The 57,671-nt window shown below is 45.2% G+C and carries 53 protein-coding genes and 1 riboswitch (2 of these 54 only partly in view); of the genes, 15 read left to right on the top strand and 38 right to left on the bottom strand.

The window, feature by feature from the left end; translation table 11 throughout:
* A protein-coding gene (locus OH455_RS01345; protein ID WP_269980054.1) for a LysR family transcriptional regulator crosses the window boundary here: on the bottom strand, positions 1–327 show its beginning. Its footprint begins 582 nt before the window's first position; the window shows 327 of its 909 coding nt (coding positions 1–327); its start codon is at positions 325–327; the stop codon falls past the left edge of the window.
* Positions 328–459: 132 nt separating this feature from the next.
* Here OH455_RS01345 and OH455_RS01350 point away from each other — a divergent pair, with 132 nt between their 5' ends.
* Both OH455_RS01350 and OH455_RS01355 read left to right on the top strand, forming a co-directional pair.
* On the top strand, positions 460–1,515 hold the full coding sequence (locus OH455_RS01350) for an HlyD family secretion protein (RefSeq protein ID WP_269980055.1): 1,056 nt from the start codon (positions 460–462) through the stop codon (positions 1,513–1,515).
* Between the two features lie 3 nt (positions 1,516–1,518).
* Positions 1,519–3,069 (top strand): DHA2 family efflux MFS transporter permease subunit, encoded by a 1,551-nt coding sequence (locus OH455_RS01355; RefSeq protein WP_269980056.1) that lies wholly within the window; start codon positions 1,519–1,521, stop codon positions 3,067–3,069.
* A 155-nt stretch (positions 3,070–3,224) separates the two neighbouring features.
* Here OH455_RS01355 and OH455_RS01360 read toward each other — a convergent pair whose 3' ends face one another.
* From OH455_RS01360 to OH455_RS01425, 14 genes are all read right to left on the bottom strand, one after another.
* Complete coding sequence (locus OH455_RS01360; RefSeq protein WP_045974205.1) at positions 3,225–3,620, bottom strand: NUDIX domain-containing protein; 396 nt, start codon at positions 3,618–3,620, stop codon at positions 3,225–3,227.
* Positions 3,621–3,654: 34 nt separating this feature from the next.
* Positions 3,655–4,161 carry a peptide deformylase gene (gene def, locus OH455_RS01365; RefSeq protein WP_269980057.1) on the bottom strand — a complete coding sequence of 169 codons (507 nt, stop codon included), beginning with the start codon at positions 4,159–4,161 and terminating at the stop codon, positions 3,655–3,657.
* A gap of 149 nt (positions 4,162–4,310) precedes the next feature.
* Positions 4,311–4,742 carry a GNAT family N-acetyltransferase gene (locus OH455_RS01370; protein ID WP_045974207.1) on the bottom strand — a complete coding sequence of 144 codons (432 nt, stop codon included), beginning with the start codon at positions 4,740–4,742 and terminating at the stop codon, positions 4,311–4,313.
* 105 nt (positions 4,743–4,847) lie between these two features.
* Positions 4,848–5,222, bottom strand: coding sequence for an MmcQ/YjbR family DNA-binding protein (locus tag OH455_RS01375; RefSeq protein ID WP_269980058.1), 375 nt, complete (start codon positions 5,220–5,222; stop codon positions 4,848–4,850).
* Between the two features lie 31 nt (positions 5,223–5,253).
* Entirely contained in the window at positions 5,254–5,793 is a 540-nt protein-coding gene (locus tag OH455_RS01380) for an AAA family ATPase (RefSeq protein WP_269980059.1), read from the bottom strand.
* Between the two features lie 178 nt (positions 5,794–5,971).
* Complete coding sequence (gene lamB / locus OH455_RS01385; protein ID WP_269980060.1) at positions 5,972–7,174, bottom strand: maltoporin LamB; 1,203 nt, start codon at positions 7,172–7,174, stop codon at positions 5,972–5,974.
* Between the two features lie 413 nt (positions 7,175–7,587).
* On the bottom strand, positions 7,588–7,854 hold the full coding sequence (locus OH455_RS01390; protein ID WP_269980061.1) for a hypothetical protein: 267 nt from the start codon (positions 7,852–7,854) through the stop codon (positions 7,588–7,590).
* 34 nt (positions 7,855–7,888) lie between these two features.
* Positions 7,889–8,428 carry a GNAT family N-acetyltransferase gene (locus OH455_RS01395; RefSeq protein ID WP_269980062.1) on the bottom strand — a complete coding sequence of 180 codons (540 nt, stop codon included), beginning with the start codon at positions 8,426–8,428 and terminating at the stop codon, positions 7,889–7,891.
* A gap of 223 nt (positions 8,429–8,651) precedes the next feature.
* The gene (locus tag OH455_RS01400; protein ID WP_269980063.1) at positions 8,652–9,581 is read right to left on the bottom strand and encodes a hypothetical protein; all 930 of its coding nucleotides are present in this window, start codon (positions 9,579–9,581) and stop codon (positions 8,652–8,654) included.
* A 173-nt stretch (positions 9,582–9,754) separates the two neighbouring features.
* Positions 9,755–10,273 (bottom strand): hypothetical protein, encoded by a 519-nt coding sequence (locus OH455_RS01405; protein ID WP_269980064.1) that lies wholly within the window; start codon positions 10,271–10,273, stop codon positions 9,755–9,757.
* A 308-nt stretch (positions 10,274–10,581) separates the two neighbouring features.
* A complete protein-coding gene (locus tag OH455_RS01410; protein WP_269980065.1) occupies positions 10,582–10,971 on the bottom strand; it encodes a ribosome recycling factor family protein in 390 nt (129 codons plus the stop codon).
* Between the two features lie 50 nt (positions 10,972–11,021).
* A complete protein-coding gene (locus tag OH455_RS01415; RefSeq protein WP_269980066.1) occupies positions 11,022–12,800 on the bottom strand; it encodes a putative bifunctional diguanylate cyclase/phosphodiesterase in 1,779 nt (592 codons plus the stop codon).
* A 137-nt stretch (positions 12,801–12,937) separates the two neighbouring features.
* On the bottom strand, positions 12,938–13,669 hold the full coding sequence (locus tag OH455_RS01420; RefSeq protein WP_045974215.1) for a chromosome partitioning protein ParA: 732 nt from the start codon (positions 13,667–13,669) through the stop codon (positions 12,938–12,940).
* A gap of 18 nt (positions 13,670–13,687) precedes the next feature.
* The gene (locus OH455_RS01425; RefSeq protein WP_206371257.1) at positions 13,688–13,846 is read right to left on the bottom strand and encodes a hypothetical protein; all 159 of its coding nucleotides are present in this window, start codon (positions 13,844–13,846) and stop codon (positions 13,688–13,690) included.
* A 283-nt stretch (positions 13,847–14,129) separates the two neighbouring features.
* Here OH455_RS01425 and OH455_RS01430 point away from each other — a divergent pair, with 283 nt between their 5' ends.
* Positions 14,130–14,468 (top strand): YggL family protein, encoded by a 339-nt coding sequence (locus OH455_RS01430; RefSeq protein ID WP_269980067.1) that lies wholly within the window; start codon positions 14,130–14,132, stop codon positions 14,466–14,468.
* A gap of 45 nt (positions 14,469–14,513) precedes the next feature.
* On the opposite strand, the gene OH455_RS01435 is transcribed toward OH455_RS01430, so the two are convergent.
* Entirely contained in the window at positions 14,514–14,756 is a 243-nt protein-coding gene (locus OH455_RS01435; protein ID WP_206371255.1) for a hypothetical protein, read from the bottom strand.
* Positions 14,757–15,192: 436 nt separating this feature from the next.
* Here OH455_RS01435 and OH455_RS01440 point away from each other — a divergent pair, with 436 nt between their 5' ends.
* Positions 15,193–16,743: a YncE family protein gene (locus tag OH455_RS01440; protein WP_269980068.1), complete on the top strand. Its 1,551-nt coding sequence runs from the start codon at positions 15,193–15,195 to the stop codon at positions 16,741–16,743.
* 296 nt (positions 16,744–17,039) lie between these two features.
* Positions 17,040–17,143: riboswitch (glycine riboswitch) on the top strand.
* A gap of 109 nt (positions 17,144–17,252) precedes the next feature.
* The gene (locus OH455_RS01445; protein WP_269980069.1) at positions 17,253–18,626 is read left to right on the top strand and encodes an alanine/glycine:cation symporter family protein; all 1,374 of its coding nucleotides are present in this window, start codon (positions 17,253–17,255) and stop codon (positions 18,624–18,626) included.
* A gap of 35 nt (positions 18,627–18,661) precedes the next feature.
* Here the strand turns inward: OH455_RS01445 and OH455_RS01450 are convergent, their stop codons facing one another.
* Positions 18,662–19,276 carry a LysE family translocator gene (locus OH455_RS01450; protein WP_269980332.1) on the bottom strand — a complete coding sequence of 205 codons (615 nt, stop codon included), beginning with the start codon at positions 19,274–19,276 and terminating at the stop codon, positions 18,662–18,664.
* A 257-nt stretch (positions 19,277–19,533) separates the two neighbouring features.
* Between OH455_RS01450 and OH455_RS01455 the strand changes: the two genes are divergently transcribed.
* On the top strand, positions 19,534–21,018 hold the full coding sequence (locus tag OH455_RS01455; protein ID WP_269980070.1) for a carboxypeptidase M32: 1,485 nt from the start codon (positions 19,534–19,536) through the stop codon (positions 21,016–21,018).
* Between the two features lie 31 nt (positions 21,019–21,049).
* Here OH455_RS01455 and OH455_RS01460 read toward each other — a convergent pair whose 3' ends face one another.
* Positions 21,050–21,607 carry a thiamine phosphate synthase gene (locus tag OH455_RS01460; protein ID WP_269980071.1) on the bottom strand — a complete coding sequence of 186 codons (558 nt, stop codon included), beginning with the start codon at positions 21,605–21,607 and terminating at the stop codon, positions 21,050–21,052.
* A 390-nt stretch (positions 21,608–21,997) separates the two neighbouring features.
* Between OH455_RS01460 and OH455_RS01465 the strand changes: the two genes are divergently transcribed.
* On the top strand, positions 21,998–23,308 hold the full coding sequence (locus tag OH455_RS01465; protein WP_269980072.1) for a hypothetical protein: 1,311 nt from the start codon (positions 21,998–22,000) through the stop codon (positions 23,306–23,308).
* A gap of 40 nt (positions 23,309–23,348) precedes the next feature.
* On the opposite strand, the gene OH455_RS01470 is transcribed toward OH455_RS01465, so the two are convergent.
* The 6 genes from OH455_RS01470 to OH455_RS01495 all read right to left on the bottom strand — a co-directional run bounded on the left by OH455_RS01470 (position 23,349) and on the right by OH455_RS01495 (position 30,603).
* The gene (locus tag OH455_RS01470; RefSeq protein ID WP_269980073.1) at positions 23,349–24,080 is read right to left on the bottom strand and encodes a DUF3726 domain-containing protein; all 732 of its coding nucleotides are present in this window, start codon (positions 24,078–24,080) and stop codon (positions 23,349–23,351) included.
* A complete protein-coding gene (locus OH455_RS01475) occupies positions 24,077–25,813 on the bottom strand; it encodes a hypothetical protein (protein WP_269980074.1) in 1,737 nt (578 codons plus the stop codon). Before OH455_RS01475 ends, OH455_RS01470 begins: the two co-directional genes overlap by 4 nt.
* A 93-nt stretch (positions 25,814–25,906) precedes the next feature.
* A complete protein-coding gene (locus OH455_RS01480; protein ID WP_269980075.1) occupies positions 25,907–27,508 on the bottom strand; it encodes a BCCT family transporter in 1,602 nt (533 codons plus the stop codon).
* Positions 27,509–27,622: 114 nt separating this feature from the next.
* Entirely contained in the window at positions 27,623–28,612 is a 990-nt protein-coding gene (locus OH455_RS01485; RefSeq protein WP_269980076.1) for a membrane dipeptidase, read from the bottom strand.
* A gap of 66 nt (positions 28,613–28,678) precedes the next feature.
* Entirely contained in the window at positions 28,679–30,139 is a 1,461-nt protein-coding gene (locus OH455_RS01490) for an aldehyde dehydrogenase family protein (RefSeq protein ID WP_269980077.1), read from the bottom strand.
* A gap of 65 nt (positions 30,140–30,204) precedes the next feature.
* Positions 30,205–30,603, bottom strand: a complete 399-nt coding sequence (locus tag OH455_RS01495) for a RidA family protein (protein ID WP_269980078.1) — start codon at positions 30,601–30,603, stop codon at positions 30,205–30,207.
* Between the two features lie 155 nt (positions 30,604–30,758).
* Between OH455_RS01495 and OH455_RS01500 the strand changes: the two genes are divergently transcribed.
* Both OH455_RS01500 and OH455_RS01505 read left to right on the top strand, forming a co-directional pair.
* Positions 30,759–31,655: a LysR family transcriptional regulator gene (locus tag OH455_RS01500; RefSeq protein WP_269980079.1), complete on the top strand. Its 897-nt coding sequence runs from the start codon at positions 30,759–30,761 to the stop codon at positions 31,653–31,655.
* Positions 31,656–31,972: 317 nt separating this feature from the next.
* Positions 31,973–32,929, top strand: a complete 957-nt coding sequence (locus OH455_RS01505; RefSeq protein WP_269980080.1) for an AEC family transporter — start codon at positions 31,973–31,975, stop codon at positions 32,927–32,929.
* On the opposite strand, the gene OH455_RS01510 is transcribed toward OH455_RS01505, so the two are convergent.
* From OH455_RS01510 to OH455_RS01535, 6 genes are all read right to left on the bottom strand, one after another.
* On the bottom strand, positions 32,903–34,189 hold the full coding sequence (locus tag OH455_RS01510) for a sensor histidine kinase (protein WP_269980081.1): 1,287 nt from the start codon (positions 34,187–34,189) through the stop codon (positions 32,903–32,905). The genes OH455_RS01505 and OH455_RS01510 overlap by 27 nt on opposite strands.
* Positions 34,186–34,869 carry a response regulator transcription factor gene (locus OH455_RS01515; protein WP_269980082.1) on the bottom strand — a complete coding sequence of 228 codons (684 nt, stop codon included), beginning with the start codon at positions 34,867–34,869 and terminating at the stop codon, positions 34,186–34,188. The genes OH455_RS01510 and OH455_RS01515 overlap by 4 nt, the downstream gene beginning before the upstream one ends.
* Before the next feature lie 28 nt (positions 34,870–34,897).
* Positions 34,898–38,071 carry an efflux RND transporter permease subunit gene (locus tag OH455_RS01520; RefSeq protein ID WP_269980083.1) on the bottom strand — a complete coding sequence of 1,058 codons (3,174 nt, stop codon included), beginning with the start codon at positions 38,069–38,071 and terminating at the stop codon, positions 34,898–34,900.
* A 1-nt stretch (position 38,072) separates the two neighbouring features.
* Positions 38,073–39,257 carry an efflux RND transporter periplasmic adaptor subunit gene (locus tag OH455_RS01525; RefSeq protein WP_269980084.1) on the bottom strand — a complete coding sequence of 395 codons (1,185 nt, stop codon included), beginning with the start codon at positions 39,255–39,257 and terminating at the stop codon, positions 38,073–38,075.
* Entirely contained in the window at positions 39,254–40,645 is a 1,392-nt protein-coding gene (locus OH455_RS01530) for a TolC family protein (protein WP_269980085.1), read from the bottom strand. The genes OH455_RS01525 and OH455_RS01530 overlap by 4 nt, the downstream gene beginning before the upstream one ends.
* A 203-nt stretch (positions 40,646–40,848) precedes the next feature.
* Complete coding sequence (locus OH455_RS01535) at positions 40,849–42,429, bottom strand: ABC-F family ATP-binding cassette domain-containing protein (protein WP_269980086.1); 1,581 nt, start codon at positions 42,427–42,429, stop codon at positions 40,849–40,851.
* 481 nt (positions 42,430–42,910) lie between these two features.
* On the opposite strand from OH455_RS01535, the gene OH455_RS01540 reads away from it, so the two are divergent.
* On the top strand, positions 42,911–43,381 hold the full coding sequence (locus OH455_RS01540; protein ID WP_269980087.1) for a GNAT family N-acetyltransferase: 471 nt from the start codon (positions 42,911–42,913) through the stop codon (positions 43,379–43,381).
* Positions 43,382–43,469: 88 nt separating this feature from the next.
* Complete coding sequence (locus OH455_RS01545) at positions 43,470–44,018, top strand: VOC family protein (RefSeq protein ID WP_269980088.1); 549 nt, start codon at positions 43,470–43,472, stop codon at positions 44,016–44,018.
* 92 nt (positions 44,019–44,110) lie between these two features.
* Here the strand turns inward: OH455_RS01545 and OH455_RS01550 are convergent, their stop codons facing one another.
* Complete coding sequence (locus tag OH455_RS01550) at positions 44,111–44,653, bottom strand: outer membrane beta-barrel protein (RefSeq protein ID WP_269980089.1); 543 nt, start codon at positions 44,651–44,653, stop codon at positions 44,111–44,113.
* Between the two features lie 131 nt (positions 44,654–44,784).
* Positions 44,785–45,309 carry a TetR/AcrR family transcriptional regulator gene (locus OH455_RS01555; RefSeq protein WP_269980090.1) on the bottom strand — a complete coding sequence of 175 codons (525 nt, stop codon included), beginning with the start codon at positions 45,307–45,309 and terminating at the stop codon, positions 44,785–44,787.
* A 681-nt stretch (positions 45,310–45,990) separates the two neighbouring features.
* On the opposite strand from OH455_RS01555, the gene dld reads away from it, so the two are divergent.
* Positions 45,991–47,700 (top strand): D-lactate dehydrogenase, encoded by a 1,710-nt coding sequence (gene dld / locus OH455_RS01565; RefSeq protein WP_269980092.1) that lies wholly within the window; start codon positions 45,991–45,993, stop codon positions 47,698–47,700.
* A gap of 82 nt (positions 47,701–47,782) precedes the next feature.
* Here dld and OH455_RS01570 read toward each other — a convergent pair whose 3' ends face one another.
* Positions 47,783–48,739 carry a LysR family transcriptional regulator gene (locus OH455_RS01570; RefSeq protein ID WP_269980093.1) on the bottom strand — a complete coding sequence of 319 codons (957 nt, stop codon included), beginning with the start codon at positions 48,737–48,739 and terminating at the stop codon, positions 47,783–47,785.
* Positions 48,740–48,843: 104 nt separating this feature from the next.
* Between OH455_RS01570 and OH455_RS01575 the strand changes: the two genes are divergently transcribed.
* Both OH455_RS01575 and OH455_RS01580 read left to right on the top strand, forming a co-directional pair.
* Positions 48,844–50,184, top strand: coding sequence for an MATE family efflux transporter (locus OH455_RS01575; protein ID WP_269980094.1), 1,341 nt, complete (start codon positions 48,844–48,846; stop codon positions 50,182–50,184).
* A gap of 36 nt (positions 50,185–50,220) precedes the next feature.
* Positions 50,221–50,682: a hypothetical protein gene (locus OH455_RS01580; protein ID WP_269980095.1), complete on the top strand. Its 462-nt coding sequence runs from the start codon at positions 50,221–50,223 to the stop codon at positions 50,680–50,682.
* Here OH455_RS01580 and OH455_RS01585 read toward each other — a convergent pair.
* On the bottom strand, positions 50,679–51,677 hold the full coding sequence (locus OH455_RS01585; RefSeq protein ID WP_269980096.1) for a LacI family DNA-binding transcriptional regulator: 999 nt from the start codon (positions 51,675–51,677) through the stop codon (positions 50,679–50,681). The two genes, OH455_RS01580 and OH455_RS01585, sit on opposite strands and share 4 nt — an antisense overlap.
* 193 nt (positions 51,678–51,870) lie before the next feature.
* Between OH455_RS01585 and OH455_RS01590 the strand changes: the two genes are divergently transcribed.
* Entirely contained in the window at positions 51,871–52,800 is a 930-nt protein-coding gene (locus tag OH455_RS01590; protein WP_269980097.1) for an aminoimidazole riboside kinase, read from the top strand.
* Between the two features lie 174 nt (positions 52,801–52,974).
* Here OH455_RS01590 and OH455_RS01595 read toward each other — a convergent pair whose 3' ends face one another.
* The 4 genes from OH455_RS01595 to OH455_RS01610 form a co-directional block, all read right to left on the bottom strand.
* Positions 52,975–53,673 carry a cytidine deaminase gene (locus OH455_RS01595; RefSeq protein ID WP_269980098.1) on the bottom strand — a complete coding sequence of 233 codons (699 nt, stop codon included), beginning with the start codon at positions 53,671–53,673 and terminating at the stop codon, positions 52,975–52,977.
* Between the two features lie 384 nt (positions 53,674–54,057).
* Entirely contained in the window at positions 54,058–55,677 is a 1,620-nt protein-coding gene (locus OH455_RS01600) for a glycoside hydrolase family 32 protein (protein WP_269980099.1), read from the bottom strand.
* A gap of 227 nt (positions 55,678–55,904) precedes the next feature.
* Positions 55,905–57,293: a carbohydrate porin gene (locus OH455_RS01605; RefSeq protein WP_443088573.1), complete on the bottom strand. Its 1,389-nt coding sequence runs from the start codon at positions 57,291–57,293 to the stop codon at positions 55,905–55,907.
* Positions 57,294–57,590: 297 nt separating this feature from the next.
* On the bottom strand, positions 57,591–57,671 hold the 3' end of the coding sequence (locus OH455_RS01610; protein ID WP_045974253.1) for a LacI family DNA-binding transcriptional regulator. It continues 909 nt past the right edge of the window; the window shows 81 of its 990 coding nt (coding positions 910–990); its start codon lies off the right edge, out of view; it ends in the stop codon at positions 57,591–57,593.

A 57,671-nucleotide genomic window follows, 5' to 3' on the forward strand; every position in this document is an offset into this window, starting at 1 on the left:
GTATGAACCCATGATTTGATGCCCGAGCTCTACTGGCAACACCACATTTAAAGGCCCACGAATCAAATCCTGATTGGCAGAAACTTCAAGCTCAGCCTGATTTATGATCTCTAGCATTTGCAGGCTGGATTGATAAAACCGCTCACCTTCCGGTGTTAACACTAAACTTCTCGTCGAACGCGTGATCAAGCGCACACCTAGATGCTTTTCTAGCTCAACTAACTTTCGGCTCACTGTTGATTTGGTCATATTCAGCGCATCCGCTGCATGAGTAAAACTCCCACAATCAACAACTTGTGCAAAAACAGTAATCGCATTCAAATCCATCTCATCACCTTACGCCTTAATTAGTTAAATTTTTGCAACAGTGTTTCTTTTTTTTCCTATCTTATCAATCAATCCAAATCATTTACACTTTGTAACATCTGCTGAAGACGAAAACTGAATACGAGAAAAATAATGACGAATACACACACCGAGACTAAGCCAGTAAAATCCAGAAAAGCGCCTCTTGTCGCAACAGCTATTATGCTGTCACTGGGATTGCTGGGCGGTGGGTACTGGTTTGGATACGGTCAGTACTTCGAATCGACTGACAATGCCTACCTTCAGGGAGAGATCACCACCATCAGCCCTAAAGTGGCTGGCTACATTGAACACTCCTTTGTCAGTGACAACCAAAAAGTCAAAAAAGGCGACCTGTTAGTTCAAATTGACGACCGTGACTACCGAACTGCGCTCGAACAAGCGCAAGCGCACCTTACCGTCACCCAATCCAGCGTAGAGAATTTGAAGGCGCAGCAGACCTTGCAGCAAAGCCAAATCCATCAAGCAGAAAGCCGCGTCGATTCAGCAAAAGCGGAATATGATCGCGCTGTTCAGCAAGTACAACGTTCACGCAGCCTTCTTAAACGCAATTACGCTTCGCAAGATGAAGTCGACAGCATGCTGGCTCAACAAAAAGTTACTCAGGCGGAGTTCGATGAAGCAAAAGCAAGCTTGGTTGCCGCTCACGATCAACTTGCGGTCATCGATAGTGATATTAAACAGGCTCAAGCGTCCATCGTTGAGTCTCAAACAGCTGTAGAGCAAGCTCAGCTCAACCTTGACTACACTAAAATCTATGCGCCAGTAGATGGTATCGTGGGCAAGCGCAGTGTGCGCGAAGGTCTTTTGGTTCAGGCTGGCACACCATTAATGAGCTTAGTACCGACCAGTGACGTGTGGATAGAAGCGAACTTCAAAGAGACTCAATTAAGCGGTATTCATCAGGGACAAAAAGTTGAGATAGAGTTGGATGCCTTTCCGGGTCAACCATTAGAAGGTGTCGTAGACAGTTTTTCACCTGCCACTGGCGCCAAATTTGCGCTATTGCCTCCGGAGAATGCGACAGGTAACTTCACCAAGATTGTTCAGCGCGTGCCCGTTAAGATCACCATCCCTGATCAACAAGCATTGAAAGGCCGACTACTACCGGGGTTATCGGTTGTGGCAACTATAGATACCAGAGGTTAATCCATGTCGGAAGCAACCTTAAACGCGCCTGCCGTTCAAGAGAATCAAGTATCGACACGCCACTGGATCGCTTTATTTGGTGGCTTGATTGGCGCCTTCATGGCTATTCTCGACATTCAGATCACCAACTCGTCACTGAAAGACATACAAGGTGCATTGTCGGCGACTCTGGATGAGAGTTCATGGATTTCCACGTCCTATTTGGTCGCGGAGATGATTGCTATTCCACTCAGTGGCTGGTTATCTAAAGCACTAGGCAAGCGTCGTTACCTAACTTGGACAACGGCAATTTTCACACTTTCATCACTGCTTTGTTCCTTCTCATGGAACATGACCTCAATGATCGTCTTTCGTGCAATGCAAGGTTTTAGTGGTGGCGCATTAATTCCTCTCGCCTTCTCTCTGGTTATTCAGCTACTGCCGATTAACAAGCGAGCCGTTGGTATGGCGTTGTTCGGTGTTACCGCGACGTTTGCTCCGTCCATCGGCCCAACATTTGGTGGCTGGCTGACGGAAAACCTTTCCTGGCATTACATCTTTTATATCAATATTCCACCAGCGCTTCTGGTGATTACAATGATTCGCTATGGCTTGGATGACGAGAAGCTAAATCTAAATACCCTCAAAAAAGCTGATTGGTTCGGCATTGCGACCATGGCGCTGGGTTTGGGCTGTCTCGAAGTTGTGTTAGAAGAAGGAAACCGTGAAGAGTGGTTCAGCTCTAGCTTTATCATTACGCTAAGCATTATCTCTGCCGTGAGCTTAGTGTACTTCGTTATCAATGAGTTACAGCATAAGAAGCCGTTAGTAAACCTAAGATTGCTACGTGACGGGCAGTTTGCCATGTCGTGCATCGCTTATCTGATTTTGGGCATGGCCTTGCTAGGTTCAATCTATGTGCTACCTCTGTACTTAACTCAGATCCAACAATACAACGCGATGGAGATTGGTGAAGTCTTGATGTGGATGGGCTTTCCTCAGCTCTTGATCTTTCCGCTGGTTCCTAAGCTGACTCAAATCATCAAACCTAAGTACTTGGTCACCTTTGGCTTTGCTATGTTTGGCTTAAGTTGCTACGTCAATACTCACATGACGATAGATTTTGGTGGTCATCAGCTTATTCTGTCGATGATCCTACGTGCAATTGGCAGCCCATTCATTATGGTACCTTTATCTCTAGTCGCGATGAAAAACATCAGCAAGCTAGACACTCCAGATGCCTCGACACTGACCAATGTTATGCGAAACCTTGGCGGGGCTTTTAGCATTGCCATTATTGCAACCTTGCTCGACAACAAAACCCGCGAACACCTCGCACATATTAAAGAATCTCTGCCGTCGGTGAGTACATTAGGTTGGGACACGCTGCATCAGCAGCAAGCCTTCTTTATGCAATCTGGAAGTGACGCCGCAACAGCCATGATGCAAGCGCAAGCCAGTTTACTCAGTACCATGCAACGCGACGCCGCGATCATGGCCTACAACGATGTCTTCCTGATGATGACCGCCTTCCTAGCGTTAGCAGCGGTACTCATTCTTAATATGAAGAACTAAATTCATCGCGAAGGTACAAATCTGGGCGCGACGTTACCAAGTCACTTCGCGTCCATTTTCCACCACGAAGCCTGAACTTAGAATCGTTGTCATAACCAATACGAATAAGGACTCGAAAGAAAAACCTCTGATCAGTTTTGTGCCAGCCCCTACAGCTAACAAAGATGGTGATTCACTCGCTTGAATTCTTCTATCGCTCGCTTATCTGCCTCAATCGAAACTGAATCTGATTCAAGCTTTTCCCAACTTATGCTCTCCGCTTCCAATGCTTTAATCTCACCTTGCCACTCACTAACTACGTAATAATGCAGTAGCTGTAGCTCGGAAGTGGGATGGTAAAGAGAACACAAGTAATGGTACTGATTTGCGGTAATATCTAATTCTTCTTTTAGCTCACGGCACAGGGCTTGTGGCTGAGTTTCGCCATCCTCTATATGTCCACCGGGAATACAGGTTAAGCCGGGGTCACTCGCTTTATGTATCGACCTCTTTTCAACCAATATTTGGTTGTTATCCACCAAAAGAAAAGACACACATTCAAAAGGCTGCATTAAGTCTACTCCCTGTCTTTATCATTTTTCATGTTTAGTTTGCCATTGCCTTGATGTGTTTTTTCACTTTTTTTAATGCCATACGCTGCTTCAATGGGGAAAGGTAGTCAATAAACAGATTACCTGCCAAGTGATCAATTTCATGTTGCATGACGATCGCAAGAAAATCATCACTTTCAATCCTTACAGGTTCTCCGTGTCTATCTAAAGCTTCAACGACAACGGATGTGTAGCGCTCAACATCAGCGTAGTAGTCCGGGACGGATAAACACCCTTCTTGCCCCATAGCTAAACCCTTACCCTCAACCACTTCTGGGTTGACTAGTATCAGAGGCTGATCGCGGCTCTCTGACAGGTCGATGATGACGATAGACTCACGGCGGCCGACTTGGGTTGCCGCCAAACCAATTCCATTGCTTGTGGCATACAAGGTTTCCAGCATGTCATCGATTAGGGATTGTACAGATTGTATGTCCGATACCTTTTCAGCTTTGATCTTAAGCCTTGGATCAGGTGCGGTCAGAATCTTTAAAACAGCCATTGGTTTCCTTATGTCAAAATTTATTGCGTAGATAATCTACCATGAAGGCGATATAAATCACTGTAAATAATTAATATATATACGGAAACGCTCAAAGTTATTAGCTTTGAGCGCTTCTTCTGACAGGTTGAGTGACGACAAACCGGAACTTAGAGCGTCATATGCAAAAGTGGAAATGGTTTCCCCAGATCATCAACAGGTGAGCGCGACTCGACATGGAACCCCATGTGTTTATAAAAGTCGACCGCCATTGGGTTTTGCTCATTCACATCTACTTTGTTTACACCAAGATGCTTAATGGCATATTGCAATAATGCTTTCCCCACTCCCTTGCCTCTCGCGGCGTCTAACACAAACAGCATTTCTACTTTTGCTTCATGAACACCGACAAAGCCAAGAATGTTGCCGGTTTCATTTTTTATACACTTCAGTGTGACCGCTGGAAAAGCTTGTTCAATGATAATAGGTTTAAAAAACTCAATATCTTCTTCTGTTATGAAGTCATGAGTCGCTCGGACTGAGTTTTCCCAAACATCCAGCATCTCTGCAAAATGTTCAGGCAGCACATTTTCTACATTCATATTGAGCCACCTCATTGGTAAGTTGTATCGATGTGCAGCCGCGAATGCGAATCCTAACAACCGCGAGAAAGAAAGTATAGATTGGAAAAAGGAAATGACAGGATGCTAACGATTCGCCTCCAGATTCAACCCAAGTTCACTTTGCTTACGTTTACTCAAACCTGACGCCACCAGCCGATAAGACTCGCGCAAGTAGTACTCTAGTTCTTCATCGAGTTCACCCGACGTTTCCACTTGCTGAATCCATTTCATACCGCGATTCGCAAAGTAAGGCGCAGGAATATACCCATCATGATCGCTGAGAAAATCAAAATTTAGCGGGGAGGTTTTAAAACTAAAAGCGGGGTTATCTGATTTACCCCAACCGCCGATAGCAAATACCTTGCCTCCTACTTTCCAAACATGAGAATCCCCCCATTGCACAATATGAGTAGTCGCGGGAAGCTCTGAACAAAACTGATTAAACTGCTCGTAAGTCATGCTTATCTCTTCAGTTATTTATAAATTAAGGTTAACGAGAGCTTAGCGTATCGAGAATAAATTGTGATCGTAGCTCTACACTACCAGTCGGGACTTCCGTTAAGGTGTAGCCAAATAATTTATACGCTTCGCGCATTTTTTCATAAGTGGCCACGGCTTCGGCAAAGCCTTGCTTTCTTTCCGCATCGTTGGCAAATATTTCTTTCCAAGGTGGGAACACAAACACCTGTAGGTTATGCCTGAGTTGATAGCAATGCTGTGTGAGATTCTCAGTGAGGGTCAAGCCTTCTAGTAAGCTGTAACCGTAACTATCAACAATGCTTCGATCAAAAAATACGTACTCTTCCCCAATACCAATTCGACGATATTTGTCTATTTCTGCTGAAACCATGGCGTTACGGAAAGCGGTTTTGTCCAACCATGGAAGGGCATGGCCACCACTCTCGACCTGATGTTGAATCACTCGTCGGCCAACTTCATCGGCGGTCTTGTAACCCAGACTTTGCAGGTGTTCAATCACTGATGTTTTCCCTGAACCGGGCCCACCTGTAAATACAATAAAACGTTCCATTGAATTCCTATTAGCTGAAAGGATAAGCCTTATATTATTGCGAGTTAGCGAAAAGCTAATGGTACAGCAATGATATGATATCAAGAAAGAAATGAAATCTGAGAAGGATTACTTTGAAGTGTTTAGGCGGGATAATTCTATCCCGCCTAGTAAGAAAAGTCAGTCGATTACGAAGCGCTTACCACCAAGCTTCTACCTGCATACCAACACTGATTTCTGTGTCTTTACCAGTGCCAAAAGCATTATCGTTTTCTGCATCATTCAGATAAGTAGCAAATACACGAATCTCAGGTCGTGACCAAAAACCCGCTTTAGGAACCCAAGCCTGTGCAACCGTAAACTTGCTACCTGCACTGTCTACGTTATTGATCTTTTCTGAGAAACCACCAATTTCCAAAATGGTACGCATTCTCTCTGTCCATTTGTATAGCGGGCGAACTACAACGCTGAGTGTGGAGTCATCCGTCGCGGTACCGTCCACATCAGTGGCTGCGGCATAACGAATCGAGTGACCAAATTCAATTTTGTCTCCAACAGAAACCACACCCCAGTTGATCAGACGATAGCCTTTCGCATCATTGTTTGCGGCATCACGAACCAGACCATTACCATGACCAAATGTCGTCATTTGCTCCGCGTAACCAGAATTCGCTAATTGCAAGATTGTCTTGTTGAAACCATTGTCCAGTGATTGCTGAAGGCTTGCCGTGAACATCAGGCTGTTGTCGGCATCTAGTGACTGACCACTACGTTCATTACCCGCATGATAATCCAAGCCTACTTCCAGATCTGCGTTTTCCCACATTGGGATACCTGCGTATCGTACATCGGCAATAACCGCCGTCGTTTCCTGACCATCATCTAAATCGCCAGCCACAGTATCTTGCAGAAGTGCAACGGACAGCTTACCTGGACCCATATTGATGTGCTCAACACCACCACCGATACCGCTAACGTCCCAGTAGTAGTTATCTACGATATGAACATCGTGACGTTGGTAGTAACGCTCACCCGCCCAGATAGTGATGTCTTTGTCTTCAAATAAACCTGTTGCCTGAACGTTCAGCTGTGCTACTTCAACACTGCGATCTTTGGAGTTTTGGTCTTGCCCTTCCCAATATTTAAGCATCGAGTCAACAACGAATGATACATCGTCCTCTGCATACACTTCTTTTTTCAGGCCAAACTCACCATATAGATCATCTTCGTTTCCAAGGCGACCGACCTTGTTTACTTCCCACTTACTGTTAGAACCGCCCTCATTACTCAGCCCGACACCACCACGCATGTAGCCGTAAAATTCGACGGGAGAAGTAGCGGCTAATGTGCTGGTTGACAGGATGGCAACGGAAAGTGCGCTGGCAATAGGTAATCGTTTCATAATCCTTTCCTTGTAGCGTTAAAGCTCAATTGATTCACTCAAGTTTGTCTATTTTATGATTAATGGGAACAATCCCATGGGATCGATCCCATACTGAATTGATAATTAAGTCAAGGAAAGTAGTCGTCACGATTATTGTGATCGCCATAACTATTAGGATTATTAATAAGTGAGCTAGTTATCGGTTTGACAACCGAGTAAAGCGCTCATAATTTGTTCAAGGAAAAATCGGGGGGAGATGGAAAAATTTGGGGTGCTAAGCCATTTAAGGCATTGATTAATTATACAAAATCAAAATAAGGCGGCCACTTACTGTGACCACTTTTCTTTATGAATCAATTATTTGAGCTTCTCTCTCTTGAGCCAACCAAACTCTTCAAACTCGGGCTTATCATTAAATTTCGACACATAGCCTAGACATAGTTAATTAAAGCAGCATGCTCCAGAACACTCCGGCAAGTCGGTTTCGCCCCACCGAGTTCATACCAAAACTCATCGAGAAATTGCTCAAAATTCATTAATGCAGTTTTAGTGTTTTCCTCAATATCGGCCAGTGTTAATACATCCGTCACCCAAGGGAGAAAAGCAGCAAGCTCTTCTTTACTATCTTCAATCACAGTAAGCATGGATTGTGAATATTCTAAAGAAGGTGGGGTTAATTTAATCCTTTGCGTTTCCATAAAAGCCACCATTAAACATGTAGATAGTAGTTGGTTAACTTATTGAGTGGAGGTTTTGCCACTCTGAACGCAATACCCCGTATTTGACCGAGTCATAATACTCGCCATTGAAGTATCTTACTTTTCGCAATCGAGCTTCTTGCTGAAAACCGAGCTTAAGTGCAAGTGACATCATGCGGGGGTTTCCGGACCACGTTGTCATCCCAACTCGCTCTATTTGTTTATTTCTAAATAAATAAGTAATCCAAAGAGGAATAGCAGCCGCTGCTATTCCTTTTCCCCAAAAAGCAGAGTCGTAAATGACAATTCCAGCTTCGAGCCAGCGTGTTTCTTCACATTCCCAATAACAACTCACGGTGCCAACAGGAGTTTCATTTACCGTCACCAATTGAAGATCTTCACCTTCTATCATTCGTCGAAAAGCCTCACTTTCAAACTGTTCGAGTGAAGGATGCGAATATGGGAAATAGGGTCCATTGAACTTTGTCCATTCATCGTTAGATGCCACAAGAGCATGAATGGTTTCCAGCTCATCCGGTCTAGCGGGCCTAATACTGATCACGGTATCTGACACAAAACTTCCTCATTGTGTTATTGGTCTACTTTTAGGACTGCGGGTCTGATAACTAAGCAGCACTTTATCCTTATTTTTCATTCAGAGCAAAAAGCGCAACTTAGTTTTTCGATGACTCATTACCCGATATTAACAACACTAAAAACCTCATATTGCGAACAATCAGTTCAGGGCTAACAACCAAAAAGAGCGCCTATTGGCGCTCTTTTGAGAAGTTTAAAGCTTACTCGGTAAATGTTGCATTCAACTTCACTTTATAGTGAGCATAAATGTTTGATGAGTAGTGTCTTGCAACCAGTTGTATCTTCAGTTTTTCTACATCAACCGGCTGTTCCAAAGCTACAGATTGTCGACCGGGGAATTTCAGATAGCTCGAATAAACGCGGTTGCCATTCTCATCATGAATGAATGCAACGACAGATTGATTTCGGGCATTATCATTGGTTTCAACCACCAGCTCTAAAGACTTCACTTTCTTATTATAGGTCGGAGTAAGTTCGATCCATTCCGTTACAGGCTGACCAAAACGAACATACATGGATGTTCCTGCCGAGTGTGTTTCGTCAAAATCAATCACAGGGTCATGGTCTGGAAAACTGTTCGCATCGTTCGGTTTGCTGTTACCGAAATACTCCTGAATTAAACTGAAGTTGTCTCCGTCATAATCTGTATTAGCATCGAGCCCGACTGACTGATACGTTTTTTTCCACCACGTGGGTAGGTAATCGTTGTCGATGCGCGAACTTTCACCAAAGTTAAAGCGAAAATTTCCCTCAAATCGCTGACTTGGTTGAGAAAAGTCCGCATTGTACAAAGAAATCACAGCTCGATAGTCGTCTTTCCAGTAAGCGATGGGCGTCGCAAATGTATGCTCACCAATACCGGCTCTACAGTCTAGATAGTGCAGCAAAGTACTCGCGCTATCGTAAATACTAATCTTACAATCCATTGAAGAAGGCTGGTTGTTATCATAGCCTAACGTTGCCAAATGACGTCTGTCAGCTGGCAATGAGAGGTTGACAGGAATATTCAAACGCGCGCCTTTATATATCGTCTGACTTACTTGGGTATTGTACGTTTGCAAATGGGGATTGGTATTCGCAACTGCAGCGAATGAAACAAAGGGTATAGCCAACAGAAGTGTTGTTTTCATTGAAGAACCTATAGTTATTTGTTATCAAAAAGATCAATATGATTCACGAATGCTATTTAATACAAGCAAGGTATGTAAACACTCAATAAAGAAAATCAATTGATTTACAAATAGCTATAGGCTGTTACATCATAAAATGTGACGGGTTTGTTTAGGCAAACCATCACACGATATTAAGCAACCTCTGTGTCCTCTCGATCTAGCTCATCAACTTGCTCAATGTCAGCATCTCTTAGTTTTTGAATAAGTACAGGCAGATCATTACGATAAAAGCTCGCATTGTAGCCTTGAGCAGCAGATGGTAAAGACTGGATAAACTGATACAAAGGCTCGCTAGGTGCTTTGGCATCATCACTGTTATTGGGAACAAGCAACACCTTTTCATTAACCGTTAACAAAACGCTTTCCAATGATTGTTCGTAATGATCGACGTTTGCGGGTGTTATCGGTTGAAAAACAAAAAAATAGTTAGGCAGTCGAATTATAGTACTTTCATCCTGTTTCGATAATGCACCATAAAGCATCCACTGTTGAGTTTCTGATTTGAATCGCCTCTTCATTTTTTCGACACGCACAGTCAATGCTTTTTTCGCGTCTTGAGCTTCCTTTTTACGTTTGGCTTCAAAATAGAAGTAAAAGGATAAGAGGATTAATAGAACAGAAAGTAGCGCAACAAGTATAAAAAAGGGCATGATAGTTTGCTTAAAATAGGTGCTGAGTAGCTGAAAAATAAAAGGAATTATACAAAACGATTCCTTTTTCCTCCAAAGGTTATTCTTAATTTAGTGAAATTCGAAGCATTCTGCGAGGGGTGACTTTATGGTTTTAAAAGAAGATAAGCCCCTCAATAAAATGAGCGAACTAATGCAGCCTAAATGGTGTTTCACGGATAAAAATCTCCAACTGAATAACCCAAAACTCATTAGCCCTAAGGCTATGTTTGTATTTTTGGTCAACACGTAGCCAGGAAAGAGCAGCTCCTTGGATGATCCAAGCTAAATTATAGGGTTTCCGACTCAAATCTGGCGAAGCGAGCTTCTATAAGTGAGCAGCCAGTGCGCTCCATTAAATCAGTCAGTGTTATTGTCGGATCAGCAAGCAATATCTCTATAAGACGTTCGATCGTGTACTCTCGCGATACCACACTCTGATTAATATGGGCATTCAACTTATTAAGTACAAAATCGAATTCCGCAGATTGCTGAGATAAGTGATTCAACAACCCCTTTAGCGCGTCGAATTGGCCAATCAATTGCCAGTTTCTCGAACGGCGAACGCGCTTTAGATTGCAACCGTGCTGTTTTACAACAATACGGAGCTGCTTGGTCGCCTCACTACCAATCCTATGAATAAGCGAAGGAAGGGAGATAACAAGGTTTTCTGATGACATTGTAGAGCTCAGCTAACGAACAACGAGAATAGTCTACCTCACAACCTAAATCATGCCGAGGCTTTACTGGCTCCAGAGCTGACATTAAACAACGAAAAGAACTCTTTTCCACACAGAGGTTGAGAAAAAAGGTAGCCCTGATATTCATCGCAGTTTTCCTGACGTAGAACCTCTAACTGCTGTTCGTCTTCGACACCCTCAGCGACGACCTTGATGTTCAAGCTGTGCCCCATCTGGACAATTGTCCTAAGTAACATACGATCTGCCTCATGAATCGCGCATTCATCGACAAAACATTTGTCAATTTTAAGCACATCAACGGGGAGCTTTTTCAAGTAACGTAAGCAGGAGTACTCCACACCAAAGTCATCAATAGCCACAGAAATACCCAAAGCTCTTAGCTGTCCACAGATATCAGTCACAGCATCAGGGTCACCCATCAACGCAGATTCAGTGATTTCTATCTGAAGTAAGTGAGAGGGCAAGCGCACTTCGCGCAAGATTTCACAAATCACTTTAAACAGATCAGTGTGATCAAACTGTACATTTGAAACATTGACCGACACACACAAATCCACACCTGCGTCATGCCACTCTTTTATTTGCTTGCATGCCTCTCGTAATACCCAATGCCCAAGGGGGACGATCTGAGCTGTTCTCTCGGCAACAGGTATAAACTCAGCGGGTGTTATAGCCCCCAATTGAGGGTGGTTCCAGCGTATCAAAGCCTCCGCACCCACCACCTCTGAAGTCGTCGCCGACACTTTAGGTTGATAATAGAGAACGAACTGGTCATTGATCAGCGCATCTTTGATTTCCGTTTCAATTTGATGCTGCCGGATGGTTTCACCTAACAACTTGTCATCAAACCAACATACTGAGCCAGCGCCTTCAGAGCGAGCTTTAAACAAGGCAAAATCTGAATTTTTAACCCATATATCAAGGTTATCAACTGCATCTTTCGCAAAAGCCACACCTATACAGAATCCCAACCTGTGGGAGGTACTGTTGACATTGAAGAGCGTCTTCTTGTGCCGGTGTAGGATTTCAATAGTCTCGTCCAATACTAATTCTATATCATGAGATTCCGCCATTAATACAAACTCATCCCCCCCTAGGCGATAGAGTTTTCCATAGCCACCGACTAAGTCATTGATGTGATTGGCAAACGCTACCAGTAATACATCCCCATGACGATATCCCAAACGGTCATTCACGTTTTTGAACCCATCTAGGCCTATGTGCAGTAGGCCAAAATACTCTGCATTTGCCTTGTTAACTTGCTTGATGTCACTGTAAAAAGCGTTAAGGTTCGGCAATTTAGTCAAATAGTCAGTCACACTCTCTTGTTTATAAGCCATGGCCTGCTCACGAACTTTGACGTAGAAATATGCCATGAAGGTTGCAAACACAGTAATCACACTCACTTCCGAAGCTACTTCTATAAAGAGTTGTAGGTCTGTTGCTGTTAGTTGGTAAAGGTAGCCATTTACTAAGGCCCCTCCAACAGCAATGGGCCATAAAGTGCCAGGGAAAAGTACGATATAACAGAGGGGGATCAGTATTAAGCTGTTTCTTATTGGGCCAATATCAAATGGCTGGATCATTCCCCCGACCATAAACATTGCAACAGCGGAAAATGCGAAAAGATGGCGTAAAGAAAGATTATTGGCTATGAGAGCTAAGATCATCAAAATGGGAAAAACAAAGAAAACTCTAGACCAGATGTGCTCTTGATTGACCAGTCCATAAGAAACAACCCCTACCGCGCAAAGAAAGGCAAGGTTTGCTATGATTTGTACCCACTCTGTACCGTTGTTCTTCTGCACGCCTCGTCCTCACAGCATGAGCAAGTATACTAAGCTCAATTGTCTAACCATTAAAACTTAGTAACAAATCTAATAATTGACTACTTTTGACATAAAAAAACCTCCCAAATGGGAGGTTTAATATCAGTCCAGTCTTGCTACAAACCTAACTCGTCCGTTAGTGCCTTCATTTGTTTGAGATCCATCTGATGCACTCTTATCATTTGATTGACCTGACTTAAGCGAGAACTTGCCTCATCTTGCTTATCGCAAGAATCAGACTTCGCGTCCCATGAAGTCCCTGCCAGATACAAATCACAATCACTTTTCAGTTTTTTTACTTTGGGCTCGAGATCCTCACGCTCTTTTTCCAAGGCCTCCAGTTCTTGCTTCACTTTAAGCTCTTGTTGAAACAGCTCTCGTGATCGCTCAAAAATCGTAGCTTGCATATCAGCCTGTCGGTTCAGCTGATTATTTTCTTGGGTCGCTTGCGCAATTTGCTGCTTCTGCTGATTCAGTTGTTCTTCGAGAGACAGGTTCACCTTTTCTAATTCAGAAACCTCCGAGCGTAGAGCTGCCAATGCATTTTCGTGCTCTTGCTGCTGCTCATCGATGGCTTGTTGAAGCTTGCTAGCGATTTCATCATCGACTTTCGCCACTTTATCTTCTACTTCGACAACCAGCTGTTTTTTGTCTTCGACTAGCAACTGATATTTTGCTTCCAATCCATCATAAGCAGCTTGCCATTTACCAGCTGTAGCGACGGAGCCTACCAACCCACCTAACGCTAACCCTAAGGCACCTGCAATAACGATGTACAAATAGCTGCGTTTATCTCTTTCTTCGATAACCACCACATCATCATTATCAATTTCAGACTCGCTGTTCACTCTGTTGCTCCTACTGATTTAGCGTATGAGTTCTGTCACCACCAAGGTGACGGTGTAAATAATAAAGCCTGATATCAAAGTAGTGACGACATATTTTTGCAGTTTTTCGTTGGTTCGATACCGGATCAGGACAAATGCCAACGCCACTAAAAAAACAATCGCAATCAATCTTGTCATACCACCTCCTAGCTAGCCTCTTCGCGAACCTCAATGGCTGGTTAACTTATTCATTTATACCATCTTTTGAGAGCATTGGGTCAGAGTTAAGTTTGTTTTACACTCGTTACGTTTAATTATATACATGCCAACCCCTGCTGCATCCATTCCTATGTGGTTTAATCGTTACAAAACGCGACCTTTCCCAAACAAGGTTAGTATTTTATCTCTTTTTCAGAATTATGTTTGGGCTTGCTTCGGATTTGAGGTATAAGGAGCTAACTCGAAAACCTGAGGCAAAATAATGAAACCATTTAAGTTAGAGAATAAGAAGCGTCGCATCCAAAAGAAACTCTTTGTTGGCGAATTCGCGATGCTTGGATTCGAAGTCAGCTGTGAAACAACGATCACTGACTTTGATAATTACGACGCGTTTGTTGACGAGTTCATCGATTTCATTGATGCACTCGGGCTCAGCTTTGGCGGCGGCGGTCTTGAGTTATTCGAAGGCTTTATCTGTCATTCAGAAAGGTACCAAAGTGTAACAGAAGAACAACAAGCAAAAGTTGCTAAATGGTTGGATGCGCGTGCTGATGTGAAATCAGTACAAGTAAGCGAGCTGGTTGACGCCAACTACTTCTAAGACTTGCAATAGCGCCCTACTCAGGGCGCTATGAGTATATTGAATCTATTTTACTTCCAAACCTAGGTTATATTGCGCCAAGCATCTGGTCACATAACTCACTTTCAACAATGCAGCTATTACGATGGTGCTGATATGCGCTGCGATTTGAGCATTCAGGCTGAAGGAGTGAGCGTATGGATAAGAAATTAATACACTGACCACCAGTGCGAGAAAAGTGACGACCAGTCCAATATTTGAAACAGTCAAAAGCGTTTTGAATGTAGTGCGAGTTGGTTGAGCAAACATAGAGACCTCACTAGATTATTTTGTTTTCTCTCTACTTTGCATTCTTCTTGCCAACTTTATAAAGCTATAAAAATCAATAAACAATCAAAAAAAGAGTCTAAAAGACACAAAAAAACCAGCGTCATAATGACACAAAAGTGTTAATTTATTCAAATCCAACTAAAACCCTCCGCACATTTAACCTAACAGGTTAAAATTATTATAAATATCAATAATTTCATAATGTTAAAATTACACATATATCAATTAGTATAAATACTCAAAATACTATTGATATGATGATTATTTTATATGTAAGATAACTTCTTCAGAGCAGCGATCATCAACTTTTCCATCTGTTCTGATGCTCATTGAGAACTTAAGTTAGTTTGTAGTCAACTTGTTGTAAGTCTTATTCCACCATGAATTATTACTTCATTAGTGAGGAGAGACCTCCATGCGATATTTAGCAATTCTCGCGACCCTACTCTCATTAGGTACAAGTGCATCACCTAGCTTTCCTGATTTATCCGATTATCAAAAAATCGACAAAGTGTCAGGAACAACTTCACTGTCTCGTAACGTCGGCGTCATCGGGAATCAAATTATTTTCAAAGATTTGGGTGTTTGGAAGTTTGGCCCAAAGCTTCCGGTTACCGGCAGTGGACACACTGATAAGTACGTCTACAATACAGACCGTTTTATAGCTATCGGCTCCAACTCAGAACGTAAAGTCTTTTTGTTCGAACGCGAGAGCGCATTTAAACCAAACTGGACCTTATCTACTACAATCGAGTTGCCGGACGATGTTGATCCGCAGTTGTCTCAATTTGGCGAGTCTGTTTATCTTGATGATCAGCTACTCACCATTTCTGATCCAATGCAAAGAAGTGTTTATGTTTACCTCAGAAGCTCTGGTGAATGGCAACTGGTCGACAAACTAGACGTCAATAGTTTACCTGCTCCCGCTTTTCACTCATTAGGGTTTACTGTTCGTCGTTATGCTAACGAATTGTACGTTAGTGAGTCTTCTGCTGAGCGTATTTTTGTTTTCCGAAGTCAAGACCTCAGTACCTGGCAACTAAGTGATGTCATTGAGTCACCCGACAAAACCCCTACACAGTATAGTCAGTTTGGCTTCGCATTTGATGTAAATAAACACTTTTTAGTCGTAAGTAGTTACGCAACCTCTTACGTCCACGTCTTCATGAGACGTTTTACCCACGAGCCTTGGAATCTTCAGCAAACCATAAAACAAGCAGATATCGATGCAGAAACAGGGTATTTCGGCCACGATGTGGAATTAGATCGTACGACCTTTATGATTGGTGATGACGCACTTGGCAAAGTCTATCGTTTCGATATCCAGAAAGGCACAAACCTAGCGTGGCAACTGGCTGAAGTCTTTCAGACCGGAGAAGGGAGCAGTCGCTATGGATCTAGCTTTGGGTTTGAGTCGGGCACATTGTTGGTTGGAGATAATAGCAACTCACATCTGTTTACCCGACCAACTCCGAAGGTGAACATCGAAGGTTATGTTTATTCTCACGATGGTATTCCTGTAAAAGACGCAGAAATCAGAGGTTACCTCTCCAGCGTTAAAACGGACGTCGATGGCGCTTATACCCTTCCCATCCAAAGTGGTTGGAGCGGAAGCCTTTACGCTGAGAAATCAGCAGGAACGGTTTACCTCAGCCAAACCGTTGAAGTCAGCAAAACATATCGAGATGTTGTAATCGAAGATTTGACTATCTCAGAACCGATAATGTTTTCTACTTTTATCGCCCTTTCGGGTAACTGCCGCGATACTGAAATGTACATAGAAGAGATTCCTAGAGGAGATCAAGACAATATCCGTAGCCGTTTTATTAAATTTGCCCTTCTTTATGGTAGTAGCGGCACGTTAACGCCGATTTCTGCATTGTGTGACGTGACTCCAGCGAAGATTGAGTATGACTTCGTGGATGAAAGCGTTGTTTTTAGCGTCAATACTCAAAACAAACAATAAGCCTTAAATAAGAGCCTTTGGATTAGTCCAAGGCTCATTCTTTCTCTCCCAATAACAATCATTCTTCTCGTTTTGTTATCCATGCAAAAAACTAATTGAATTACACGAAAATAATGATAGAGTTCACATGTCGATAGCCTTCAGTGCTATCGACTAACTTTTGCTCATTAAACGAGCAATCGTTCCGATGAAGACTACAGGAGAGTGGTTATTTACCAAATTTTAACATTTGGACGAAATAACCTACCGAAGAAGTAAATCTTTCAGGTGCTGTGAAAACAGCGAGGACTGTAGTTGGAGGAACCTCTGGAGAGAACCGTTAAATCGGTCGCCGAAGGAGCAAACCTCACACCATCAGGTGTGTGGTGAAACTCTCAGGCAAAAGGACAGAGGAGTGAAAAGAACAACCTAGCTATGATCGCTTTGCTGCCTGTAGCGTTTGTTGAGACTCGTCGTCTCTGCCCTTTCACTCTTCTCCTTAGTAATGCTTTATCAATTAAGGGGAAATCATGGATAACCTTCAATCTTTACTTAAAACTATCGACAGCTTTGTCTGGGGTCCACCACTACTTATCCTGTTAGTGGGAACCGGTGTCTACTTTACTTTTCGCTTAGGCTTACTTCAGTTTCGACACCTGCCGACCGCACTGAAAATGGTTTTCAGCAAAGATGATTCAAAAAAACCAGGTGATGTTTCAAGCTTCGCCGCTCTTTGTACCGCGCTTTCTGCCACCATTGGTACAGGTAACATTGTTGGTGTCGCAACCGCAATAAAACTTGGTGGCCCGGGTGCACTGTTCTGGATGTGGCTTGCTGCTCTGTTTGGAATGGCGACTAAATACGCGGAATGCTTATTGGCGGTTAAATACCGTAAAATCGATGATAAAGGCCAGATGATTGGCGGGCCTATGTACTACCTTCAGTACGGAGTAGGCTCTCGCATGCTCGCATCGCTCTTCGCTTTCTTCGCTTTGGGTGTCGCCTGCTTCGGTATTGGTACCTTTCCTCAGGTTAACGCGATTCTCGACGCTAGCGAGATCTCTTTTGGCATGCCGCGAGAAGCATCCGCAGTGGTACTGACGCTACTAGTGGCGTTTGTCACGCTGGGTGGTATTCAGTCGATTGCCAAAGTGGCAGGAAAAGTCGTTCCAACGATGGCACTGTTCTACGTGCTGGCTTGTCTGAGCGTGATTATCATCAACAGCGATCAGCTGCTAGGCGCCATCGAGCTGGTTCTTGTGTCTGCATTCACGCAAACCGCTGCAACAGGTGGCTTCCTTGGTGCGAGCATCATGCTAGCCATCCAGTCGGGTATTGCTCGTGGTGTCTTCTCTAACGAATCTGGTCTTGGAAGTGCCCCAATGGCAGCAGCTGCTGCGAAAACCGATTCGTGTGTGAGACAAGGCCTGATTTCGATGACAGGTACCTTCTTCGATACCATCATCATTTGTACCATGACAGGTCTTGCACTGATCCTGACTGGTGCATGGCAAAGTGACTTTGCAGGTGCAGCGATGACAACTCACGCTTTTGCTGTTGGACTAAATGCTGAAACATTGGGCCCGATTCTGGTTTCCGTTGGTTTGATCTTCTTCGCCTTCACAACCATTCTGGGTTGGAACTACTATGGTGAGCGTTGTGTCGTATTCTTGTTCGGCACCAAAGCCGTTCTGCCATACAAGGTTATCTTCCTTGCTTTGGTGGCATCAGGTGCTTTCCTACACCTAGATATGATTTGGATTATCGCCGATATCGTTAACGGCTTAATGGCGGTGCCTAACCTGATCGGTTTGATCTTGCTCCGCCATGTCGTGATTGAAGAAACGAAAGCGTATTTCTCAGCCGCGGTGGATAACGTAAAGCAGCCTCAGATGCAGAGCTAACCAATAAAAAAACGGCGGCTTAAGCCGCCGTTTTTTTATTCTTCCACCATAAGTTTCACACCTAAGCCAACCAGAACCACTCCCGTAGTTGCTTCCATCCGGCGCATAAACTTAGGGCTTTTCAGCAAATTCTTCGCTGAGTTCAAAGTGCCCGCCAAGCCACATTGCCAAATCATTGCAATCACAAAATGGATAGCCGCCATCAAGCTGGACTGCAAAAATGCCGAACCCTCTGGATTAATAAACTGAGGCAAGAATGCAAGATAGAAAACCGCTGTTTTTGGATTGAGAATATTTGACAAAAAACCTTCTCGAAGAGAGCGTTTGATGTCCAGATTATGCGTATGAGACTCCATATTCGACATAGTTATATCCCCTTTCCAGACCTCTCTTAAAGTTGTCGCTCCCAGCCAGATGAGATAAGCGGCACCAGCCATCTTAACGGCATTAAACAACTCTGCCGACTGCGCCAAAATAGCCGAAATACCAACTGCTGAAAACGTCGCGTGGACAAACAGGCCTAAACAAATACCGAGACTCGTCGCTACGCCATCTTTCACTCCACCTCGGGAAGAATTACGCAGCACCAGTGCTGTGTCCAGCCCCGGTGTTAGCGTTAGAATGGTAATGGCGATCAGAAACGCTTCCATATTGTTAATCACATTTACTCCTTTCTATTCCTCTTCTCGAACTCATTTAGTAAACCTCTTCTATCATTAAAACGTCTTTGAATAAACCACGAGGCGGAATTCTTCTCTTCTATGTAAATAACATTTAAATCACCAAATACTCCAATTAGTGTGATTTAAGATAAGTTCATTGCCATCAACGCAACCGGATAGTACTTGGTCTGGCTAAGCGAGATTGATACACTTTCCTTCTGTTAAATAGTCATGGAAGGCGACCGATGAGCGCATTCGAAAAACTTAAAGCACATTCTAAAAAAATCTCTCATTTCAGCCACCTTGCTTCTATTTGTGGTTGGGACCAAGCGGCGGTTATGCCTAGCGGTGGTAACCAAGCTCGCTCTGAAGCTATGGCGGAACTCTCAGTTCATATCCACGGTCTTCATACTCAGCCTCAACTGGCAGACTGGTTTGCAGAAGCCGAAGGTGAATCACTCAATACCGATGACAAGGCGACACTTCGCGAATTGAAACGCCAGTGGCAGCAAGCCAACCTTCTCCCTGAAGAATTGGTGCAAGCTAAATCTCTCGCAGGTTCCAAATGCGAGCACGCATGGCGTACACAACGCGGTGACAATGACTGGGTTGGTTTTGAGAAGAACTGGGCCGAGGTAGTGAAGCTTTCTCAGGAAGAAGCGCAAATCCGAGCAGAAGCCAACGGTCTCACCCCATATGATGCCATGCTGGATATCTTCGAGCCTGGCACCAGCTCAGCTTCCCTAGATACCCTGTTTAGCAATGTGAAAAGCTGGTTGCCAGAACTTATCGATGAAGTGATTGAAAAGCAGTCTTCTGAACAGTTTATTCAACCAGAAGGTAAATTCACAACAGATAAGCAGAAAGCACTTGGTCTCGAAGTAATGAAGCTACTGCAATTCGACTTTGAGCATGGTCGTCTGGATGAGAGTGTGCACCCATTCTGTGGCGGTGTACCATCGGATGTACGCATTACAACCCGCTATGATGAAAACGAGTTCGTTCAGTCACTGATGGGGATTGTACATGAAACGGGTCACGCTCGTTATGAGCAAGGACTACCGAAGCCTCTTGCTGGATTACCTTCTGGTGAAGCACGCTCTATGGGTATTCACGAGTCACAATCGCTATTTTTTGAAATGCAGGTCGGGCGCAGCGACGCCTTTATCGCTCACCTGGCAGGTTTTGCGGCCAAGCATTTCGATGGCCATAACCCAGCGTTATTCTCGCAGGAAAACTTCCACAAACTCTATACCCGCGTGAAAAAAGACTTCATTCGTGTTGATGCCGACGAGCTTACCTACCCTGCTCACGTTATTTTACGCTACGAGATTGAGCGCGATCTGATCAACGGTAAGATCAAACACACTGACGTTCCTGAACTGTGGAATGAAAAAATGCAGGCTTACCTTGGACTGTCGACCAAAGACAACTTTAAGAACGGTTGTATGCAAGACATCCACTGGACCGACGGCGCATTTGGCTACTTCCCGTCTTATACATTAGGGGCAATGTATGCCGCGCAGTTTATGGCAGCAATGAAGAAGACTGTGGATGTTGATTCAGCCATTCAATCTGGCGATTTAACGCCAATCTTTAGCTGGCTATCAGACAATATCTGGAGCAAGGGAAGCTTACTCACAACAGATGAGTTGGTGAAGCAAGCAACAGGTGACACACTCAACGCGCAATTCTTTAAAGATCATCTCAAGAACCGTTACTTGGGTTAAATACAAAGGCTGGTGAATTCACCAGCCTTTTTCATTGCGCAACCTGCCAAAAATCTGAAATCCCAGCCACACCGTGCGCACCGTAGCTTTGGGCATGTTCTACGTTATGAGTACTTTGCCCACCGAGAGCAAAAGCTGGCATGTCCGCCAATTTGGATAACTCTGCAAAGCGCAGCCAACCAATCGGAGTGGCATCAGGATGAGAGTTCGTCGATTCTACTGGAGAAATAGTAATGAAGTCACACCCCGCCTGATTCGCTAGCTCAACTTCCTGCTCATTGTGGCACGATGCCGCCAGATATTGCGCGCCGCTGTGACGAACCGACTGAATCAAAGCCTTATCTGAGAGGTCTTTCGAGGTAAGGTGCACGCCATGAAAAGGCGCTAAGTCCGTGCCGTCGTAGGAAGCAGAATTGACCAAAACAATCCCTTTCACATAGGGGCCAATTACTTGCTTTAGAGGTGACAAACTGTGCGACTTCGCTCTGAGCTGACATAAACCGCCAGCGCTTTTCAAAGCAAGTAATTGCGCTAACTCATCCAAGCTTTTGTCATTGCTGGTAATGGCGTACTTTGTGGGTAAAAACATTGGTACTCTTTTCTCTTACAACCCCTGTGCTAAACGGCTGAAATCATACTACTTGCAGGCTTCGGTTTCACCTCCATCTGTCAATCACTATCGTAACGATGTTGCTGCAACGCCACCGACTTCCATACTCGTTAAACCACTTAGAGGAAAAATCAGCCATAGTTTGAGCATCGCTAACCTGACTTTTCATCCACACGCAGCCTTTAAGTGCTTACAGGCTCGTTATTTATTGGTTAAAATCAAGTGGTCGGACCTCTAACATCAAAGTTTCCCTCAAACTCCGAAGATCATCAGTCCGAGATGTATTAGTATCTAAGGACATCCTCCAGCCTCACTTGAAGCTGATTCCCAGATGGCCAATGCGTTCTATATCGTTAAGTGGAGGTTCCTATGCAATTCAAACTACTGAAGCGTCTCATCAAAGACAAAATCTTTGGCAATACTTCTGACACAACTCGTGGGGTTCAGGTAGCTCAAATGGCCGATGCTCGCATGGGTGCGATGTATATGCTCGCCAGTACTGAAATTACTAAGGTGGCAAAGATTTCAAACGCACATTTTTTTAGTGCTTTTGTGGTCGGGACCGAGCCTTTCAATGACTTTAAACAAGCAGCCGTAGGGTTACTCAGTAACACAGAAACCATGGCTAAACTGAAAAACAGCAAAGCTGCGAAGAAGATTTCGAAGGCCGCCTCTAAAGTCGCGAAAGTGACCACTTCGATGAAAAATGGTATCAAAGACCTACTGTCTGACTTTTTCCGCACTTTACTCGATAAAGTACGCCATGTTTACGGTGATTTGCTTCATGGCCTTGAATGGCTAGCCGAAGTGGGGAGTTGGTTGATTAGCAAGTTTACCGGCACATTTGCCGACCTAATTCCTGGTTGGGGTCACGTAAGGAGTGCTTCTTCTCTTTATTCTGCAGTCAAAAAGTCTGTTCTAAAGTCCAAAGATCTCATCACTCAGATTTACAAAGGTCGTGGTGTCGAACTGCTGGGTGGCCATCCAAGCATTATATCCAAAGCTTTGGCGCGCCACTCTGCTACTGGCGCTCTCGGTGGCATCAAAAGTGTTGCGCTTAGCGTCGCTGGAATCGCGGGAGCAACTGCCGCAGGTATTGGCTCTATTATCAGCCTTATCATCTCTGTGTTGGAACGCATCATTAAGTTGGTCGACTTCTTTGTGCAGCGTGCTCTGCTTGACAAAGTACTCAAAAGAGCTAGAAGAGAATGGCACAACCGTAGCGCTAACGGCAGCTTGGTCAGTGATCACAAGAGGTTCTCTGAGTGGTTTCAGAACGCGGTGGTCACTACCCCGATTGTCGCTGCACTGGTTATGGGCAGCGGTTTTGTCGGCCACCCGATGAAGTTTGCGCAGTTGCTTACGCCCAAGTTGGATGCAGTGTCCCAAGGCGAGTTTGATAAAGCGGTGGTTTACATCGACAAACTTAAGGCACTCTCAACTGACTACGTTCAGGAATATATTGGCAGCTACAAAATTGATTTTTCTAGCACTGATGGTGTCGTTAACGCTCGACTCAATGAACTCAAAAAGGGTAAAGGTATATTGGATGGACACGAATTCGCAGTGAAACCTGCCACAGTGAAACCAGCAGTAGCCTCTCGTCGTTCGTTGGCGAAAAGCAACCTTTCACTATCACAGCTTTCATCCCTGCATGGTATGCCACCGTTGGATGTGTGATTCATAAAAAGCCAAGGGATTAACCTTGGCTTTTTCAGTATTAGACCAGTTCTCCGGCACCTTGCCGAGAACGTTCACTATTCTCAACCAGAAACACTGTCGCGGTCTGCTTTAGTAATTCCCATTCCTCATCTTCAACGAAAATACCCTCTCGCCAAGAGGACTGCTGTGCATCGACGAGCTCCTTGGCGTCAACATATGTGTTGTAGCCTTGAGAAATGGCACTGACATCAAAGTCACTTACCGCTAGTTCAATCGTCATCGAGTGCTCACTTTCTATCGAACCACAGCTCTCTTCAGAGAAATACAGTTCGGGTGCAACTTGGCCTCGATTGAGCACATACAATACATTTTTGGGGTTAGTGCCATTTGACCAGTTTGCACGACACGCGATACCTTTGGCTGCCAGCTTCAACAACTCGCTGTACGCCAGCCAACGGTTATGGCACTGCTTAAGCTCAATAGCAATGCTTTTGGACTGGACCATTTTTTCAAGCGCAAAATCCAACACAGCAGGTAAGTGACACGCCACACTGCTATGGTGTAAATCCACCTCTAGAGTCTCATCAGAGCGTTGCGAAATAGACGCCGCGCAATCAGAGTCTAAACCGAGAAAACGACTGGCATTATTGAAATGACGGACACCATGTAACCCAGCCATTTGTAAATCAGCCACCATATTGGCAATAACATCCGCTTCACCACACAAACGACGTGTGCCTAAAAAAGCTTTATTGACTGCTGAAACCAGCTCATTGTGAGACACGATCATAATGCGAGCCCTCCTTGCAGCGTGTTCGAATGACGATTAAGAACCTCGCTTTCGGTTGGCATCAAAGGGAAAATCCAATTATCGTTGTGCTGGTCTGAGCCGATTTCGTCCAGCAAAGGCGCACCTTGAAAAAAGGTCACCCGTACCCAGCGATCTGAGCGGGGATCAAATTTCGTCGCACCAAAGAAAGACAGCTTACAGCGCAGCAAGTGCATAGGCAGTGCATCCTGGCGCAACACATTCATCTGAATGTCGCCCATCTGGCGATGTCCCAAGGTCCAGACTCGACGCGCAATAGAACGATATTGAGGATGTTGTAATAGAAACTGAGCCAGTGACATCTCACACGGCTGTTGAGAGACTGCGTTGAACAGGCGGTTGACCTGACGACCGACATCAAGCGGAAGTTCTCGGTCTTCACCGGATTCCTCCCCGCGGACCCCAAGTCTCGGTTCTTCTTTATCCTGAGAGCGATACCAAAACCAATAGTTGTTCTCTGCCAGCGAGTAATCGGCGTCAATCGCCCAGCGATATTTATCGTTTAACACACTAAGCAAGTCACCAACACTTTTCCCAGTAGCAACAGACAAAGTTTCGTCGGTGTTCATCTGCTCTTCAAAATGGTTAACCAGTTCTGGGTAAAGCTCAATCAAACAAGAAGTGACAATCTCTTGAGTTTCCAAATTGTAGGTCGTCAAACCCTCCATCACACTCTGCCAGTTGGGCTGCTGTGAGGTGATGTTCGCCAGATCTTTATGAATAAGAGTCAGCTCAGCAATCGCCTGTTGATTCAACGTATCCTGATGTGGATTGATGGTCACGACCTGCTCTAAATGTTTGATGGCTTTAATCAATAACTGATTCAATGGCCCATGCATCTCTGAATCGCATGGCTTTGCTAGAACCTGCGCCAAAGCACTTTCACGCGCCGTCATCCATTGATCAACGATACATGGGTGATTAATCAAATAAGGCGCCATTCCCAGCCCAGTGGCATTGCCGACGCCAAGATAGCGTTGCAGCCCTCGGTCTAGCTCAACTGCACTTTCACCGCCTTGCTGACGTGCAAGATAATGCACCCAATCGAGACTGAACCCACGTAGCAGGTACACAGCACACATCTGCGCACTGAAGGACAGACTGAAGTCCGGATTGTTCTCCAGTAGCTTGAAGTCCGCAATCCCAAACTTACCGTTGCCATACACGGCTGTTGTTCTGAGAATATAACCTACCTGTGCCAGCTCTTCGCCTTGTGGTTGAAGGCCTTTAGCCAGCGCCGAGACAATATGCCCAAACACTCGTACACTTTTGTTTGCTCTTGCCAGCACCAACACATTGTTTGGATTGCGCCCAGCTTCCTGAAGAGGAACATTTGTACGCAGCTGTTCAAGCAAACTCACATCAACATCGCCGTAAACCAAAGCAAACGTAACATCCCATCTTTCCGCGATGACTCTGTCATTGCGTTCCTCGTCTGCAATCTGATCGCAAAACACCACGAGATGATAAACATGGTGTGGGGTGCTAAGTCGGTAAATAACATGGCCAAACCCTTGCGGGCAAAGTTGCCAATCATGACAGCTCACCTGCCATTGTTGTCTAGCCATTTTACGAATCAGACTGCGTACAAAGCTGATTCGATTTTGGTGCATAGCTCCTAGCCTTTCTGGCGCCATGACCACCTCTGCATTGCGCAGCGATGTTTCAGTGTAAGTAGAACGATGTGCATCCATTTTGCTCACCACCTGTTGTTATTGTAAGAATGGTTGGAGTGTGCGGATAATTTCCGCACACTGTTCACGTTATTTGTCGTTAATAAGTAGTCACTAGTACCCTTGTGCCTTCGCCATCTTGATTGCGATTTGTGGCGCATTCCAAAGTGATGGCAGCAATATCAATGACACCGGAACCGCAGTGATCACGATAAAAGACTGCAATGCGGAGATTCCGCCTGAACCCAGTGAAATCAGAATCAGCGCCGTCACACCCATGGCGACACCCCAGAATGTGCGAACGATGGCATTAGGCTCGGTTTCTCCACTGATCACCACGCTGATGGTGTACGTCATAGAGTCACCGGTTGTAACGATGAAAATCGTTGTCAGAATAAGGAACAGCACCGACACCACCATAGGTAACGGTAGTTGTTGAGTGACCGCCAAAAGCGCACCCGGCAGGTTGAAGCCTTCGAAGGCTTTACTGACACTGCCCGGCTCGGCAATTTCAAATGCCAGACCAGAACCACCAACAATGGTGAACCAGAAACAAGTCGCTAGTGGTGCCACAATGCTAATGGTCGAGATTAACTGGCGGATACTGCGACCGCGGGAAATGCGCGCAATAAAGATCGCCATCATAGGTCCATAGCCAAGGAACCAGCCCCAGAAAAAGACCGTCCACCAGCTAAGCCAGCCTTCATCTCCACGATAAGTCGCCATTGGGATGAAGTTATCGAGCATGCTGCCCACACCCTGAATGTAACCGTTAAAGATAAAGTTCGTTGGGCCAAATAGCAGAATGTAGATCATCAGAGCGATAGCCAAAATTACGTTGTAACGGCTAAGCATCTGCATTCCACGATTCAGACCACTCAGAGCAGACAAAGTATAAAGTGCGATGGCAAACAGAATAATGATCAGCTGAGTGGTAAAGCCGTCGGGAATATCAAACAATACGTTTAACGCGTAGCTAACCTGTAAACCGAGGAAGCCAATTGGACCTATCGTCCCTGCAGCAACCGCGATGATGCAGCACGCATCAATGATCGCACCCGTATGACCTTTTAATGCACGTTCACCAAGAACCGGATAGAGAAGAATACGAGGTTTCAGCGGCAGACCTTTATCGTAATGAAGATGCATCACTACAATAGCTGTCAGGCTGCCAACAATGGCCCATGCAAGGAACCCCCAGTGCATAAAGGATTGCGAAAGTGAATTGACGGCTAACTGTTGAGGGTTATCCTGTGGGCCGTAGAGTGGTGGTGGGCTAACGTAATGCGCAATTGGCTCTGCCGCAGCCCAGAACACACCGCCACCAGCGAGTAAGGTACAGAAAATGATCGCAGTCCAGCGGAACGTATCCATTTCGGGCTTGGTTGTGCCACCGAGTATCACCTTACCTGTTCGCCCTGCAGCGAGCCCAAGGCCAATAAGAAAGGTGAGAAGCAGTAGCAACTGCCAGTATGGACCAAACACTTTCACTGACCAGCCAAATCCTGCATTGACCAGATTAGACAGCAGCTCGCCATCATAGAGCGCTAAAGCAACAAAAAGAGCGATGAACCCACCGCTATACCAGAAAGCGGGATTGCTCAGCCCAAGCTTGTCAGGCGAATTTTCATTGGCAGAAGTATTGTGCTTAGCCTGTGATTTGTCAGATGCCATGTTCATTGCGGCAGCTTTCATGCTATTGGTTAAATCAGACATATGCTGACTCCAGAAGTTTTTCGGTAGTGGCCATCAGGCCAGCTACACGAGTGTATTCAACGACCCACCTTGTTTTAGTTGTAGTAGTGGGCTGCTCCATGTTTGGGTTAAGGTTTATGAAATAGGCTCAAGTCCTTCTTTCAGGAAGTTAAACCAGTTATCACCCAGTATTTGTCCCGCCTCGGACTCACTGAATCCATGGCGAATTAATCCGTTGTAGATGTTCTCCATCCCTTTGCTTCCGCTAAACCACGGCAGCGCATCTGGCCAACCCGAATTGCTTGCGGAACCTTCGCCATAATCCATTGCTTTAGACCAGCGTCCATTGCGCATCCACTCCAACACTTGTTGTGGTTGGTTAAGGCATAGATCGCTACCAATGCCAAGATGTTCAACACCAAACAGTTCAGCGGTCTTAGCCACCATCTGGCAGAAGTCTTCTAATGAACATTGGCTGCCGTTTGGCAAGTGAAATGGGTAGAGGCTGAAGCCAATCAGGCCACCACGCTCCGTCAGCGCTTTAATCACGGTATTGGATTTGTTACGAAGCGCATCGTGAGCAAAGCTCGGGTTCGCATGGCTTATGCAAATCGGGCGAGAAGAAAGGTCAATCGCTTCCAGCGTCGAACGTTCCGCGCTGTGGGACATGTCAATGATCATCCCTACTCGGTTCATTTCCGCGATGGCTTGCTTACCAAAACGAGTAATGCCCGTATCGTTTGCCTCGTAGCATCCGGTCGCAAGCAAGCTTTGGTTGTTGTAGGTTAGCTGCATAATCAGCAAACCTTGGCGGCGCATCACCTCAATCAGACCAATCTCATCGTCAATTGGCGAGCAGTTTTGCGCACCAAAGAAGATGCCGACCTTGCCTTGTTGCTTAGCGGTATCCACATCGACCATTGAGTAGATGGGCATGATGAGATCGGAGTTTTGTTCAAAACGTAAATTCCACTCAGCAAATCGGCTCAGGGTTTCACGTGCATTTTCGTGATAAACAATGGTCGCATGGACTGCGGTGATTCCACTGGCCTTGAGAGTTTGGAAATACTCTCTGTCCCAGTTGCAGTACTGCAGTCCATCAATGATGATTCGTTGTGGGTACATAACCATTCCTCAATAATTCTTAGAACCGATCTATGTCGGGCAGCGCAGCGGCTGCCCAATGCAGACTTAGTACGGACGTTGGTAAGCCGTTTTCACTACGGTGTAGAACTCTTTGGCGTATTGCCCCTGCTCACGAGGACCAAAACTAGACTCTTTACGGCCACCAAATGGAACGTGGTAGTCTGTCCCTGCAGTTGGTAGGTTGACCATCACACAGCCGGTTTGCGCTTGTTGCTTGAAGATGGCACTCGTGCGCAGGCTTTGTGTCACAATCCCGCCAGTCAGACCAAAGCGAGTATTGTTGGTGACAGCAATCGCTTCATCTAAGTCAGCAACTCGAATCACGCTCGCCATTGGCGCAAACACTTCCTCCTGATTCACTTCCCAGCTGTTTTGCGTGTTGAGGAATAACGTTGGAGACATATAGTAGCCATCATGTTTGAGGTTCAAACGCTCGCCACCAAACGCTAGCTCAGCACCGCTTTGACGTGCTTTATCAATCCACTCGAAGTTTGCCTCTAGCTGATTGCCATCAACGACAGGCCCCATAAAGATGCCCTCTTCTAACGCATGGCCTACCTTAAGTTCGCTCATGCGTTTGATCAGTGCTTCTACGTAAGCGTCATGGATCCCGTCCATTACAACTAAACGTGAAGACGCAGTACACTTCTGACCCGCACCGGAGAATGAACCCGCGATGGTTGCTTCGACTGCAATTTGAATGTCTGCATCATCGGCAACCACTAGGGCGTTTTTGCTGCCCATTTCAAGCTGGCAGCGAACAAAGTTTGGTGCTGTTGCCGCTGCCACTTTACGCCCTGTATCGACGGAGCCAGTAAAACTCACACCATTCACGTCTGTTGAATTAATCAGTGTGTTACCAACTTGAGAACCGCTACCCAATACCAAGTTAAATGTGCCTGCTGGCAACCCTTGGCGATGAATAATTTCAGTCAGTGCCACGGCACTGGCTGGCGTCAAGTTGGCAGGTTTCCAAACAACGCTGTTACCAAATGCCAGCGCTGGCGCAATCTTCCAAGCAGCGGTTGCAGTCGGGAAGTTCCAAGGAGAAATAATGGCGATAACGCCCACGGCTTCGCGAGTCACTTCAACAGAGACCCCTGGACGGACGGAGGCAGCGTTATCGCCGATCTGGCGCAACACTTCGGCAGCGAAATATTGGAAGAATTGGCCTGCACGGTAGATTTCACCGCGACCTTCAGCAAACGGCTTGCCTTCTTCACTCGACAGTAACTTTCCTAGCTCATCGCAACGGGCAATCAGTTCATCACCAATCGCTTGCAGTACCGCCTGCTTGCGCTCGATGGGTGTTTTTTCCCACTCAGGTTGAGCCTGCTTGGCCGACTGAATAGCTTGTTGAACCTGAGCTTCACTCGCCTGAGCAAAATCACCCAGACTCTCGCTGATGTTGGATGGGTTAATGTTGGCAACGGTATTGATGCCTGACTGCCATTCGCCACCAATGTAGAGCGATTTTTCGGCCTGAACGTTGTTTAATGATGTCATGATGGCTTCCTTTGTTCTTGCTGACGGCTTTACTCGCCATCAGGCTGTTATTCGTAAATAAGGGGTTAGTGGGCTTGGCTCGCTGAAGCGTAAACTACAAACTCCACCAACATCTCTTCTCTTGCCAGGCCAGCAACGACCATGGCAGCGCGATTTGGGTATGGCGCGTCAAAGTACTCGGCGTAAACTTGGTTAACCGTTTTGAGGTATTCGCGGTCAGTCACGTAAATCAGCACTTGTAGGACAGAGTTCAGAGACTCGCCTGCGCATTCCAAGGTGTGCACCAAGTTGTTAAATGTCTGACGGGTTTGCGCTTCAATACCCCCTTCCACTACAGCACCAGTGGCATCAATCGGGATTTGCGCGGTGTACAGCGTGCCATTGTTAACAATCGCCCATTCCAGAGGAGCCTTTGAGGCGAACAGTGATGTTTTGACTGGGTGTTTTTGAGTGTGAGTATTCACGTGCTTTCAACCTTTTGTAACCAAATTGTTTCTCAGTAGTTAAATCTTGCACTTTGACAGACGATAAATCGAACGGTAAATTTCTTACATTCGATAAAAAAAACTTATCACTTTACTGAGGCTATGGTGAATAAAGGGATGATAAGGAGTCCGAGTTGAGCATCAAATTTCAACAATTAAAGCATTTTGTGATGGTGGTCGAAGAAGGCGGTTTTCGCGCGGCGTCACATCGCGCCAACCGCTCTCAGGCCGCATTATCCACATCAATAAAAGAGCTGGAAAAGATATTGGGACAAGCATTATTCGAAGCGGGTAACAAAGCCAAATTAACCCCATTTGGCGAAATCTGTTTGCCGAAGATCATTCAGTTTCTCAACATCTTTACAGCACTAGACAATGATTTGCGTGCTGCCGCAGCCGGCCAGCAAGGGCGAGTAAAAATTGCCAGTGTGCCTTCTGTTGCCGCTAAACTCATTCCGAGTGTGTTAGGTGCATTCTGCGAACAACACCCAAACGTAGAAGTCAGTTTGATTGATGACAATGCCGCAGGGGTCGAAGCGAGATTACTCTCTGGCGAGGTTGATTTAGCGTTGGGAAACCCGTCTCATCTCGATGACGACAACATGACGTTCACGCCATTATTGTCCGATCCGATTGGCGTGGTGTGTTTGAGTGATAATCCGATTGCGACTAGCCGAGAAGGTATTGAGTGGCAAACGCTGCTCAAGCAGCCGTTTATTCGTAACGGGACCTGCACTTTACTTGATCCGACGCCTGCTCGCGCCCTAAGTCAGCAAGCACTTTACTCGGTAGAGAACATCACTTCGCTATTTTCTGTATTAGAGCTTGGCATCGGTGTAACAACCCTGCCGAAATTGGCCTTCCCGACCAATGAAACCAGATTGGTGTGGATACCGCTTATCGATCCGCCATTGGAAAGACAAATCGGTATCTTCACGCTCAGCGACCGAACCATTTCTCCTCAGGCACAAGCCTTTCATAATCTATGTATCGAGTACTTGAAGTATCAAGGAGACAATAGTCAGGGGTGACTTACCTGATATAAAACCCATAGGGTGATTACCATGTTTATCCGCTTTGTTCACAGTTTCTCAGTTATGTTCAAAAACCGGGAATGTGATGATTTGACATACACTGCCCTTAACCTGTGTTGTCCGTTGACAATATTCAGGCAGTAGAAAGTGTTAACATTGTCGTAGACCAAATTAGCACCCACAACACCAAATTATCCAAACTGACGGTACCAGTCAACGGACTGCGTGAATGGTCTAATAAGCATCAAAAAATCTATTGTAAAACACAGTATGTATTGGCAACGTACTTCATTCAATTTACTTACAGGGCATATATGGACACACTATTTCAGCAATTGAGTTTCTCACTATCAATTACCGGTCCAATTTGCCTTATGTTGTTATTGGGGGTGTTTTTCAAACGTATTGGGTTGATAAATGACAATTTCATCGAGGTGGCTTCAAAACTGGTTTTTCAGGTTACGCTACCAACTATGTTGTTTCTGAGCATTGTGGTATCTGAACATGATTTCTCCGCCGCCAGCCGCTTTCTTGGATTCGCCGCCATAGCAAATATTGCATTTTTCATTTTCACTACGTTGTCCGTAAACCTGCTGTTTAAAACATCCCCCGATAAAGGTGTCATTACTCAAGGCGGATATCGCGCCAACACTGGTATCATTGGTATAGCCTATGTTGCCAATGCGTTTGGAGGACAAGGCATCGCACTCGCGGCCCTGTATGTCGCTATCACCACCTTTATCTACAACGTTCAAGCAGTGATATGCCTATCCCCCAAAGGGGGCACATCACCCACCGAAGCGGCGAAAGTCATGCTAAGGACGTTAACCAAGAATCCACTAATCATTGCGATCGTGTCCGCAGTGGTCTTCAATCTGCTTTCAATACCTGTCCCTAAGGTTGCTGTCGACGCAGGTAGCTACCTGGCGAAAATGACCTTGCCACTGGCTTTGTTATGCACCGGGGGTTCACTGGATTTGAGTAAAATGAGAAAAGAAAAGGGGCCGGCATGGTTTGCCAGTTGCTACAAGCTACTCCTAGCGCCTTTGCTTGTCACCAGTGCCGCCTATTGGTATGGGTTTAGAGGAGTAGAGCTTACGATTTTGTTTTTTATGAATGCCTCGCCCGTAGCAGCAGCAAGCTATGTCATGACCCGTTCAATGGGCGGAAACTCGGTACTGGCCGCTAATATTATTGCCATGACGACGGTTATTTCAGCCCTCACCTCTACCGCTGGAATTGTCCTACTTGTTTACATCGGGCTGATTTAAGTCCGTGATATCAGGCTGAGAAAAATGAATTTCAACACGTCGACCTGACGCTGTTGGGGTATTGTTATAGTACCAACTGTATTGTTTGATCAATCGCTCAGTGAGCTCCAGACCCAGACCAAACCCCAGCTCTTTTTCTCCGTCACCTTGGGAAACGTTGTCATTGGTAATAACAAGTCGACTTCCAGACTGCTCGATAATCACTTCCCCCTGATAGGTATGCTGAAACGCATTGCGAACCAAATTTGTCACTATGATCCGGCACAGACTATGCGGTAATGAGTGCTGTGTAGTATCTGCTTTGATACTCACTTTGACCTCTTTTCCTTGCAATAAGTATTCGAGTTCATGACCGATCTGATTAACGAGATCACCCATAGCAAAGTCACTGAATGGCAGTGTCTTGTCTTCTTGTCGATTGAGCCACAATAGAGTTTCAGTTAGATCTGTCATTGTGTACCCTGCCCGCTCGATACGCTCCAAGACTTCAAGCTGCTTGTCCTCACCCAACTTCTTAAGGATCATCTTTTTCAGTAGCTCCGTGTTGGTACGAGTGACGGCAATCGGCGTTCTTAATTCATGGCTGGCATAGCCCAAAAAGCGCTGCTCTCGTTCAAGGCCCTCCTGCACGCAGCTCAAACTGGATCTAATGATTTCTGCCAATGTGTTTAGCTCACTGTAGTCAAATTCCGGAATCGGTTGGCTGAGCTTTTCTTTATCCAAGGATTTTGCCCAGTCTTTAAGCCCCTCAACGGGCGTTGAGACACTGCGAATAAAGGCAACAAGTATCAAAGAAAACGCGAAGATTGCAGCGATAGCAACCAAAACAATGTAGACAAACTGTGGCATCTCACCTGGAGAAAATTCATTGTCAAGAAACAACACCGAAGCGTATCTGACGTCTCCTTTGTGCTCCATTTTCATGGCGAAATAGCCCTCTTTAGGCGGTTCAATAAGAGGAATACCGACGACGTTTTTGAGGACTTCATTAAGAACCAGTTCGTTTTGGTTCAGATTGTCTTGAATTGGCTGTGGTAAGTCTTGCCATCGTCTCGCAACCGTGAGGTCATTGATTTTCACAGGAGTGTTATCCGTCAATTCAACTTGGTACGCCTGCGTGCGCATGAACCCTGTCATAGCCATATCCAAACCAGAAAAGAAGTAACTTACCGCAACACCAGACATCGCGATAATCGTCAACGAACCAGTCAATAGCATGGCAAATAAAAAGTAGAGCCGCAGACTACGTCTTATTTTCATTGAGAAACCTCTTGTTTCAATGCAAAGCCGCGTCCAGTTATCGTATGAATCAATTTGGTTTCAAAACGGCTATCCACGGCTTTCCTCAGATTAAACATGTGCACTTTTAGGCTATTGCTGTCTGGTTGTTCATCTCCCCAAACACTCTGCATCAATTTTTCACGAGAGACGGTATTAGGGCTCGCCCTGACCAAAGTTTCTAGTAACTTGAATCCGATTGGCGAGAGCTTTAAGGGCTCATTCGATCGGGTTGCGATCTGAGTTTTCAGGTCAACTTCAAGATCGGAAACAGAGAGCTTAGTGATCTGCCCGCTGCGTCGACGAGACAATACCTGCGCACGAATAATCAGCTCTTCCATAGCAAATGGTTTGACTAAATAGTCATCCGCTCCTTTCGAAAAGCCCGTTAACTTATCATCAAGGGTATCTTTTGCCGTCAACATCAGAACAGGCACGTCAATCCCTTGCTCTCTGAGCCTTGCACACACTTCCAGGCCATTCATTTTTGGCAAGTTCAAATCCAGAATCACGGTGTCGTACTGGCCTTGTTGAATCAAGTTGAATCCGGACAAGCCATTTGCAGCGTGGTCACACTGAATATCTTCCAGAGCGAGGTAGTCAACAATCGCCTTAGCTAAATCCAGATCATCTTCGACCAGTAACAGCTGCAAGTTTTCCATGGCTACCTCTTACTCTATGAAACTACTATTAATTTAGACGTGAAACTCTTTGAGCGAGATTTTTATCACCCAACACCGCTACCTTCACTTTATTGAAGCCATTGTGAATATCACATTGGATCAATAATAGTGATGGGGTCAGCACTAGTGTAATCATCGTCGCGAACAAAATACCGTAGCCTAATGCAGCGGCAGCTGGAATGAGGAACTGTGCTTGCATTGATGTTTCGCTCAATAATGGTGCCAAACCTGCAAAGGTCGTGACTGATGTTAACAACACTGCCCTCAGTCTGCTGCTGCATGACTCAACAATCGCTTCACTCACCGGAACCTTATGCTTGCGTGTCAGTTCATTGAAGCGTGATACCAACAATAAGCTGTCATTGACCACAACACCACTCAGGGCGAGGATACCATTTAGCGACAGGATACTGATCGTCAGATCATTCAGCCAATGACCTAAGATTGCTCCAACTATACCAAACGGAATCGCTACCATAATGATGATCGGTTGAACGTAAGACTTTAGCGGTATCGCCAACAATGCAAAGATCACTATCAACGCCATAAGAAAGGTCGATTGCATTGAGTCTGTCGACTCTTGCTGCTGTTCCGCTTCCCCAGTAAAGTCAATTTTTAGCGTTGGATATTCAGATTTGAGCTTTGGAAGCAATGTTTTCTCTAACTGAGCCACCAGCTCATTAGACGACACCACGTCTTTATCCACTACTGCGGTTAAATAAACAGCGCGTAAGTTGTCTATACGTGTGATTTCCGCTTGCTGATAGTCGGAATAGACATTCGCGACCGATAACATTGGAACTACTTTTCCATCTGGAGTACGGACACTCGATTGCTGAATATCCGCCAGCGTTTGACGATCACCTTCTGGATAGCGAACTCGAACTTTGACTTCGTCTTTCCCACGCTGGAAGCGCTGAACAATATCACCACCGAAGGATTGTAATACCTGCTTCGCGAGGCTCGAAGTATCCATCCCTAGCGCACGCCCCTGCTCGGTCAGCTCAAAACGGTATTGCGGCTCACCAAGATCTAAGTTGTCATCAATGCCGCTCACACCCCGTGTCTGTTCCAGAGCCTGTTTAAATGTATTACCTGCCTGCGTAAGAATCGTGTCGTCGCTAGCTTTGAGCTCCACTTTAAAGTTATCGACCATTTCCATTGAAGAGAGCACTTTAAGCTTCTTCATCCCTTCCATCTGCCCGGACATCTGCAACCACAAGTCAGCAAACTCACCTGAGCTATAAGTCGCATCCGCAGAAAGCTCTACCTGTACGGTTCCAGTGCGGTCTTCATCGGCAATCACCTGAAGGCTAGTAATGTAAGATGCATTCTGATCGTTACGCTCGCTACTCGCTATCAACTGCTGATCGGCTTTAAGCGCATTGGCTTCCAGTTCAAGAAGATTTGTTCGAGTCTGACCAAAGCTGGAATCGTTGTACATGCTGATTTCAGCACTGACCGTATCGCCGGCAATGTCAGGGAAGAAAGCGATTCTCACTGCTCCAGTCAATGGCATACCAATTACGAGAATAAACAAAGCGATAAAGGCCATGAGCACAGCATAACGGAACTTTAACGCCTGCTTAATTACCTGCTTGTACACTTTGTGATTGAACCATTCCAGGCCATTGTCTGCACCTTGTTGGATGTGGCTCCAGATACCTTTCTTCTCACTTCGATGGGTATTGATATGGGCAAGATGCGACGGCAGAATAAATTTGGATTCAACCAAGGATAGCAACAGACAGATGGTAACCACAGTGGCAAACTGAGCGTAAATCTGACCCATTTTTCCATCAACCGCTGCAATTGAAAGAAACGCCACGACGGTTGTAAGCACACCAAAAACAGTCGGTGCTGCTACCTTTAATGTTCCAATAATCGTGCTGTTGAGCGAATCCCCATCTTTCCGTCGCGTCGAATAAATACTTTCCCCGACGACCACAGCATCATCAACGACGATTCCCAGCGCCATGATAAAACCAAACGTGGTCATCTCATTGATGGTTAAACCAACAAAGGAGTCGGTCATAAAAAATAATGTGCCAAAGAAGACGAACGGTAAGCTCGCCGCAACCCAAAATGCGACACGAATGTTTAAAAACAGTGCCAGTACAATAAACACCAGAGCGATACCTGTAAGGGCATTTTTGGCCAATAGAGATAATCGCTCTTTGATCAACGTACTTTTGTCGTACCAAGTCTCAACATCGACGTTGTCAGGTAGCAAATTGCTGCTACGCCATTGTTCTACAACTTGTTTAGCTTGTTCTACGATTTGTACAACGTCGCTGTACTCATCCATGACAATCTGAATGCCCATCGAGTTACTTTGGTTGTATCGTGACAAGCTAAAAGTGTCTTCCTCAAAGGTATCCGTGATACGAGCAATATCGCCTAGCGTAATTTGGCTGCCGTCGGAATGGGTGAGAACAGGGATCGCTTTAAAGTCTTCAATCTCGTAAGCCTGCTCAGAGACCTTAAGACGAACAGTTTTCTGGTCATTACGCAAGCTGGTTGAAATACTAGTGGATGATTCGGCATTAATCGCATCAGATACATCGGTAAGCGTTAAACCATACGCTTGCAATTGACTCTCATTGACCTCAACTGAAATCATAGGATCGATTTCCGCTTTGATTTCCAGATCACGAATCGCACTTTCAGCAAGTAAGTCGGCTTTAAGCTGCTCTGCTAAGTCCTGTAATGTAGCGCGGTCCGCGTCGCCATAAAGTTGAACCCATATAGCGTGATCCTGCATCCGAGCCTTATCAATTACTGGATTGTCAGCTTCAGCTGGTAGATTGTTGATGGCATCTACTTTGGTCTTCACATCAGTCAGTAAAGCATCGAGACTATAGTTGGTCTCTTTTTCGATAGAAACATGGCTACCCGATGCGCTTGAAGTCGACGTAATGCGCTTTATTCCTGCGACCGTCTCTAAAGATTCTTCAATCTTTATCGATATCCCCTCTTCTGCCTGAATAGGATCACCACTGTCATAATTGACCGACACGGTCACGATGTCCGGCTCCAAACTTGGGAATGCTTCCTTACGCAATGAATTAACCGACAACAAGCCGATAATAATGACTCCTAACATGAGCAGGTTAGCGGCAACCGGATTTTGCGCGAACCAAGCGATCATGCCTTTTGGTGTTTTAGATTGATGCGCCATGCTACCCCTCCTCACTTGGCGTGACTTTCATACCCGGCTTAAAGTTACTCAGCGGTCTGACAACCACTTGAGCCCTTTCTTCAGCCAAACTCGGAGTAACATATACTTTTCCATCACGACTAAACCTTTTGCTGGCGTTCGATTTGTTCAGCAAACCTTGTTCATCTACCGTCCAGATTTCGCCCTGCTGAGATATGGCTGAAGCTGGCACTTCCCAAAGACCATTCACTTCAGCTCCACTCAACGTTGCTTTTACAAAAGTCCCCGGGTAGAGGGGTGAGTCTGCCTCAAGAGGTTTATCTACAACCACAACCAGTGAACGCTGGCGCGTGTCCTGAGTCACGTGTTGATACTTTCTCTCAACCCTTCCAGTCCATTGGTGGGCATCACTGGTGTCTGTCAGTGTCACCTGCCAGTTCTTGATGTCGCTGGATATGGGCAAATTTGACCATTGCTGCTCTGACAACGAAACTTCCACTTCAACACGTTCGACACTGTAAAGAGTGGCGACTATACTGCCCGCACTCAAATAGCTCCCCGGCTGCACTTCTCTACTTACAACTAACGCCGTGAATGGTGCACGTATCTCTGTGTCTTTGAGGTCTTTTTCTGCTTTCCTTAATGCCTGCTTTGCATTGGCTAAGTTTGCTTCAGCGCTGGCAAGTTGAGGCTCTCTAAGAACTAGAGGCGAATTCGGTTCACCATCTAAGCCAGAACGTTGCCATTCAGATTTGGCTTGCTCACCCTCTCGCTGCTCTTCTAACAACTCAAGTTCTGCCGTCGCGACATCAGATTTAGCCTGAGATAACGCCTGCTGATATGACGTATCATCCAGCTTTGCTAGTATGGTGCCCTCAGTAACTACTTTGCCTGTCTCGAAGTCATCAGACAAGGTGATCACTCGGCCACTGACCTCACTGGCATAGTTAAGTTGATAACGAGATCGAGTTTCTCCATAACCCACAACCTGAGCTTGATAACGGGCACTGGTAGTCATCTGCACCGCGACTTGCTGGAGGTTCAAGCTTTCTTGCATCAATGGCTGTTGCAAGGTCTTCGTTGCTTGTTGCTCAGACTGGCTATTCTCGCCCGCCTGAGCCATGTGACTACCGTTATAGCCGATGGCGGCAAAGATGCTTCCGGCAGCGACAAGTGTCACCGCTAGAGTGATGGCATTTTTCTTCATGATGAGACTCCCAAGCCCAAAGCTAGGCCTAAATCGATTCGGTTTAATAAACGTTGATAAGTGGCATTAACCAGTTGTGCTTCAGTGTCGTAGGTCTGCTGTTGAACGGTCAGTAAATCAAAGATGTCGACCAGACCTTTTCGATACTTTTCTTCGTAGCTGACAAAGCTACGCTTCGAACTGGTAAAGGCTTGATTAAGATGCAGTTGCTGCTTTTCAAGCGAATACTCCTGCCCAACAGCGTTTTCCACTTCATTAATCGCCGTCAACAATGCTTCCTGATAAGCCCAATAGCTTTGTTCTGTAGTGAGTTGAGCAATGTCAGCCTGAGATTTAAGCTTTCCCCCCTGAAAAAGTGGTGCGGATAGTTTTCCGAGTAGGCTCCACAACGGATCAGTTAGCAAGGCCTCGCTGGGTGACTGCGCAATATCCGTGAAACTTGCCGTCAGGCTGAAGGATGGCAGCATAGCTTTGTAAGCAGCGTCGGTACGAAGAGCTTCAGCTTCGATATTGTAGAAAGCTTGCTGCAAGTCTGGTCTGCCTGCCATGTTTTGTTGAGCAAGAGAATCGAGAGGATTCAGGACCTGTGGAAACGTCATCGCTACCTCTGGTTGCTGCAACTTGGGTTGCCATTGCCCCGTCAATAGTTGGAGGCTGCGCCTACTCTGTTCTAGGTTTTCCGCATATTCAGCGACCGTTGAGCGCGTCGACGACGTACTCGTTTTGGCGTTATCCAAGTCTTCCAGACTACCTAGCCCCACTTGATAACGCTCTAGAACCAACACCTCGTTGTTTTCCAACACATCCAACCTTCTCAGCTCAATATCAAGTAGTTGCTGGTTGACGCTGATTTCTAACCAATTACGCATGATATTAGCCGCCAACAAATCTTTTGCTGATTGCAAGCTTGCCTGAGAGGCCGCAACATCTTTTCGTGCTGCCTCACTGCTATCTGCCAGTTTTTGCCACAGATCCAGCTCCCAACTCACGGTCACGTCGCCAGTATAGCTGTCATCAGTGTCTTGTTTGGATTGACCGCTATAACTGGCACTTGCAGTAGGCAGCTGATCTGCCACCGTTACTCCTTGCTGGGCATAAGCAATTTTCAGCGCGATCACGCTTTGCTGCAAACTAGGGCTATGAGCAAACGCGGCGTGTAAGTATTGCTCAAGCTCAGGGACAGAGATCAAGTCCGTCAGTTGAGTCGTTTGGCCGATATCACCAGCCTCAAGTGAAAGTTGTCGCTCGACTACTACCTGCGCCAATAATTGCTCAACCGACTGAGCACTATTCTGCTCAGCCTGTGTGGCAAAGTCGGCATCGGTCCCCGTCGCACAGCCCATAACACCTACCAGCGTCAGAGCAAGAATGGAATATCGCAATGTCATCGTTGTTTTCTCCCGCTATTGTGCGAGAAAAGTAACAAACAGGGGGGTTAAGGCAGGGTTAAGAGCAACGCTATATGCGTATTAAACGTGAGAAAATACTCAGACTCCTATGATAAGGCGGCAGGCTATACACGATAGAGTACACTTACCACTTCAGAGCGCTATGTGTCAGAGGTTTTTAGGGGCATGGTACCCCTGTTTCCTTAAACGGCCTTTATATTCAATATGTTGTTGATTCCGGTTTCATCGACAAAATCTTGATCATGACTGACCAAAATAAAAGGCCCTGAGTACTCAGCTAACGCTTCAGCCAAAAGTCGCTTTGAGTCAATGTCTAGATGGTTGTCAGGTTCATCAAGCAATAGTAACGGTGAACTGGGTTGATGACTCACCATCAATATCGCCAGCTTCATTTTCTCTCCACCACTTAGCATAGAAACCGTTTTAAAGACGCTGTCTTTACGAAAACCAATTCCAGCCAGCACAATCCGAGCTTCACGCTCTGATAAATTAGGACAAGATTGACACAGCATAGCTAGCACACTGAGCTTCTCGCTCAACAAACTAAAATGTTGATCAAGATAGACCGTTTTTGTTTTGCGTTTCACTCCTTGGTGAAGATTTCCCGTGGGAGAGTTCAGCGCTTTTAATAGCGTCGATTTACCGCAACCATTAATACCCGATAGATGTATACGGTCTGTCTTCCCTATCCTTAAGCTAACAGGCTGCCAAAGACATGTATCTACGCAGAAGTCAGTGATGGAAGCCAGATTAGCTCGTGTTTCCTTGTCAGGTTGAGCCAGATAAAAGCTCTGTTTTTTAACTTCTTCTTGCTGTTTTTTTAAGGTCTCCAGCTTGTGCTGGTTGCGCTTCAACTGGTTGTTTTGATTGGTAATAGCAGCAGATCGAGTGGCTTGCGCGCTATCCTTCATTGCATCCATAAGAATTTTGGGTTGGCTCCCTGACTTTCTGGTACGATTGCCCATCGCCTCTCGCTGCTGGGCTTTTTCGGCATTGAGCTGGATCTGACGCTCAATCTTCTTCTTTTCTGATTTGAGATTGTCAATCTTGCTGCTTAAAGCCTGTTTCTCTACGTTATATTGGCGCTCGAATTCATCATAGCCACCTCGATAGCTTTTCAAACCTAATGAGGAGAGGTGGCAGATAACATCAGCACAGCGTAGTAACGCTCTATCATGACTGACTAATAGAATCTTACCAGGGAATGCTTTGAGTTTATTTATCAACCACTGTTTTCCTTGGGTATCGAGATGATTGCTTGGCTCATCAAGCAACAAAATATCCGGACTTTGCTCAAACAAATAATAAAGCTGAAGCTTAGCCAATTGCCCTCCACTTAGGTGGCAACAGAAGTCATCCAATGACAGCGCAATGCTCAAATGAGCCATAAGCTCTATTGCTCGCAGCTCTACCTCCCAGTCATCGCTAAGGCGGTCAAAGTCTTCCTGACGAGTGCTTCCTTGTTCTATAGCCCTCAGAGCCTGACGTTTGTCATCGATACCAAGGTATTGCGCAATGGTCATATCACTGATTAACAACTCTGAAGGTACCTGCGAGTACGTAGCAACCCTCCCTTGACGTTCGACATTACCAGCGTCAGGCAAGCAGTCCCCCGTCAAGATGGAAAGCAACACCGACTTACCGCTACCATTTTTTCCAGTTAGGCCAGTAATATGATGATTTAACGATAAATTGATCGAACGGAATAACCATTCACCCGTTTCAAGCTGACGTGAAATTTGAGATGCAATTAATGCAGGCATATCGCCTCCTTTTTAATTCAAAAGGGGTCGCCATTGTGCGGTGATATGGCCGAGCGTATAAAATGCCGAGATAATCCAGATAAACTGGCAAGAACCACCATTGGTGGATTTTAGAAATGTACTAAGATTGCGGCAACGCCCACTAACCCCGAGTGTCCAAAGTGTTGTTTATATTGGATGTCAGGAAGTTAGCTGTTCATTTAGGCGTTAGCTCCTAGAGAAGTGATGTGCAGATTATAACCAGCTTTATTTAAAAGTTGCAATATCGCACAGGAGATAATATCAAGAAAAGATAACCACTCGGACTGTTTCGCCACAATGGCTAGACAGTAAGACCTAAGACGCCTTAACTCTCAGATTTTGAGGATTAGACTCAAGGTATCTATTAGTGAATATTTATCATGTTATATTGCTCACAAAGCATACTTAATAGATAAGTGACGCAGACTCGAGATTCAAATGTTGGCTATTAGGAGAAGCAATGAGTATAACGTTCAGAAATGCAAAAATTTGTGATGCGAAGGCAATCAGTGAGCTGATTTTACCTTTAGCAAAAAAGTATGTTTGTCCAACGTGTGATCCCTCAGTACAAGGTGTTTTGCTCAAATCCATGTCAGAAGAAAAGGTAGAGCATTATCTTTCGACAAATTATCACTACGTTGTTGCGGTGACTACAAATGATGAAATCATTGGCGTAGCAGGGATTAGAGACAACTCACATCTGTATCATCTATTCGTAAACGATCGCTTTCAAGGTCATGGACTATCTCGTCAATTATGGGAGGTGGTTAAGGAAAATGCGCTAAATAACGGCAACAAGGGGATATTTACAGTCAATTCAGCGATAAATGCGGAATGCGTATATTTACGTTTTGGTTTTAAGCGCACTAAAGGTATCAGAAATCGCCAAGGTATGATTGATGTTCCAATGATGTTAGAGGCTAGTTGCTAACAAATAGGTGGATATGCTCTTATTGCTTTTGTTACTCGAAATGAAAACATGATCTCAACACGGCTGTATAAGGATGAAACTATAAATTATGGATGAAGCAATCTTTCCAAATATTCAGTTAAGTCATATTGAAATATATGTCAAAGATATAGTAAAGATGGAAGACTTTTATACTAGGAAGTTAGGTTTTGTTGTCACTGACAGAGGCGAAGGGGAAAATGGTCTGGTTTTTTTAAGTCGCAGCCCTGAAGAACACCACCAGATTGTACTCAGTCCCATACACTCGTCTAGGCTTGATGAAAGCCCAATTGATCATATTTCTTTTAGAGTGAAAAGTATTGGTGATCTAAAGCTTTTCAATTCATCATTAAGGTCAGTTTCTGACATCAATTTGCAAACTGTATCTCACGGCACCACTTGGTCTCTATATTTTCGTGATCCTGAAAACAATAGATTTGAAATTTTCACAGATACACCATGGCATGTAAATCAGCCATGTAAGTTCCCTATTAATCTAGAATTATCTGATCAAGAGTTAATTGAATTTACAGAGAATGAGGTTAGAACCATGCACGGTTTTTGTCCAAAAAGCGATTGGAAAATCGCTCATAAAAAGAGTTTAGGCGAATTTGCTTAACCAAGGCCGTATAAGAAATTCAAAAGCCAACAGAAAGGGAGTAGTAACTTGATGCTATTCCCTTTTGTTTTTTCTATTAAGTTAACCGAAGTTCAGAACTTAATGTTCATACCAGCAAAGATCACATCGGATTCAAAGTCATCAGCCAACAAAAACTTTCTGTATTCCAAGTTTAAACCAAGGGTACTAAAAAATATCAGCTCAGTGCCAGCTCCGTAGTATGGGTGTAGTCCGCTGTGAGTATCAGTTCTTTCTGTTCCCCCAGAAGGCGTATAAGTTTTCTCAACATCAGAATAATTCGCGCCACCGACAACATACAAATTGAGGAAAGAAACAGGAGATACGCCCGCTTTCAAGCCAGCAAAGCCAGTAGAGTAAGTCACTTCTTGCTTGGTCGTCCCAAAAACAGATGTGACGATGTTGCTTGTCATACCATCAACTGCAGCATAACCGATCTCTGCGGCAAAGTTGGGGTGGAATTGATACGCGTAATCAATCTTGCCAGCAAAACCCGAGTCACTCCAATCATTCGGCCCATCCGTACTACCACCCCCTATCCCAAAGCCGATTTGATGATTACCTGCAAACGCGGCTGAAGATAGCAATATTGGCAATAGTAAAAGCATTTTTTTCATCGTTGAGTACTCATCATAAACATCTCATAAAGCTGGAAAATAAAGCAAACTTTCAATAAGTTGTACATATTCTTTGTAAGCCTTTGTCAGAGCATTGTATAAAAAGGTGTGGTCATTGATACACGCTTCGACTAGACGATATTGAAAATTTTACGATACTTATCCTCAAGTTCTTGCAAGGCTGCTGTTAAGTTCGGCTCTGGTCGACTGAGGTGAGTAATCAGAGTCATAAAATAGCAGTCCATAATTAGTGGTATTTTTTCAGCTCCCTTGGTCGACAAGTTTGAGTTTGCAAATACAGCATCATTGTAAGATTGGTAGTAATCCATGTCCCAAATAACTTCTTTGAGCAGCGCTCGACTTAAGTTAACGTTAGCAAAATAATAACCATAATAGGTTGTTGCAAACCTCAGCCCAATAGCCATTACGTCGTGATCAGAGTTGGATATTTCCTGTTCAGCCATCTCAGTAAGCTGAGCTAGCATACCTTCACGCAATATCGCGAGCTTATTTTCAAAATGGCTAAAGACAGTGCCATCGGCCACTCTTGCATGCCTTGCTATTTGACGTGTCGACGTTTCCTGATAGCCCTGTGCTGCAAAAAGTTCCCACGCAGCGCTAAGGATCCGTTGTCGCGTTTGTTCTCTCTTTCCCATGATTTCTTCATCCCAAATATTGCTGCTAGATCATACCTGTCACCAGATGAGTTGACAAATTGAGCGCGCTCATTTAATAATTGAGCGCGCTCATTATTAAATATGGAAATTCTTATGAAAGAATCTTTTAAGAAAGCCATCACCCTTTTGGTTCAGTGGTTAGTGTTCATACCGATCTTGTTTTGCTTCTCTTACGTTTTAAGACCAATACTGATGTCAATTTTGATCCCTGGCGGTCTGTTGTTTCTTGCCATCATTGGAGGTGCGGAGGTAAGAAAAGTAATGAAGGAAATGCTAATGTCTTCCTTGACTAAATGAGTCTAAGTAATGAATACGACTCAAACAGGTAGAGCAATTCGGTCATGTTCGCTCGTAACTGTTTGCCTTACTCTCGCGACTCATCATTGGTTTAAGTGAGGGTTTGATCACTTAATTTTTACAACTCAACATGCATTGATTATGTTGATTTTGGAACAAGACAATAGTACTTATTCCAATAATAGATGAATAGCAATCACCTAAGTAGTTGATAATTAGTGACTTAGCTCATAAGGCGTGTTTTATTGACCGAGAAAGCGCGCAGCTATGAATTTTCACTTCTGGTTCGAAATGAGTTTCGAATTTAAAATATCAAAAACCAGAAAGTAACAAGCACGTCACAAAGGAAGCAAAAGGGACGCCATGAGTAATCAAGCGCTAATTCAGACATTCATCGACATTGTCGGCCAAGACCATGTGTTAACCGATAACAAAAAAACCGAATATTACCGCTCAGGCTTCCGCTCGGGTAAAGGAAAAGCACTGGCGGTTTTGTTTCCCGGTTCATTAGTTGAGCAGTGGCGTCTGCTTCAGGCCGCGGTAGAAGCGAACTGCATTGTGATCATGCAAGCCGCCAAAACCGGTCTAACTGAAGGGTCTGCACCAAGTGGTGACGATTACGACCGCGAAGTTGTGGTGATCAATATCATGCGCATCAATTCGCTGCATTTGATTGAAAACGGCAAACAGATCATCAGTTTACCGGGTGTGAGCCTTCACCAACTTGAGAAGAAGCTTAAATCGGTTAACCGGGCGCCTCATTCCGTGATTGGCTCTTCTTCAATTGGTGCGACCGTTGTTGGTGGTATTGCCAATAACTCCGGTGGCGCTTTAGTCAAACGCGGCCCTGCCTATACGGAATTAGCGCTGTTTGGCCAGGTCACCAAAGAAGGCAAACTAGAGCTTGTGAATCATTTGGGTATAGACGGCCTTGGTGACACGCCAGAAGAGATTCTGACCAATGTTGAACAAGGCAACTTTGATCCGTCTAAGATTATCCACAGTGAGGCGATGGCATCAGACAAAGAGTACGAGGCTCGCGTTCGTGACGTCGATGCAGAAACCCCTTCCCGTTTTAATGCAGATTCCAGACGTCTGTTTGAAGCCAGTGGCTGTGCAGGTAAGCTGGCAGTGTTTGCTGTTCGTGTCGATACCAACCCTGTCGCTGAAAAAGAACAGCTTTTCTACATCGGCTGTAGCGACCCAGCGAAGATGACGATGCTGCGCCGTGACATGCTCAGTGGCTTTAAACATTTGCCAGAAATGGGCGAATACATGCACCGCGACATTTTCAATCTCGCGGAAACTTACGGTAAAGATGTCTTCCTGTCGATTCATCACCTAGGCACTGACAAGTTGCCTAAGTTCTTTGCGCTAAAAGCAAAAGTTGAGTCGCTCCTGAAACGCATTCCATTTGTGTCTAAAGATTTGCCAGATATTACACTTTACTGGCTCAGCAAGCTGTTTCCACAGCACCTTCCTAAGCGCATGCTGGAGTTCAGAGACAAGTACCAACACCATCTGATCCTAAAAATGAGTGATGGTGGTATCGATGAAGCGAAAGAGTACTTGGAGAACGTCTGGTCTAAGCAGGACGGATGTGAGTACTTTGTTTGTGATGCAGATGAAGGCAAGAAAGCTCTGCTTCATCGCTTTGCGGCTGCGGGTGCTGCGATTCGTTATGAAACCATTCACTCCAATGAAGTGGAAGACATTCTGGCGCTGGATATTGCTCTGCGCCGAAACGACATTGACTGGGTGGAACAGCTACCTGAAGAGATCAGCAAAGACTTAGTTATGGGTCTCTACTACGGTCACTTTATGTGTCATGTCTTCCATCAGGATTACATCTTCAGAAAAGGCGCAGATACGAAGAAGATCAAACAGAAAATGCTTGAGCTTTTAACTCACAAAGGCGCCAAATACCCAGCAGAGCATAACGTAGGCCACCTTTATGAAGCAGAAAAACAGCTTCAGGAGTTCTACCACTCATTGGATCCAACCAATACCTTTAACCCGGGCATCGGCAAGATGAGTAAATACAAACGTAACTGCAGCTGCTGTAGCGGATAACAGGCTTATTTAAAATAAGACCCACTCTGAGCTTTTTCAGTTCTTAACTCAAAGAGCTCAGAGGCCTTCTCACTCTGCTACATTACCTCAAAGCTACGTCATTCTGGCTCCAGCCAAATTTGTCGCACAGCACTTTGAGTTGGTTCAGCTCATTTTGAGTCTGTTCGACCAACCAGTTAAGGATTTCGCTGATCATGGGAGAGTGATTACGTTGGTAGCAGTAGTACTGCCAGTCACTATGTTGAAGTGAAAGCTGTTCAGGGCATTTAAGAAACTCACGCTTGAGCTCAGGTAATACCAACAGCAGGTCTGTCACTGTTACTCCCTGACCGGACAAGCAGGCACTTAGCGCTAAATCCAAGCTGAAAAATACGGTATCCCTACCCTTTTTCACCCCTTGCAAATCAGCGTTGTTTAACCAGTTTTTCCAATCCTGATGATCAAGGGTGGCATGCAGATGTGGCAACGTCAGAACGTCACTTAACTGAATATGCTGCTTAGAGAGGGATTCGGCGTAAACCGGCGCCATAAACTCATCACGAAGAAAGGTTACATCTGAGCGATTCTGGTATCGCTCACGCTTTCGCGTGTTAACGATCAGCAGATCGCAGTCTTCAGAATCAAGCGGAGGATCTTCTTCAATCGATGGAATGATAACAATCTCATGTTCAGGGTATCGCTCGTTGAGCATCGCAACCTTAGGCATCAGAATACGCGTGGCATAACTGAGTGCACTTTTTATCACAATACGCTTCTTATTCGGTAACGCCCACTGAGCAATCAAACCATCCAATGCAATGTAGTTTTTGCGCAGCACTTCATAGAGGTCTTTCCCTTGCGTGGTTAACTCAATCGCTCGGTGTTTTCGGATCACTAGAGATGCTTTTAGCTCATCTTCAAGTTGTTTTATCTGACGACTGACTGCACTTTGGGTAACATTAAGCTCATCTGCCGCTTTGGTAAAGCTCATAAGGCGCGCCACAGATTCAAAGACTTTCAATCCGTTGTGTGAATAAGGAAGATGGTTATAAGGGGACATAAATCACTCGCATGATCTGAACTCATGTAAGAGTGGCATAAATGTCATTTGAAGGCTAGCCAGCAAACTCGTACCTTATTGTGATAACGATCACGAGGCACACAATGAAAAAAATTCTCTCTCTGGCATTTCCACTGATAATTTCGCAGCTCATCGCAATGGCACTGGTTCTGACTGATGTCTGGATGATGTCGCGACTCAGTGTGTCTGCGCTGGCAGCCGGAGGATTGGGTGCGTCCATCTACAGTTTCGTCTTTATTGTAGCGAGTAGCACCGTAGGTTGTGTGGCGAATTTAATTGCGATTGCTTATGGTCAACGTATTGCGAGACCGGAATACGGCAATCAGCAAATCCGCTTAGCCGTAAAAGGGGCTGTACTACTGACGGTGATCCTGTCTGCGATCTTAACCTTGTGTTTTGCATATGCACCGCAACTACTGTCACTGGCGAAGCAGCCTCAAGAGCTCGCTGGCCCAGCTATGGAATACCTAGACGCATTAAAATGGGCCATGTTGCCGTCTCTGATGCTACTGGTGTTGCGCGGCTTAACCAGTGCGCTTGGTAATGTTCGCTCGATCATGGTGATGTCATTACTCACCGTTGTGCTCAACGTACCTATCAGCTATTTGCTTGCTTTCCAGCTAGAGCTTGGCTTGGCAGGACTTGGCGCGGGTACCGCTTTAGCGGCATTCATTGTGATGCTGGGCTACGGCTACTGGGTGTTTAAACGCCCTGAATACAAGCCGTTTGCGCCGTGGATAAATACAGAAGAATACTCGCTATCATTGCTTAAACCTTTACTGGCGATGGGACTGCCTATTGCACTGGCTGCGCTGCTTGAACACGGCCTGATTTACGGTGGCACCTTGATGGCAGGCACCATCAGTATCGCCGCGCTCGCATTGCACCAAATTCTGCTGCAATGCCTGAGCTTCACCTGGAACATCAACTTTGGTTTCTCGCAAGCCGCAGCAATTTTGGTCGGGCAGGACTATGGGGCGGAAGACTATGATGGTATTAAGCGCACAGCCTTGCGCAGCTTTGGCCTGACGACAGTGATCAGCGCAGTGCTGGCAGGTGTGTTCATGTTATGGCCTGAGCTGATCGGCTCCATTTTCAATCTGGATTCTGAGCTTTCAACACTACTCGTCGCCGTTCTATGGGTAGTCGCATTATCTTTCATTGTTGATGCATGGCAGCTATTGGCGATTAACCTGCTTCGCGGCATGAAGATTGTTGTTGGGCCGACTGTCGTCACCGCTGTTGGCTACTGGCTGTTTGGACTACCTGCTGCATGGCTGCTACTGCCAGACTTTGCTTTAGGCGGCATCTGGGGTGGTATCGGTATTGGTCTAGGTGTCACAGGTGTGCTGTTACTTGTTCAGCTTCTGCTAGCGATTAAAAAGCAACGCCATACAGAATCTCTTGCCGTAGCCATGGGTTAGTCGGTAGTATCGCTTCGACCATGAATGAGAGAAGCGATGACAGACCTCGATATTGAATTTGAACATATTTTTCTGGAAGTAAAAGCCGAACGCTGGCACAGCATCGAGCGCTTCTATTTCAGCTACTTTTGCTTCCGGGAAAATTACCTGACCAAGAAAGGTAAACCAGATTGGGAACTCGCCCGCGAGCAGTGCCCTCGTTCCCGCTCCCTCACTATCATTAAGCACGCTGAGCTTGAGCCGCTGGTTCCACACGAAGTGATCACCGGAGAAATCAAACGTTACTGGCGTGATGGTTTACTCACACCAAGAGCATTACGCCGCATTCTCGACAGCCTTCTGGATTACGCGACCATTACCAAAGCAGAAAAGAACGCCTTAAAACAAGCAGGCCTTCTCAACGCAATGCCAGCCTTTTGGTATCAATCCAAAGACAAATCACCGATATCAAGGTTCACAGCCGCAAATATCGAGATGCAAAACCAATCGAGAGATTAGCGCCTACGATGAACTCTAGCGGGCAATACCGTAATTCCTGTTTTCATCTCCGGCTGCTTTAGAATGGCTTGTCCGTAATCAAATAGTGTCTGAGCAATCAGCTCACAGTCCTGTTCAACCGAGTCAATTTTCACGGGTAAGCAATCCAGAATGTCGTAGTTATCGAAGGTCGCCAAGCGAATATCTCCACCTAGCATGTTCTTCTCGGTCAAAAAACGCAAAACCCCTTCCAACAATGAATACGAGGCGGTATACACGGCTTTGGGTAGACGCCCTAGATCTTCTACAGCCAGTGCCATGAGCTCGTAGCCTGACTCAGGTTGATAATCCTTGCTATACACGTAGCGATCATCAAAACGCACACCTGCAACCCCGAGCCCGAGCTGATAACCCTTAAAACGATCTCGGCTCGTAGACAAGTTAAGCTGACCACCGATATACACGCACTCTTCACCACTTAAGGCTAATTGAGCCACTACTTCCTTCGTCGCTTGTTCAGCATTGGTTTTGATATTGATGAAATGGCTATCTTCTAATATACGGTCAAAGAAAATGACTGGAGTGCTTGGGCTGATAGGTTGATAGAAGGTGTCATCCATCATGCAAGTTGCCACTAACAGGACATCCACCTGCCGTTCAATCAAGCTCTTTACTGCCTGTTGTTCCTGTTCATGATCATCGTCGGACGAGGCGATCAGTAGCTGATAACCATTATTCCGACACAGTATTTCCAACCGTTTAGCAATGTTCGCAAAACCCATGTTCGCTAAATCCGGAATGACTAAGCCTACGGTATAGGTTTGCTTAGACTTGAGCGCTCTGGCGTAGATACTTGGCTTGTAATGATACTGTTTTGCAATGGCCTGTACTTTCTCTACCGTGTCTTCATGAATACGGTGCTTTTTTGCGTGTCCATTGAGCACAAAACTCACTGTTGATTTGGAAACACCCGCTAATGCTGCGATGTCTGCCAATTTCAGTTTTTTACCTGCCATTATTCTCTTTTCCTACTCGGTGTCTTTATCAGCCTGCCTTGCTGCTAGCTCAATCAACGACACTGCGCTCTCAGTTTAGACTCTAACAATGATCACAATTTGATCTTTATCGTGATAAATGATCTCTGCAAACCTAGATAGCTAAACCGTTTTAGCTATACAATCAGCTTAATTTAGTTAATTAAGAGATGCAATGATGAAAAAAAGAGTTTGGGTAACAGGAGATGCGGTTGTAGACCTGATTCCAGATAGCGAGTCCAGCTACTTAAAATGCCCAGGTGGCGCGCCTGCTAATGTGGCAGTCGCCATCGCCAGATTGGGCGGTGATGCTGCTTTTATTGGTCGTGTCGGGCAAGATCCCCTCGGCCGTTTTATGCAACAGACACTCAAGCAAGAGCAAGTCGATACGCAGATGATGATACTCGACGAAGCACAGCGCACTTCAACCGTTATTGTTGACCTTGATGATTCTGGTGAGCGAAGCTTTACCTTTATGGTCAAGCCTAGTGCAGACCAATTCCTTGAAACCAGTGACCTACCGACCTTCACCCAAGGCCAGTGGCTGCACGTATGCTCGATTGCGCTAGCGAACGAGCCAAGTCGCAGCAGCACACTGGAAGCGATGCGTAAGATTAAAGCCGCAGGTGGATATGTAAGTTTTGACCCTAACTTAAGAGAAGAGGTATGGGCAAACCCAGAAGAACTCAAACCTGTCGTACGTGAAGCAATTGCCCTGGCGGATGTCGTCAAGTTTTCGGATGATGAACTGCTATTTTTGACAAGCAGCAATACCCTTGAACAGGGTGTGGAAGCACTAAAACCGTTTAAAAATTCACTGGTCTTAATCACTCAGGGGGCGAAAGGTGCGTTAGTCCTGTTTGAAAAAACACAACAGCTTATTGCCAGCCAAGCAGTAACACCCATTGATACTACAGGTGCAGGCGATGCCTTTGTCGGTGGCTTGCTCGCTAAGTTGTCCCAATATAATGACTGGCAACAGCTTGAGGTCATTCAGTCTGCGGTAAAATGGGCTAACGGCTGCGGGGCACTTGCTACTACACAGAAAGGCGCTATGACTGCTCTACCTTCCTATCAGGCTCTTGAGGAATATATTCAGAGGTAATTGGAAGGAAATTCTGGATAAAAAAGGCAGAGAGTTCTGCCTTTTTTGTGTATCAGCCTTAACCACTAAAAATTAGCAAAGTGGGCTAGTCTGAAAATAGAGTGTTCTAATTTATTAGCTTCTAGAAAACTTCAACTGTATCTATATAAACGAGCTAACGTCGTTTCTTTTAACTTATAGATATTCAGTTAATCTTTCACCAGCTCGTTCTAAAGCAAGGTGTACAACCTTTGTTATTTCAGGGTACCCGTTATCAGGATCATCCCAGTCAACATTTTCAGGCAAAGTAACCTGTTCATTAATTTGGTGATCCATAACAATCTTGTTGTCCGATAAGTCCACCAGCTTTACATGCGCAGAGACATAACCTCTCGGTTTACTAAGCGGTATGAAACCGTAATAGTCCCGAATAGTACCGGATGCCAAAACCTGAATAACAAGCAAATGACTTGCAGAGTATTGCTCTTTCAATTCGGCTAAATCATAACCGAAAAAACCATCCTTTTGCTGAGCTTTTGGAAGTTTATCAGCGTCAGAGGTTTTGTAATATTCTGGAAGTACTTCACTTGTACCACCTCGCAGTTCGATTTTTTGCGCTATGGCCGATTTACTTAACTCAAATTTGTCATGGGATAAGGTATGAATATGCGATTCAACACCATCAGTGACAATCTCATTGATTGCCATATCAAGTAAACCTTCCCCACCCGTGCGGTGCGCGTTCATCTCTGGAGGCTGAACAAATGCAATTGCGATATTTTTCTCTCCCCCCGTCTCCCAGAAGTTTGTTGGTATATCCATAGCTTTATTAGATACACATCCCGAAAGGAATAGAACAAAAAACAGACAACTGATCAGCTTTACAATTCTCATTGAGTTATTCTCTTGATTATTAAGAGAGCGCAAACTAATAACCAACACATATAGAAGCAATTGTTAAAATAAACAATTGTGACAAAGATCAACATTCGGGAGTGTGCATTAGATACAAAAAATGATGAAGGTTAATGCGTAAACAACGTTGAGTATTGCAAACAAAGGCGCTTACTGATCAACGTTAGAAACAACAAAGCATAACTTTTACTCAAACAAAGGTTGGAAGGAGCTCCTTTACCAGATGAAGACACACTCTACCTTTTTATGGCCTTCCTATGCGCTTCGTTTTAGAGAGATTTGCTACGATACTCATAATAAGCCGTCAGGACGTTCAAAATTAAACATCGATTAAATAACTCACTGCTGTAGTCCGTTACCTAATCAAGCAAATGGCGGTCGTTCTGCTTTGAGTGTTTTTAATCTGGCGGTTTGACAGCCATGTAATAGTGAAATACCTGTCGCTCCCTGCTCAACGAAAACTCGTGATGTCATCACTGCTAGGCCATGGTTGACAAAAACTTCTATTGAGGAAATATCGGCAAGAATGCGCAGTTGAATCTTATCTGTATCGATCTTGAGTTCTCTTTGAGTATCTACCGCTCGATTCAATGTCTGGCTGCGGTCCAGTATCAGTGTTTGGCTACCTTCATCCGCGTACAAGACAACTTTGTGTTGGCTACTTTCAAATAAATTCAGGCTCTGCCCCCACTCCAGATCAACTTCAAGATCGAACGAATTACGCTCCAAGCGATACGGCTCGTCGCTTAACTCGATGTGGCGTTGGCTTTGAACGAGTTCTTCGAGCTCCTTAACAGGCCATTGTTTCAGCCGTCCGTCTTGGTAACTCAGCTCACGCATACAAGTAAGCTGATGCACCCAACCATTTTCACTGCTTGGTTGATCAACTTCATCAGGTAATCCCATCCAGCCACACATGACCCGCCGACCATCCGGTGTTTCAAGTGTCTGGGGAGCGTAAAAATCGAAGCCGTAATCCAGATGTTCAAACTGCGACAAAGATAAACCATTTTCCAAACAAGCTTTAGCAATCCCGTTGTGGTGAGGAATCGTATTGTGCTTTGAGAAAGATTCAATCCCTTGTGGCCCGATGACGACAAACATCTGCCCATCGAGTTCAAACATGTCAGGACACTCCCACATGTAGCCAAAATCCCCCAGCTCTTCACCATAAAGCGCATCAAACTGCCAGGTCCTAAGATCTGTTGAGGTGTAAACAGCTAGGCGTCCTTTTAGATCCGTAGTTTGTGCACCTAACAACATAAACCATTGGTTTTGATGTCGGACGATTTTAGGATCGCGAATGTGTGCGGTAACTCCATCGGGTAACTCACAAATAACCGGCCCATGTTTATCGAAATTCACACCATCTTTGGATGTGGCAAGGCACTGAGTTGTGTGACGTTCGCGACTCTCGCCAATACGAACATTACCCGTATAGAACAGCATCAACTCAGAGCCATGACTGAGTGCGTGCCCAGAAAAGACACCATGGCTATCAAACCAATCAGATGGTGTGAGCGCAACTGGTTGCCACTGCCATTCAATCAAGTTTTTGCTGGTTAAATGTGCCCAGTATTTGTCTTTGTGGGTACAGCCATGGGGATACCATTGATAAAACAAGTGATATTGTCCGTCATGATAAACAAAACCGTTAGGATCGTTGAGTAACCCCTGTGGTGGAGAAATATGCCAATCGGGTCGAAATGGACAGTTAACCGCGTCGAGCGCGTGTTCAAGCTCCAATCTTTGTTTTTCGCCGATCTGCTCTCCTATAGCCAGCAGATCCGCGGGGCTAATTGAGTCTGGAATTGGGAACTCTACTTGGTATTCACCTAGTACAGTTTTGATTTGAGAACCTGACACCATGCTCGCCACTCGCGAACAATCTCTGATTGCAAATATCAATCGACCTTGCGGCATCAGAACTCTTGTTATGTTTGTCTCACCCCCACACTGGGTGATCAGGCTTTCAATCGACATCTTTAAAACCTAAAAATTGGGAACGTTTGCAAAATACACTATTTGTTCTATTTGAACAAGATCAGCAGATACTCGCCTTGACTATTCAGATGGTGGCAGAGTGTATAGAAACGAAAATAAATACCCCGAATCCGGGGAGATTCAGAAATTGAAAATGGCTTCCGACACAAAGCTAGCATATGACCGGAAGCCTTTTAATCGAGCAATGATTCTTTGAAAACTCAGGGCTAGAACCAAGTTTCCATTTGTAGGGCAAACAAGGTTTCACCACCTTGTCCCATTGTGCTGGCACCTGAATCCAAGCTTACTGAGTAGTTGTCCAGATCTTCACTCCAGTCAACGTAACTTACAGCAAAGCGAATTTCAGGGCGGTCAAAGAATCCAGCTGATGTCGCCAGCTTCACAGTCGGTGCCACCGTTAACTTGTAGAAGCTACCGTCTGCTTTTTCCACGCTGTTATCTAGATCCATGTACTGGTAGGAGCCTTCATAAACCATCTCAAAGTTCGAATTTAGCTCTTGAGCCAATCGAACGTTAACAGATGCCCATAGGAATTCATCGTTATCTTTAACACGATCTTTGCTCATCTCAGCCATAAATGCGGGCGCGATGCGCCAGTTATCCGAGAATTTAGTGACGCCATAACTAAAGATTCGAACTGCCTGAGCATCATCATTCAGATCACCATCAGAGCCAATACCTTTGAGTGATGCACCAAGGCCCTGGCCAATCAATACACCAGACTTCGAGAAGCCCTCGCTGACACCGAAAAAGTCATTGCCATGGTAGGCTAACATTGCATGTAGGCCGTCTTCTGCTCGCTCTGTGGGTGACGATGAGCTGGTTGAGCGGTCTGCATTATCGTTTGATTTCATCGCGTTGAGCATTAACTGCCATGAGCCAAAGTAGTTGTTCATAGTAGCAACATAGTTCTCCACATCAGTACTTGAACTATCGATTTCGCCAAAATCGCGGCCATAAAGAGAGAAGTTTGCTTTCCAGTCCTCACCTAGTTTCACGTCATACAGACCGGCCCCCGTACCAGAGAGAAATACGATGTCAGAATCAAAGAAATGGATATCGAAATTGTCTCTATCAAATCTCTTACCCGCCCAGATCTTCGCATCTTCAAACGCACCGCTAAACCAGGTTAAATCAGAGAACTCTGTGTACACCTGTCGAACGTTTAGCTGACTATCGCTTGCTGTCCATTCATTGTTAGTCTCGACACTGTCCGCCAACATGATTTTGTAATACGCTTTTGAACCATCTTCGGCCACGCGATGATGAACAAGGTTTGCTTCGAGATAGTTATCATCTTCAAGACCAAGGCGTCCAACCGAAGCACCTAAGGTTCCTGCCGCCGTCATGTATGGGCCACTTCCTGTCGCACCATTCAGGCTATCATTAATCAACAATCCTGCTCGCGCATAACCGTGAAACTCAAAGCTTCCTGCGGATTTTTCAGCCTCTTTTGCTACTTGCTCTGTTTGAGCTAGGCGGCTTTCTAGTTCCGAGATCCTTGCTTCAAGAGAAGCCATATCGTCTTGAGAAAAGGCATTAGGTGTTATTGCCAGAGTGACAGCACACGCAAGTAAAGACTTCATATTGTTCATTCTAATTCTCCATTGAGTAAATAACTTGGATTCATCAGCAAACCTTCCCAGTTAATTCACAACCAATGCGAACCGTCGATTTTTAGGTCTATAAACCTCAATACTCGTTCTTGATTTATTCACTTCACCTCAGTGATAGTGAGTGGACTATAAATATATTCTCGGTAACGTTCCCGAAAATAATTATAAAATTAGAATACTCATCACGAATATCTATAGAAGTGTGATCTTATATGATGAGAGGATTTTCATATGGGGGAATAAAAACGCCTGAAACGAAGTTCAGGCGTGGAAAGGCTAGCAGGTAGCGCGCTGTATATTCTGAAAAGTGAGTACCACTTTACTCATCACCTGAGGTTTACCCTCAATCAATTCAAG

It is taken from the genome of Vibrio sp. T11.5, from assembly GCF_027587155.1.
Classification (GTDB): domain Bacteria; phylum Pseudomonadota; class Gammaproteobacteria; order Enterobacterales; family Vibrionaceae; genus Vibrio; species Vibrio neptunius.

Excerpts from the sequence above, each read along its gene's own strand:
- OH455_RS01350 (WP_269980055.1), top strand. The coding sequence starts at position 460 with ATGACGAATACACACACCGAGACTAAGCCAGTAAAATCCAGAAAAGCG.
- OH455_RS01355 (WP_269980056.1), top strand. The coding sequence starts at position 1,519 with ATGTCGGAAGCAACCTTAAACGCGCCTGCCGTTCAAGAGAATCAAGTA.
- OH455_RS01360 (WP_045974205.1), bottom strand. The coding sequence starts at position 3,620 with ATGCAGCCTTTTGAATGTGTGTCTTTTCTTTTGGTGGATAACAACCAA.
- def (WP_269980057.1), bottom strand. The coding sequence starts at position 4,161 with ATGGCTGTTTTAAAGATTCTGACCGCACCTGATCCAAGGCTTAAGATC.
- OH455_RS01370 (WP_045974207.1), bottom strand. The coding sequence starts at position 4,742 with ATGAATGTAGAAAATGTGCTGCCTGAACATTTTGCAGAGATGCTGGAT.
- OH455_RS01375 (WP_269980058.1), bottom strand. The coding sequence starts at position 5,222 with ATGACTTACGAGCAGTTTAATCAGTTTTGTTCAGAGCTTCCCGCGACT.
- OH455_RS01380 (WP_269980059.1), bottom strand. The coding sequence starts at position 5,793 with ATGGAACGTTTTATTGTATTTACAGGTGGGCCCGGTTCAGGGAAAACA.
- lamB (WP_269980060.1), bottom strand. The coding sequence starts at position 7,174 with ATGAAACGATTACCTATTGCCAGCGCACTTTCCGTTGCCATCCTGTCA.
- OH455_RS01390 (WP_269980061.1), bottom strand. The coding sequence starts at position 7,854 with ATGGAAACGCAAAGGATTAAATTAACCCCACCTTCTTTAGAATATTCA.
- OH455_RS01400 (WP_269980063.1), bottom strand. The coding sequence starts at position 9,581 with ATGAAAACAACACTTCTGTTGGCTATACCCTTTGTTTCATTCGCTGCA.
- OH455_RS01405 (WP_269980064.1), bottom strand. The coding sequence starts at position 10,273 with ATGCCCTTTTTTATACTTGTTGCGCTACTTTCTGTTCTATTAATCCTC.
- OH455_RS01410 (WP_269980065.1), bottom strand. The coding sequence starts at position 10,971 with ATGTCATCAGAAAACCTTGTTATCTCCCTTCCTTCGCTTATTCATAGG.
- OH455_RS01425 (WP_206371257.1), bottom strand. The coding sequence starts at position 13,846 with ATGACAAGATTGATTGCGATTGTTTTTTTAGTGGCGTTGGCATTTGTC.
- OH455_RS01430 (WP_269980067.1), top strand. The coding sequence starts at position 14,130 with ATGAAACCATTTAAGTTAGAGAATAAGAAGCGTCGCATCCAAAAGAAA.
- OH455_RS01435 (WP_206371255.1), bottom strand. The coding sequence starts at position 14,756 with ATGTTTGCTCAACCAACTCGCACTACATTCAAAACGCTTTTGACTGTT.
- OH455_RS01440 (WP_269980068.1), top strand. The coding sequence starts at position 15,193 with ATGCGATATTTAGCAATTCTCGCGACCCTACTCTCATTAGGTACAAGT.
- OH455_RS01445 (WP_269980069.1), top strand. The coding sequence starts at position 17,253 with ATGGATAACCTTCAATCTTTACTTAAAACTATCGACAGCTTTGTCTGG.
- OH455_RS01450 (WP_269980332.1), bottom strand. The coding sequence starts at position 19,276 with ATGGAAGCGTTTCTGATCGCCATTACCATTCTAACGCTAACACCGGGG.
- OH455_RS01455 (WP_269980070.1), top strand. The coding sequence starts at position 19,534 with ATGAGCGCATTCGAAAAACTTAAAGCACATTCTAAAAAAATCTCTCAT.
- OH455_RS01460 (WP_269980071.1), bottom strand. The coding sequence starts at position 21,607 with ATGTTTTTACCCACAAAGTACGCCATTACCAGCAATGACAAAAGCTTG.
- OH455_RS01465 (WP_269980072.1), top strand. The coding sequence starts at position 21,998 with ATGCAATTCAAACTACTGAAGCGTCTCATCAAAGACAAAATCTTTGGC.
- OH455_RS01470 (WP_269980073.1), bottom strand. The coding sequence starts at position 24,080 with ATGATCGTGTCTCACAATGAGCTGGTTTCAGCAGTCAATAAAGCTTTT.
- OH455_RS01475 (WP_269980074.1), bottom strand. The coding sequence starts at position 25,813 with ATGGATGCACATCGTTCTACTTACACTGAAACATCGCTGCGCAATGCA.
- OH455_RS01480 (WP_269980075.1), bottom strand. The coding sequence starts at position 27,508 with ATGTCTGATTTAACCAATAGCATGAAAGCTGCCGCAATGAACATGGCA.
- OH455_RS01485 (WP_269980076.1), bottom strand. The coding sequence starts at position 28,612 with ATGTACCCACAACGAATCATCATTGATGGACTGCAGTACTGCAACTGG.
- OH455_RS01490 (WP_269980077.1), bottom strand. The coding sequence starts at position 30,139 with ATGACATCATTAAACAACGTTCAGGCCGAAAAATCGCTCTACATTGGT.
- OH455_RS01505 (WP_269980080.1), top strand. The coding sequence starts at position 31,973 with ATGGACACACTATTTCAGCAATTGAGTTTCTCACTATCAATTACCGGT.
- OH455_RS01510 (WP_269980081.1), bottom strand. The coding sequence starts at position 34,189 with ATGAAAATAAGACGTAGTCTGCGGCTCTACTTTTTATTTGCCATGCTA.
- OH455_RS01515 (WP_269980082.1), bottom strand. The coding sequence starts at position 34,869 with ATGGAAAACTTGCAGCTGTTACTGGTCGAAGATGATCTGGATTTAGCT.
- OH455_RS01520 (WP_269980083.1), bottom strand. The coding sequence starts at position 38,071 with ATGGCGCATCAATCTAAAACACCAAAAGGCATGATCGCTTGGTTCGCG.
- OH455_RS01525 (WP_269980084.1), bottom strand. The coding sequence starts at position 39,257 with ATGAAGAAAAATGCCATCACTCTAGCGGTGACACTTGTCGCTGCCGGA.
- OH455_RS01530 (WP_269980085.1), bottom strand. The coding sequence starts at position 40,645 with ATGACATTGCGATATTCCATTCTTGCTCTGACGCTGGTAGGTGTTATG.
- OH455_RS01535 (WP_269980086.1), bottom strand. The coding sequence starts at position 42,429 with ATGCCTGCATTAATTGCATCTCAAATTTCACGTCAGCTTGAAACGGGT.
- OH455_RS01540 (WP_269980087.1), top strand. The coding sequence starts at position 42,911 with ATGAGTATAACGTTCAGAAATGCAAAAATTTGTGATGCGAAGGCAATC.
- OH455_RS01545 (WP_269980088.1), top strand. The coding sequence starts at position 43,470 with ATGGATGAAGCAATCTTTCCAAATATTCAGTTAAGTCATATTGAAATA.
- OH455_RS01550 (WP_269980089.1), bottom strand. The coding sequence starts at position 44,653 with ATGAAAAAAATGCTTTTACTATTGCCAATATTGCTATCTTCAGCCGCG.
- OH455_RS01555 (WP_269980090.1), bottom strand. The coding sequence starts at position 45,309 with ATGGGAAAGAGAGAACAAACGCGACAACGGATCCTTAGCGCTGCGTGG.
- dld (WP_269980092.1), top strand. The coding sequence starts at position 45,991 with ATGAGTAATCAAGCGCTAATTCAGACATTCATCGACATTGTCGGCCAA.
- OH455_RS01570 (WP_269980093.1), bottom strand. The coding sequence starts at position 48,739 with ATGTCCCCTTATAACCATCTTCCTTATTCACACAACGGATTGAAAGTC.
- OH455_RS01575 (WP_269980094.1), top strand. The coding sequence starts at position 48,844 with ATGAAAAAAATTCTCTCTCTGGCATTTCCACTGATAATTTCGCAGCTC.
- OH455_RS01580 (WP_269980095.1), top strand. The coding sequence starts at position 50,221 with ATGACAGACCTCGATATTGAATTTGAACATATTTTTCTGGAAGTAAAA.
- OH455_RS01585 (WP_269980096.1), bottom strand. The coding sequence starts at position 51,677 with ATGGCAGGTAAAAAACTGAAATTGGCAGACATCGCAGCATTAGCGGGT.
- OH455_RS01590 (WP_269980097.1), top strand. The coding sequence starts at position 51,871 with ATGATGAAAAAAAGAGTTTGGGTAACAGGAGATGCGGTTGTAGACCTG.
- OH455_RS01595 (WP_269980098.1), bottom strand. The coding sequence starts at position 53,673 with ATGAGAATTGTAAAGCTGATCAGTTGTCTGTTTTTTGTTCTATTCCTT.
- OH455_RS01600 (WP_269980099.1), bottom strand. The coding sequence starts at position 55,677 with ATGTCGATTGAAAGCCTGATCACCCAGTGTGGGGGTGAGACAAACATA.
- OH455_RS01605 (WP_443088573.1), bottom strand. The coding sequence starts at position 57,293 with ATGAACAATATGAAGTCTTTACTTGCGTGTGCTGTCACTCTGGCAATA.